A 51432-nucleotide genomic window follows, 5' to 3' on the forward strand; every position below is an offset into this window, starting at 1 on the left:
AAATTAAAAGGTCTGAGTCCAATTGAATATCGAACCCAGACCTATGTGCCTCGTGTTTAACTGTCCAACTTTTTGGGGTCAGTACAACCCGAGGCCCCTGTATGCTAGTCACATTCAGAGTAGCCTCTTGCCTGCTTAAATGCAAGGAGAAGAAGGCCATTGTTAACACCAAGCTGTAATGTCCCCTTTGAACCATTCTAAAATGTCCCCAGACAATTCTCTGGGGGATTTTTCATGATCAAAGAGACTGTTACGATGAGTCATAAGGAACTCGACCGACTTCACATTATTCAGGAGTCACTTAATCGCCATATTACTCAGGAACAAGCTGCGGCACGCATTGGCATTTCTATTCGGCAGGTTAAACGTCTGGTGCAACGGTATAGAAATGAAGGGCCTTCTGGTCTAGTTTCCCGCCGACGTGGAAAGCGTCCCAATAATTCCTTTTCTACCGAATTCAGAGCAACAGTAATTTCACTCCTCAAAGGCCGCTACGCTGATTTTGGACCTACGCTTGCGTGCGAAAAATTGCGCGAGATACACGGCTTGTGTTTATCCATTGAAACTCTCAGGAAGTGGATGGTAGAGGAGGGCATATGGCGCGAACGTCGTCGTAAGTTTGCCCGAATTTATCAGCGCCGGATGCGGCGCCCATCCTACGGTGAACTCATCCAGATTGATGGCTCGCCTCATGACTGGTTTGAAGGTCGGGGCCCCAAATGCACACTGATAGTCTTTATCGATGATGCTACCAGCGCTCTGATGGCGCTACGATTCGCTCCTGCAGAAACAACCCGGGCTTACATGGAAACCCTCCGGGGTTACCTTAATGATCATGGCGTACCACTGGCTCTCTATTCTGACAGACACAGTATATTCAGAGTAAATAACCCGGAGCGGGAAGGAGAGTTGACTCAGTTCACACGTGCGATAAAGACACTGGGCATCGAGCCAATCCATGCCAACAGCCCGCAGGCAAAAGGGCGGGTAGAGCGTGCCAATCAGACACTGCAGGACAGGCTGGTCAAAGAAATGCGGCTTCAGGGTATCAGTGATATTGAAACAGCAAACGCATGGTTGCCGACCTTTATTGAAGCCTATAACAACCGGTTTGCTACGCCGCCTCGTATTGCTGATAACGCCCATCTTGATGTACACCATTCTGAAGAGGAACTGGGTTATATCTTCAGCCTCCAGGCGAAGCGCGTTCTCTCCAAAAATCTCACTTTCCAGTACAAAAGCAGTGCGTTTCAGATTCGCAGTGAAGGCCGGGGATATCGACTTCGGCATTCGGTTGTCACGGTATGCGAAAGCTTTAACGGTGAAATTAAGGTTCTGTATGATGGGAAAGCGTTGGGATGGGAAAAATATGTTGATGGCCCGGAGCCTATACCACTGGATGATGAAAAAAGTGTCCATGAACGTGTGGATAATGCCCGTTTTGATTTACGCTCAAAATTCTACGTAAAACCTAAAGCTGACCATCCTTGGCTCACGCGCCGCACGCAAAGTAATCAGCAAGTGAAGCCCCCTAAATTACCCAGAAAGAAGGCTGATCCCGATAAAATGGACTGAAACCAGGCGTTATTCAGTTGAGTGCATATCCAGTCATAGGATAGATTCTTACGTAGCGTTTCTGGCGTGCATTTTCGGGTGGTTTGTTACTGTTTTTAACGGGGACACGTCAGAAACGCGCTCAGGCCGTCTGAGCGGTACGCGTAATGCGGCGTTATGGTAAATAGCCTATGCTAATGTCCGCTAAGAGCGAGATATAGTCATTCGTACCCTGAGAATTACACTTTGAAGTGATTCAGGGTATGCGCTTACTGGTTACGAATATTGAGCGAGAATCATGTGATGATCGCCGCTTTTCTTTCGAGCCAGTAGGTGCTCCACGTTCGCTAACGAATACTCAGGGCATGCAGATAAACTGCTGGCTATATTTCTTTCGAAGAGCGTGGAATGCATACCAATCCCCGATAAAAAGGAGTTGGTGATGACTGTGACTAATCAATTTGCTGCGCACGTTGGTCTGGACTGGGCTGATAAAAAACACGATGTCTGTGTTCAGTTTAAAAACGGTGAACGCGTATTCGATGTGATTGAACATACAGCAGAAGCGCTTGATGCCTGGCTTACTGAGTTACACCAGAAAGTAAAAGGTAGAATCGCAATAGCTCTCGAACTGAAGAAGGGCCCCGTGGTATATGCTCTTCAAAAATACCCCTTTATCACCGTTTTCCCCGTCCACGCATTGTCCCTGGCTCGTTATCGGCAAGCCTTCTCGCCCAGCGGCGCTAAAGATGATCCGCAGGATGCCGAGCTGGCATTAGAGTTAATGCTGCGTTACCCCCAGAAGATAAAAGCTATTGAACCCGACAATGCGGATATTCGCTTACTTCAGCAACTGGTTGAGCAACGTCGTCAGTTGGTTGAAGATAAACGACGCTTTGTGAACCGGATAATCAACACGCTTAAACAGTATTATCCTCAGCCACTGGAGTGGTTCTCACATCGGGGTAGCTTACTGTTGTGTGAGCTGATTATCCGGTGGCCCAGTCTGCAACAACTGAAACGAGCCAGACGCGACACGATCCGCAACTTTCTGAATGCCAAAGGTGGTCGCGCTATGGCCCTTACCGAGCAACGTGTTGCGAGTATTGATAATGCGATCCCATTGACTACAGACCCGAGTGTTATAGAGGCTAATGCTTTGATGGCAGCAGCACTGGCGACACAAATTAAAGTCGTGAGTGAAATCATCAAAACCTATGACGAACGAATCGAAACGCTGTTTGACACATTGCCAGATGCGGGGCTGTTCAAATCACTTCCGGGCATGGGACCGTGCATGGGCCCACGGATGCTTGCTGCACTTGGTGATAATCGTGACCGGTTTAACAGCGCTGAAGAAATTCAAAACTACGCAGGTATAGCACCGGTGACCGAACGAAGCGGCCAAAAATCATGGGTTCACTGGCGATGGCAATGTGCCAAGTTCGTCAGGCAGACCTTTGTTGAATGGGCTGCCAAGACGGTTAATTCATCATACTGGGCCAAACTGTATTATCAGGGCCTTAGAGAAAAGGGCAAATCTCATCAGTCTGCGATCCGGGCACTGGCGTTCAAATGGATAAGGATCATTTACCGCTGCTGGAAGGCCAGAACCTGTTATGACGAAGCGAAATATTTGCTGGCTCTCGAAGCGAGACACTCGCCCTTACTGAAGCCATAAAAAGCTTGTCGAATGTCTCAGGGCGTGAAGCGGACATTGCAGACTGCCCAGTAGAAAAAGTGCTATCAGAATTATCTAAAGGAAGATCGTATTTACCATGTCTCATTCTAACTGTTTAATAAATTACAAAAATTAAAATTTCCATTTAATATCATCGCGTTAAGCAAGAGAATTAAACCTCTCATTTAATTTATGATTCTTATTTAATTCATGAGTTGGTGTAAAAATAGGTTGCCGCACTATAGAAAGACACATATTTAAACCCAGCAGGAAATCATATTTGAAAGTAATGTGTTTAAGGGGCTGCGTAACAAGAACAGCAAGTAAACACATAGTAATAACAGTTACCATTCCCATTTCGCAAGTGGCCATATCAGAGGTGAACTAATGCCTGCTGCAATTTTAAGAATTAAGGTTATCCTAATAATTCTTTTGTATGATTAAGATCATCGATAAATTTACTAAGGACTCATTAATGAAATTGCGACTCTGGAATCTATTACCCCATGATTACGCTCCTTTTTTTCGTATTCTTCACATCATTGTGGCATTTCTAATATTATCACAAATTATTAACTCTAATCTGACAGAGACCGAAGCAATTGGTGAACATAGTCTTGAAGGAGTTATAACCTGGATGCACATTATTTCAGGGTTAGGACTGATTATTTGTGGTTTTATTATGTTAAGTTGGATGCTTACTCAAAGAGGTTTTACTTATTATTTTTCATGGGTAGGGCTTGACTTTAGTGGTATTAAGCAAGATATAAAAACGTTGACTAGTTTCCGACTGCCCGATGCACATTCGGGAGGTATTGCCAGTACAATCCAAGGATTTGGAGTTCTAGCATTGCTAATTGTAGCACTTTCAGGTGGCCTATGGTTCTTGTTGAATACCATGCAGTCAAATCTGGCTGAAACAGTAATCCACTGGCATAAGTTCTTTACTACTTTCATTGAGGTCTATTTTTATGCACATGGTGCAATGGGAGTTTTGCATATTTTAATTGAAAAATATAAAAGCCGCTCAGTTAACCTAAGTGACTAATCTGTTGTGAGATAATATTACTTCAAGTTGAAGAAAACCCTAAAAATAAAATTTAGTTTACTAGAAGATGAAACAGCACTTGCAGAGACTTTTTAATTAAATTTAATAAAAACGAAAAAATATTCATGGCGAAATGATTGTTTAATTATCTATCATGGATAGAAATGTGAGTTAGTCGTCCTATTTTAGGAAGTTAATAATGACTAAAACAAAAGGGTTACCTCGTCCGCTGACGCACTACGCTTGGCTTTCCATTGCCACGGCTATTGCCACTATCGGACTCAAAGGTGTGGCGTGGAAAATGACCGGTTCGGTCGGTCTGCTATCTGATGCCATCGAATCCGTAGTTAACCTCGCAGGAGCCCTAATGGCGCTCTGGATGCTGACCTTGGCTGCGCTTCCGGCCGATGAGAACCATGCATATGGGCACGGCAAAGCCGAATATTTCTCGAGTGCTTTCGAAGGATTTCTGATCCTATTGGCGGCAGCCAGTATCGCCTATACCGCAGTTGAGCGGATGTTAACTCCACAGCCGCTTGAGGAGATTGGTCTCGGATTACTGGTTTCAACAGTCGCATCAATCCTTAATTTTGTGACGGCTCGCATTTTGTTAAGGGCTGGCAGGCAGCACAACTCTATCACTCTTGAGGCAGATGCTCATCACCTGCTGACCGATGTCTGGACGTCGGTCGGTGTCATTTTTGGTGTCGGACTGGTTTATCTGACCGGCTGGTTTTGGGTCGATCCGATCGTTGCATTGCTGGTCGCAGCCAACATCGTTTGGACTGGTTATCAGCTTATGAGTCGTTCAGCTGCAGGTCTGATGGACGTATCGCTACCCACGGAAGAACTCAAAAAAATCGAGTCACTGCTGGCAGGATATCGTGAACAGGGGCTTGATTTCCATGCACTACGTACACGCCAGGCTGGCGGGCGGGCGTTTATGACAATGCACATCCTAGTTCCTGGGCGATGGACTGTTCAATATGGGCACGACTGGGCCGAGCGTATAGAGAATGATATCCGCACCGCACTGCCTTTTATCCATATCACCACTCATGTGGAACCGTTGGAAGATCCCGCGTCAATGAACGACCAAACGCTCGACATTTCTGATCACTAAACTAACCACATGTCGCTGGTCGGGCAGGGTAACAAACCTCGCTCTACAAAAATTTCAGGTATTCTCTATAATTCTGAGGGTACTTGATGTGACCTGCGCCCAATTGTTGGGCACGCAATATTTTTAAAAAGTCCGCTTCTGGCACAAAGCGGACAGTGATCACCGTTCTTACGACTACTTTCTGACTTACTTCGTGACTTGCCCTAAGCATGTTGTAGTGCGATACTTGTAATGACATTTGTAATTACAAGGGGTGTAAGACATGGGTAGCATTAACCTACGTATTGACGATGAACTTAAAGCGCGTTCTTACGCCGCGCTTGAAAAAATGGGCGTAACTCCTTCTGAAGCGCTTCGTCTCATGCTCGAGTATATCGCTGACAATGAACGCTTGCCGTTCAAACAGACACTCCTGAGTGATGAAGATGCTGAACTTGTGGAGATAGTGAAAGAACGACTTCGTAATCCTAAGCCAGTACGTGTGACGCTGGATGAACTCTGATGGCGTATTTTCTGGATTTTGACGAGCGGGCACTAAAGGAATGGCGAAAGCTGGGCTCGACGGTACGTGAACAGTTGAAAAAGAAGCTGGTTGAAGTACTTGAGTCACCCCGGATTGAAGCAAACAAGCTCCGTGGTATGCCTGATTGTTACAAGATTAAGCTCCGGTCTTCAGGCTATCGCCTTGTATACCAGGTTATAGACGAGAAAGTTGTCGTTTTCGTGATTTCTGTTGGGAAAAGAGAACGCTCGGAAGTATATAGCGAGGCGGTCAAACGCATTCTCTGAACCAAAGCATGACATCTCTGTTTCGCACCGATGGTGACACTTCTGCTTTGCGTTGACAGGAGAAGAAGGCCATGAAAATGCCGAACCAACCCATTGTTTTGTGCATATTAATAGTTTGTTTAACGCTGTTGATATTCACCTGGCTCACACGAAACTCGCTTTGCGAGTTGCGGATGAAAGACGGAACAAGGGAGGTATCTGCTATCCTGGCCTACGAATCCGGTAAGTAGCTGACAAAGAGGGGGGCAACCCCCTCTTTTCGGGGTGTGGATTAGTATGCCATCGGCACCTTTTGAAAGGGTTTCTCCAGTCGGGGAAACCCTTTTTTCCTCCCGTCTTGTGGCATATAGCCTTTTGTATAAATCAAGAACCAGACCCAAAGAGTCCCACTTCACGCAAACCGTTCAAAAGCCTTAGCGTAATCCAGTCGGGAAAAATTTCACCGGTGCTCGTCCGGGCACGTACCGGAAACAATGGACTTCTCACTGGTCGGTAGCTCATAGAACGTAGCCATTGCGGTCAGTCCTTATTCTGTACCCAGTAGAGTTTTATGGCCGTCTGGCAAATCGTTCAAACATTGTCATTTCTGTTCTCGCTGCATCCGGTCAAATGATACGGTGAATTCAGCTCATGGGCATTCGCATCGCAGTCTACGAAGGCACCAGAAGTTTGAGGATGTTACGCAAAGAACAGTTATCAGGTTTGCTGGTGGGCGTAATGCCTACCTCTACTTTACTTCATAGGGATTCTTCTGCGGGGAAGCAAGAATTGACTCAACGTTGTCCGGTCGTACCAGATTTGTCGCGGAAAGCGCCTTTTTGTGAGGGGGGCCGCAGCGCTAAACCTTTTCCTGGAACGACATGAAGGACAGCAGAGCGTCCGCCCTGGAGGACAGCTCAATACAGTCTCCACGCTGCGGTTCTATCTCTTCGTCAATGGTTTCATTGTACCAAATACGCAGCCGCCATCCCTTCGCAGGGAAAGCGCTCTGCATCGCCAGGACCATCCCCTCCGGCGACAGCAGTTCTCGACAGAGGTAGCAGGCCCCGATCCGGGTTGAATCCCGCAGCCACATTACGGGATACTCTTTAACCAGTTGGTCATACACGCATTCTGCCATATGAAAGTAATTTTCGTCAGCCCTGCAAAAATCACACATTCGATTTCCTTAAATGGTGTTCATCGAGATAATTCAGAAAGTTGATTCGCCAAACTACGGGGCATTTCTTTAATGGCGGAGCTTTACATCACTATTTCTGTCATTTTCAAATCCGCCGGATACAGCAATAATTGCACCGAACAGCGGTTTGAACTGCAATGCATCCGTAGGGTATGCGACAATAATAAGGCTCTTCCCGTACTCTTAAAAATGGAAGAGTTTAAAACCCATACTGCTGGGATGAGCGAAGCACGGTACATTATGCCAGCGTATAAGGGCCGTCATAACTTGTTTTTTTCTAGAACACGGCGAAGTTTTCTTACCTGGGAAGCTGTGGAAAGCGTACCGGTTCGGGGATGGCATGCGCTTGCCTTTTCACCTGGTTTGAGTACATAGGCTAATGCCAGCTCGTTCAGAGCCGCCTCAGCTTTCAACAGGGCCTCAATGGCCGTGTTCAGGTATACAGTTCGGCTCTCATGGTTCATCAGGATTTTCCTCACAAGGGTAAAAATGACAGGCGATACCTGCCGTTTACCCTTTGTCTCCGTTAAGAATGGCATCACGGCAGGCTTCCCAGATTACCTGGGCATTAGCATCACACTCCACGAACCCGCCGCACTGATCGTATATCACCTGGTATACCTCAGGGGGAATCTTCCCAGGCGCAACCGGAGTTGAGCGTTTGCCTTTATGAATCTCATCTGCGGTATCACAGACAGCGTCGAGATGCCGCGACATCCACTCAGATAATTTCAGACCCTCTCGATTTGCCTGTTTTACATAGCGAACCTTTCTGGAAACCGTAGATCGCATCTGAATCTGTGTCACAGCTGGCACATCTTCTTTCATGGCATTCTGTAATGCAGCTTTGGGCTTTTTCATGTTCATGGTTGCTTTAAATTATTCTGGAGTTCGTCTGATATAAATGCTGACGTGATCTGTCAGCGTTGCTTAAATAGTTTATCGCCTTCCGCCAGTTCGCCGTTGAGCTGTTCAATCACGCTCCAGATGAGCCGATCATCCGGCGTTGAGCCTGCACACTCTTTCACGACCGCCACGGGTCTAAATTCTTCAGGGTCTGCCTGCCCGGAGGTGAAGAGCCTGCTCTCAATCCAGTGGGCCCCCTCTGTGCAGCAGTGGCAACTGGTTTCAGGTGGTTCATCCAGACCGTCCACTCCACAGGCTGAGCAGGTGAACAGTTTGCGAGACCCACCAGCCAGTGGCGTATCGCAAGCTGCTGGAAGTGCGCCAGCATTGCGCCAGTACAGCACATGATTTGAATCGTAGCAGTGTCCATGAAGCAGAAGCGAAACGCCGCAACTGCGAGTTTCAATGGCTTTGCCTGTGCCAAGGTATTGCCCGATCTCGTCCCATACGTCCACTAAGGTGTCAGGCAGCGGACGCGTAACAGGGAACTTAGCGCAGTCGTCCGGGGTGCCTTTAATGCAGCAGAGGGCCGAATACGCAAGCTCCTGCATTTCGTAGGAGTACTGACCACATACCACGCGTTCCAGTTTGTCGATTAGTTGTTCTTTATTCATCATACTCAGCCTTATTAAACAAATTCATTACGCCACTGGCACCATCTGGCCGGAGCAGACTGCGGCCCGGTAGTAGAGCCGCAGGGGGTGTCGCTGGACTAACAGGTGCTCAGTGAGTCCCGCACTTCCTCATGACTGGTCATTTTCAGAAGAAGCTTTCCAGGGCAGCGTGGTTCCGCCTGTGAACGGGTGACGTCTTCGTTGATTGCCTGGATATGAGCAGATTCAACGGTCCGACGCTGTACGACATGGTTGCTCAGGTTGAATTCGCACTGGAGCCTTCTGGCATCAGAATCCGCGTTCATTGCAATACGTTCATCAAAGCGGCGGTTCATTCGCAGAGCCTCTTCGTGAGCTGCATCAACAAGGGTGCGTCTGGTGACATAGTCGTTACCAGCAAAAAACGATAGCTGAGCGTGTTCCGAAGAGTAGTCGGAGCTTCCCTTACAACGGGCAATCGCGGCTTCAGAGTGCAGGATTAATGAACTCAACCGTGAACAGACGTCATTGATGGTGCCGGTTTTCAGACAGTCGTGGATAAGTGTCCAGGCGGAAATGCTCAGCGGGCGGCTGGTGATCACATAGGGATTGTAATGATCAACCGTTACGATAGTACGCAGTGAATGAAGCGATTCGGACTGCGTACGTAAGTCACGGCGAACAGTACATGCCACCGAGGCAACATCTTTACATTCTTTGTCGGACATCGAGTCCAGTACGCGGATCTCCACCTCTGCCGCCTTTGAGGCGATATGCGCACTAATCTCACCCTTAAGACGTTTGTAGTCAGCCTTGAAGCTTCCCACGCTGTCAATATCGATCCAGTAACCACAGCTGTAACCAGCATTACCAAACTCGTCATCTTTCTCATAGTTCGGACAGCCGTCATTGCTCCAGCCAGCTTTTTCCAGCAGCTCGTCAATAGCGACCAGCTCAGCCATTGGTGCATGTTCGATAATGAAATAATGGACACGGCCCCAGGCATATGCGCGTGAACGGCCATCAACAGAAGTATCAGAAGTCGTCTGACGGGAAAGTTTCATGAGGTACTCCAGTTCTGCCCGGTACCGCCGGGGCGGTGGTGCGAAAGCCGCACCATGAATGACACTATGATCCTCCTAACTTCTATTGTCAATACAATTGAAGTGGCGTTGTATTTATTCATTATTTGGACCCGGCTCGTACGGAACGACCGTCGGGACTTGCCAATTATTCTGCGGTGAGCAGGGGGAAGGGAACATCCCACCGCTTGTTTCAAGATGTACAGCCAAGGAGGGCGCAGAATGCCTGACAGAATCATCGTGCAGCGGTAGCGAAAGACCTGACAAACGGGAAAAGTATCCTTTTATTCCAAAGCCAACCTCAGCTTTTAATGTCGCCAGTACGTTTCTTAAACATGCCAAATCGGTCTCTTATACGGCCGGATGGGCCCGATGAAAACGATAAAATGAGAAACAGAACCCGACACATCGCTGCTCTCTGGGAAAGCCGGTCAGCAGATGGAGCGCCAGGAACTAAATCCGCTGGTTTTAATAATGATTGAGGAGAACAAGATGAAAGATAACAAGACACGTCCTGTAGACTCGTATGCTCATGCTGATTTCATGGAGTCCGTCTTCAGCAACCTCAGGGCTTTCTGTGATGCGGAATGCCAGCGGCTAACTGCCGGTTATCCCCCAACTGTCAAACCAGAACAGCAAAGCACTGACGGCCAGCTGTCGGCGGCATAAATCATTACCTGCCAGTTCGTTCAAATTTCCGCTTCCTTAAGCCCGGGCCAAAAGCCCGGCTCAATCCAAAAACTGAACGTACCGGTTTACCTCTATATCTCCTCAATCCCCTGCGACTTACAAGAGACCCGCACCGGTTTAGCCATTCCTGTCCTGCCACTCTCTCATCACTGGCCCAGACAACCGGAAAAGTAACTTTTCTCTCCGACTCACCTTCTGAACCAGCTATTTTGCTTAAACGTAAAAACGGCCCACTGTTGTGAAGATTTAAAACGGACGGATCGAGTAGTATTGTCTCAGGAATTTTTTTTAAGAAAAGTTACTTTTTCTTCTGTGCAACCTATTAGAAAAAATGTCGAACCTGGTATTGTTGTGTTGTAGCGCAGTTAAACAACCAACCAAAAGAGAGAACAAAAATGTCCGCAATCGAAACTGAAGTAAAAAACAACAGCAACGAAATCAGCCTTCGTGGTTACCTGGAACGCACTGGTAACGGTGCCCGTAAAGGTAACGGCCTTATCATTGACCCTTCGGTTGTTGTAGAGCAGGAAGGCTTTAACACCCGCACGGCCGGTATGGGCGAGCTCTACTATTCAATGCCTCACGTTGTGGAACACCTGAACAGCCTGGCCGATGCCTACATGGAAGACCCGTTCAGCGTGACGCCTATCGTTGTTCAGATGGTTAATGGCGTACCTGTACTGCGTCAGGGGGCTTGCCGTATCCGTTCCATCGCTATTGCAAACCGCCAGCTGGAAGCAGAAGGGCGTGAACGCATTACTCGTATTCGCTGCGAAGAGTTTCGCGGTAGCGCTTCAAAAGCAGAACTCTTCACCCTGACCGGCAACTCCAACCTGGCGCTGTCTGTCGTAGCTGAAGCGCTTTCAATTAAGCGTCTTGTTGAAGATAAAGAAGAGCCTAAGACCTTTGCGGAACTGGCAAAAAAACGTGGTAAATCAGAGCAGCATCTTCGCCAGATGGTTCGCGTACTGGACCTGCCTTCTGAACTACAGACCATGCTTGTGAGCGATCAGGTGAGCATGTACGTTGCGCTGGACGAGTATATGTACAGCGGTGAGGATGCGGTAGATAACATCAACAAGGCGATCTCCATCTATGGTAAAGCGACGAAAAACACGCTGAAATTCGTCAAAGCTGCCAAGGTAGAAGAGCGCATGGCAGATCCGCAGACTCCGGAAAACTCCGGTGATGAGCAACCGGCAGGTAATGCTACCGTTAACACCCCGGTACCGGATCAACTGAATGATGAAAGCAATACAGAGACGCTGGTTACGCCACCGGTACAGGAACCAGCTCCGGCTCCAAAGGACAGCGCTCCTAAACAGAACCCGGCAGGTAAAGCACCATCCATGTCCAGCGTTCTGAACAAAAAGACCGTGACCGTCATTGCCGACACCGCGATCCCGATTTTTGAACGTATTGCTGAAGAAGCCAAGCTTAAAGAAGGTGAATCTGTCAGCACTGATACTTACACGCTTGTTCTGACCAATGATGAAATGAACGATATCATCAATGCTCATGCTGACCTGAAAGAGTACCTGCGTAAGCATGCTGAGAAGATGAATAAGGGACAGGCATGATTTTCTGACCGACCCCTCCATCCGGACGGGTCGGTAACTTTTTCAGGACAAGGGGAAACAGGGCAATGAAGAAGGCTTTTATCAACGTAGACAAGACTAACCCACTGCCAGTCCTGACGGATTCGGTGACCCGGGTAAGTATTCAGTGCACGGCAAAAGATGAAAACGGGGCAGGGATCGAAGTGAACATCCTCGACCTGATTCAGGATCATGATACGGATGAAGTGAAAGTGCAGTTTGGGAGCTCGCCTGTTCAGGCTCTGGCGATGCTCCGCCGGGTTATGACAGCACTGGAAAAGCAGGCAAATGCAGAACTGCAACAGAATTCCTGCTCGCGTATGCAGTAAACGGTAAAAGCAGAATGTTCCCTACTGGATAAACCCGGTGGACCTCACGGAGAGCAAGTCACCGAATGGTTCACTGTTAAGTGATATACATCCGGATTTATAAGGTTTTGCAGCATCCGAATAGGCAATAAATAGAATTATTTTGATTTATCTCAGCAAGGAAATGGAAAGCTACCAGATTTTAGGATAGCGAAATGCCTGTATCGCTACTCTGCTGAATTAGAAATGATTTTAAACGCAATGCATAATGATAGAATAGCAATGCCTTTAATTATTTGTCACGTCTGAATTATATGTAGACTTACGGAGAGGATATGGTAATTACTTATTCATTATCGGAAACGTTTAATATGTTTTTACGCGAGATTATTGCATCTGGACTTGCAGTTTTTTGCGCATGGTGCGTTTTGTGTCTTTTCTCTGATCAGGAACGAGGTAAAGAGGTTCCTGTTTCTATGAAAAAAATAACTTCAAAGTCAGCTTTCTCCTACTTTATCAGTTCTCAAATTGCCGCTTTTATTATCTCCTTGTTGGGTTCAATCTTAAGCACGAAATGGGACAACATCGTCTGGAATGATGAAATAAGACAGTTTTATCTGCATGTAGGATTTGGGCTGGTAGCTTGTGTATTCTGTCTGCTTGTAATCTTGCATGAGAAATTTATCAAAAGAAATTTAAATGTTTATTCTGGTTATTGTGGTTCACTGGCAGTTAGTCTCACAGGAATCTTTGTACTTTGTGCGTTATATCTGACATTTTCATTACCATTTCATTATGAAGAACGTCTACTTAATGATGCATCCTTGGTGGCTTCGGATGGCGTTGAAAATTCAGTCGTTTTTGCAGACGGTCGTTACTGGGTTTTTGAACTGGGCTTACCATATTTCAAACAGTCATTGCTCAAAGAGGTAAGAAGGGGCAGGTACCAGCTAATCTGCACTACAGAAAAAAAAACAACATGCTGGTCTGGCAAAAAACTTCCCGAAAAACCAACCTCTTTGAAAGCTAGTTCATAAAGATTTAAACTGCTCGCTTAAATCCACACTGGTCCAATTTTGAAAATTTATTGTGTTTTTAAAAGAAATTACAGTGTGGGTTATTAGCCAGTAGGTCGGAGTTTTATATAATACCCAAAAACACAGGAGGTATTATGAAAACCAATCTGGCCTATGCATCTAATTGCTCCGATTCTGTCTACTCCTATATTTATCAGGCACTGCAACAACGCTCTGGTGCCGAGAATGAAAGCCTTTATCAGCAGGCCATTTCCAGCTGCTGCACAGATAAACAAAAAAAGAAACTGGCCGGGTATTATGCCGGTCCATGGCAGCTGCTATTCAACGCGTGGTGTAACAATCGCGTCCCTAACACAGCGGTGCTGGCCCTTTTACTCCAGCAGTGCTTATCTCATTTCCAGTGCGAAGAAGTGATCGCAGCCTGGCAGTAACCCTATCAAGCCCCTTCGTATAGCGGAGGGGCAGGAGATATCTCATGTACAGAAACGACAGAAACGTGGATTCCTTCAACCTGGTTAATGCTCTTCAGCCGGTCTTTCGTAACACCGGCTGTGGGATGTTTGAATATGATCGTAAAAAGCAGAATGAAACCGCTGATTCAATCTTACGAGCGTTGGCGTTAAATGCCGATTTCGCGAGGGCCTTAAAACAGTACGTCCGGATTAATTCTGTACGACGGGTTGTTCAGTTCGATGACGGCTCGGTTCGCTATGGTATTCATGCCGAATTTGAAGGGCATAATAAAATTAATTCCTTCCGTATTTTTAAAGATGAAGATACAGACGCATTTGACTCCTATTTTTATTCGGTTTGCGATAATAAAGCTGAGCTGGTGGATTTTAAAATGGACTCTCTCGATATTCAATTGCAGGCAGTTTTTGAAAAGGTGACAGGTATTTTTCTGTCACATTAAATATTCAAATTTTCAATCCTCGGGCTGATAGACAAAAAACGCACTTTAGAATATAGATGAGATGAATATGAAAAACGTAAATATTTTGGATACCGATATTGCGGCCATTAATGCTCTTTCTGGCGTAGAACTGACTGACTTTCTCACTGCCGGGTATCAGGTAAACTGGTTAGGAGAAAGGGAGGTTTCGCTGGTGGGCTTTCCGTGTTTAGCAAGCAACAAGCAGCCGGTAGAAGTTGGTCCCGGCATTTTCATTAATCGCGTGTACAGCAGAGACAGCCAGTCTCTGAGCGGGAAATTGCGCTATGACCTGTCTAATGGTCTGGCAACGAGTGCATTTTCATTTTTCTCCCAGTCAGGCTGGTATGGGGGATTCCGTGTCGTATCTTTCCGTGACAACGGGCCAGCTGCGTTAATCAACATTGGTATTGTCCATGAGAATGTTTTGAATGCATTTTGTGCTGACTTCCCCCGGGCCAATGTGAGCGTAACCCGTTTTCATTGTGGCATGACGCTTGAGCAGATCCGAATGTTCATTTCAGACACTGCTTACGATATGCCGCTTTATAACAACGAGTCTGACTTTCGCAGGCTCGCCAGTTAGCATGGAGGCTGACTTCAGTGCTTACGCCTAAAAGCCGGTGAGCGAGGTGGCGGAACCGGTTGGCTTCGCCCAGTCTTACTTACTTCTCTCAAGGTACTGCGCTGCAAGCGTACGTAAAAAAAGTAAGTAGCTAAATGGCGTGAGCGATTAGTTCTATACGGGAAGAAGTCATAGTATTCTGAAATGATAGTTATCTCATACGAACGATAGTAATGGAGTTTCTTAATGGGCGTTGATATCTGCTGGCGATTTCAAAGGGAAGAAAAGCCTGGTAAATGGATTAATTTATCAAGCAATTATAAAGGGGACCGATCATATCTCCACTTTGCCTGGCTCGGATTTGATGTAGATCGTGAAAGGGCGAGCACATCAGCAGTTTTTATCCACGCATTACGCGGATTACCTGATGATATACCGTCCGAAGATGATGATTTATTCGGTGAACATTCATACTCATGGCTGACTTCGGAAGAAATTTTGTCAGCCATACCACCCGATAACGCCGGAGAGGTGATCCAGGAATTTGTCGAAGAAGTAAAGCGTCTCCACGTGGAGAACGGCAGCGTCCGTTTCGTCTTTGGATTTGAAGGGTAACCCGTAAGAAAGTAGCTATCTTACCCGGCTAGGTCTCCAATCTCTCAGATGCTCAAAGAGGGCCGGGCATGGTGCCCACACATCCCCTACCATTCCGATTTGATATTCGTCTAATACACCCTTTAAAGAAAACAAGCAGACGGCAATGAGACGTCGGATTAGCGTCAGCAAATATGAGACGTCAGTAGTCGATGTTTGTCCTGCGGAACGTGAATCTGTTTACAAGGGGTAAAGCCGTACCATCCATGAGGGCTCAGAGAGCCGGGGTCTCCTCCAGATCACTGGAAGTTATTGACTCTGGCAGGCCTATCCCTATGACTTTTTCCCGGATGGCAAATTAAGAGCGAACAGGGCCAAATTAGTACTCTTTTCTAAACGGAAATACTGAATCACCCTGATATAACTGGTCTCTCACAAGACAGGAGATCATCAATGGAACGTGTAATATTTTCAGTAATCTTTTTTATGATGCTGGGCGTACCTTTTTACCTTCTTTATAAAATTGCCCGGGACATTTTTGGTACCGCCGGTGCTGGTGAGCCTGCACAATTGCCTCAGGGCAAGCAAAGACGCTCAGGAGGCGCTGGTTCGGGTTCGATCTGGCAAGGACACCATCTACAGGGGAGCAGCCATTTGAACCCCCTCGGAGGTGATTGTAATGGTGAAAATAGCATAGCTGGTGGTTGTGATGGTGGCGGTGGAGGAGGTGACGGAGGTGGTGGTGGTGACTGATAGCCTGCAACTTTAACTATCAGGATGAAACCCATGTCCAGCAACCGGAAAAAGAATTCATTTCAACCGAAAAGCCCTGCCTTAAAGTGAAGCGTATTAAACGTGAAGGATGCTGAATTAGAGGGTATCGGTTTTATACTGAAGCGTAACTGGAAGAAGGATCTGAAATTAACTATTACGGAAAAGTAACTTTCTGACTCACCACGTACGCCCCTCGGTTATGCCATACAGTTTGATACGAAAACAGATCAGTAAGTAGATTGCTATACGCCGGAGAGAAGTCTATTTTTCATGCACCGAACCTGTTTGGCCTGCAATGGAAGCAGGTATAATAATCACATACAAAGGAGGGCATTATGAATACATTTTTATACGTGCTTTTGGCCTGGATTGTTGTGCTTTTTATCGCCAACAAACTGCTCGCAAGACGTAAGCCCAATACGGTTAAAATCCTGGTACAGCGCAACGGGAAAGCCGCAGAGGTTGATGCTGTAGTGGTTCAGGGTTCAAAGAGAGCTAACAACAGTTCTGTTGCGGACAGCGACGCGGTAGATAGTTATTTTGAAATGAATCCTTACTCCCGCGAAAACCAGGCGAATGGTTGGGCTATGCTGGCCAGAGACGATGACCAGCTTAAATAATCAGTTGAGTGTGATGTGTAAAGCAGCTTAAAACTCTAAATGGACGAACAGGGGAGGTGACAAAGATGACAACCAATACAACAACGACCACCTACCGCTCAGAAGAAATCGTGCCGTTCAGACGGCCCAAAGGGGATCTGGATAGTCGGTATATGCCTCAGGTGTATGCAATGGTGCGGAACTGGGCAAGTAACCCTGCTCAATATGGTGAGGGTGTACTGGCCTCCTACCGCCAACCGGCAGTAAACCTTGCCTACCAGGTAAAAGGAACTCGTGTTGTTTTAATTCTGGTACCAGTAGAGTGCGAGCCACCTGGAGTGATAATGACGGAAACAGTCCTGTGGCCGTCACTATCACTTGTAGAAGTCTTGCAGACCTTGCAGGAGGCCTGGCAAAATATTCCGGCGTTAAACCCCTGACGACTTCTGTCAATATCACCGGCTAGTGATTTACCTCTCTGCTGGTGGTCAGCCCGCCTAAGTTCAAATTATCTCTTTCTAAATTAGCCCGGATAAAAATCGGTCCCTCTAAAATAGCCTGCCCTGAGTAGGCTACGTCATACAAAGCGTTGGCCAGTCACCAGCTGGCTGGTGGCCATAATGCTCCACAGGATAAACCGTATCAGAACTACGCAAAGAAAAAGCCCCAACAATTTACCGATGGGGCCTTTTGCAGACATTTTACAGCCTTACCAATGATAGAGCGCTAAGGCTTCTGCTTAGTGAACAGACTTGCCCACAGATAATGGATAAAGTTGAGCAGAATGTATGTTACTCGTTGCTCGAATTTCATCGGGGCTTTGTACTTTGTCGTTATGTTATGAATATGAGTAAGGTCCGTATAGAGCCCTGGCGACTTCCTTGTTGACTTCAACACCGAACAGATGTGCTGAACAGACTCCGGTGTGAACAACCGTAGCCCTCGTCGTTGTTTGACTTTATGGATAAAATCGTCCATCCCCATACATAACCATTCCGGCTTGATGCCATCAAACTTACAACGTCCGTTTATGATGACGACATTGATACATTCCAGTTCTCTAGCCTTAAGAGCAGACTGAATAGCCCTGATGTGCCCCTGGTTTTGCTTAAACGGGTTCTGCAACTTGAGGGTTCGGGACTGAGTCCATTTCCGCCAGTGGCTTTCCTCCAGAGTACCGTAGAGCTTGCCTACGTAGTTTTTCTGCTCTATGACGTATATACCATGTGGGGCTACGAGAATGTGATCAACCTGCGTAGTGCTATGAGCCGACAACTGAAAGGTGAGATCACTAAGTAGCCCCTGAGCTTCTTCAGGAAGCCCAGATTCAATTGCCTTTGCAGTCCGCCGTTCCGCTATGGCAGAGGTCATAAATCCCAACAGACACAGCAACACGACGAAAATAAGGATAATGAAAGCTACCCCCGTAATGCTCCACAGCAGATTGAAAGCATCCATGTTACCTCACAGAGGGGTAGCTGGTGGCATTAACAGATTCTACTAAGCGGGTAGTGGTACCGGTAAGGCTCTCAATATTTGAAGACAGGCTCATCAGCATGCCGAGTGCAGAACGGAGATTACGATGAGGCTCATTGTAGTTTTTGAACGTGTCAGTGGAGTACATTTTTGAAAGACGTGTACGGATCTCTACTGACGTAAGATCTCCATCCACCAGGCCGTACTTAACTGCCTGAGGTGTTGGCCATACACGGCCTGAATAGAGAGAAACAGCATCGGCATCATGACGCGAGAGAAGCTTTTTACCCCGTCCAAGTTCAACATCAGTTATAAATTTTTCATGCATCGTGTTCAGGATCTCCTTCTGCATGAACTCCCTCGTTGAATCGGACAATGGGTGGAAGGGGTCAAGAGCATCTTTGAACTCACCGGCCGTAAGGGGCTCATTCTTGACGCCTACTGTGCTCATGATCTCTGACAGATTCCAGTGGTCCATACGCACACCGATAGAACCGATCAGGGCATTACTGTCGGCATAAATTGCATCAGCGGGCGATACCGCGTAATAGCATGCGGATGCGCATATGCCTTTCACACTAACGATGATTGGTTTATATGAGTCTGCGATATCAGAGAAAAAACGACCGGTACCGCTGGAGAGTACTTCGAGGGAGTTTTGCTTCGACCGTGCTTCATCGCCACGTTCTGTGCTCCCGGTTTTGTTACTCTTGTCAGCGGCTACAGATGAAAGAGAGCCACCGGCATCTGATACGCGTTCAATCTGTGGCTGGTGGTTTTTAAGCGCGTTTATCTGGCGGTAAATAATGATGGCGTCAGAGGGACCACCACCACCTGACTCTGCCTCGATAATAACTGCTTTGGCATGGGGATTATTGTAAGCTTTGGCAAGAGCTGTTGCGATCACTGTTCCATCGCCCGTTTCCGAGCCGGTACCCATCTCGCCAGAAATCCGTATTACAGCTATATGGTCTTTCTTCCCTTCAGCGTCCTGCCATTGTTCGTAAAGATTGTAGAAAGAAAACCCTACAGCGGTCATGGCAATTAGCGACATAGCAACTTTTGCCGTGGTATGAATGCGAAACATCTTATAAAAACGGTCAGCGTTATCATTGAGCGATTCTTTGATATTTGTAGGGGACTTCCTTTTTTTACTGCTTAACATCTGACCACCTTTACATGAGTTTTTGAAAGTTAGACCACAAGCGATTCAATGCAATTCCCAGTATCAATAAAGCGACTGGTGGGAAAAGTTGAGCGATATTGTTAAATAGTGACATATTTGGCATGACCAGGTAGACCATCGTTAAAGCACTGATCACCCAAAATGCTCGAAACCAAATACGATAAAACTGAACTGTAACCTTACCAAATACGTACCTCTTCAATTTCCACTGGTACATTCCATCTGCTAGCATGGCAAATAGATAGGGCAGAAAAACGATTAGCCACCCCAGGATTAAGTTCCACCGGAAAATGGACTGATAAAGTAAGAGGGGTATGTTTTTGGCCATAGTGTAATTAATAGAGGTAAATTTTTCAGCAACAATGTTAATACCTCTGGCTGGTTTTTTGGTGTCAGGGATCAGAATAGTATTCAGATAGTCAATTAACTTATAGTCATGTACCAACCAATTTAAAGTCGCTTCACTATTTGCAATGACAGACTTCCAACGGTCATTTGATATGATGGACCGGCTTGCATTAACCTCCTGAGTAATCTGATATTTGAGCTCCTCAGTATTCTGGAAAGCCAAGCTGTAACCAAAATAAATGACCATGCCAAAAAAAAGCATTGTTCTGAGCACTGCTGCCCTGCTTGTATTATCCGCAGCCATTGCTTTCCCTCCATTCACGAAAAAGAGCTAGCCTCTGATCGTGATTGCAATAGTTGTTACGCCACATCGTCGGGATACCCAGGAGCCAGTGGTACTGTTTAGGTATGATTTGGTCGATGAGGCTTAACTCCGCCAGTTCTTTATGCTCTGCGCTTTTCCACTCGATCTGTCCCACATCAGGAACAAATACAGCGGTCCTTGCTTTTGCGGCCTGGCGGGAAAATTCTATAAAGTTGATGCCCCACGGCGTCCAGTATCTGTACTGCTCGTTTAGGCCGATGTTAAACACCGGCAGAGAAAGAGTTGAGTCGGCAAAAGCCGAAATCACATTTTTGCAGACTCTTGGACTATCTATTTTTTCCTGTTCGGTTTTGAGATGAGTCAGCAGTGCACGGTCAATAATGCTGTTAAAGGTGTTTGTATAAAGGCCATTAGGGTCAGGAAGCTGATCTATGGCAGTAATGATTTTAAATTTTAACCGAGAAAGAAAGGGAGAGTCCTCAATAGTAACTATATGACTATGTGTTGTTTCTGGATGAATCTGGGGTTTGATGCGCTGTACTTGTTTAAAAGAGACACTACCTGGCAAATTAATGAATGCGCCCACCGTGCGTGTTAAATCGACGAAATAAGGCAAAAGATAACAACCAAGCATACGGGCATTCTTTTTTACAAGATCACACCGTACGTCATTGTTATCGAAAGAAATACGGAAACTAACGAATTTACGTTCAGGACCTTCGCTGGTGGTCAGTGATTGAATCCATTCATGGCATGATCCTTGTGGTACCGACCAGTAGCTGGTTTCACGGTCCCCAAAGGGATCAGTCGTGATCAACTCTCCCTTTAAAAGGAAAAGCTCAGACAGGGTATTTGCCATGGAGAATAGGGAATCGATATCGTTGCTCTGACAAAATTTTCCCAAATGATGAAACGCGTTTTTTTCTATCATAGTTAGCCGATCTCGAACTTCCTGAGAATCTGCGTACTTTAAACCCAAAGACTGAAAGCGCCTTTTTACGAGCGAGCGACATTTGCTGACTTTTAGTGCAGAGCTTAAAATTTGCTGGCGCGTCAGGACAATTTTTTCATCCATCAATGCAACTTCCTTAGAAATTTATTAAGATTTTTGATATCGAGATTTTGACGCAAAGTAACTTTTCCGGCCTTCTTGAAAAGCATTTCCGACAGAGTTGTGTTTGGCTTCATTTGTTTCTCAGCAACAGCAATAGGGATTTGGCCTACAACCTTCCTGCCATCTTGAAGCCTGGCAACTATGTGAAACATAGGGACCTGACCCAAGAGATCCTTTGGAATACTCTCTTCTAAAGTTGTCTGCTTTCTTTCTGAGATTGAACCTGAGAAGTTATTATGCGGCAAAGATGTTTCTGAACCGGTCGTATAAGTGACCATATTTGTGCTTATCGCACTCTTACCAAAGTTCTCTACAACAAGCGTCTGAGTAGGAGTATCGTTGACTCGCAAGCTTATATAATTGTTGCAGAGCCCCGTAATTCGATTGGCAGTTTCAACACTTGCCGCAGCAATAAAGTCGGAGATGGTTTGGGTGCAAATAAACAGTGCAATTTTCGCTGCACGACCCTGCGCCAGAAGGTTAATCATAGGGTTGTTAATGGCTGAGTGTGCCTCATCAACAAAAATACTTATCCTGGAATTAGCTGACATATCACCATCTTGAGCGTTGTAGCGACTACCGGCACAGGAGGTCAGATCTGACATTATTAATTGAGAAATAGCAGCTGCTGTATCGGGGTTTGAAAGGCCATCAAGCGAAATGTATAGCACCCCGCCAGTGCTGAACATCCCTTCGCTTGTTACAATTTCTCTTGATGATACTGAGTTCGGGTTAGGAGATAAAAGCTCATTTAAAGGTTTTTCAATGAGCATATCGAAAACAGGCATAATACCTGCGGTCATTTTAGCCATATGCTCTGGGTCGGACATTGAGTAATCAATAAGCTGGGAAACAGTATCTAACCAGTCTATTTGTTCGGACCCCTCGTAATTCATGAAATGAGCCGTAAACCATTCAGCGAGACGCTTGAAACGTACCGGCAAGGTATCGTTAGCGACGTACTTAACTTTTTCGGTCCAGACATCGTAACCATAATATCTCGCGTAACATGACTCCATTACCTTGACTGTAAGATTCACAATAGACATGTGGCTTTTCATGTTCTTGTGAATCAGATAAATAGAAGGCTTTTTCTCTATGTAAGAAAGCCCGGAAATCACATTGGAAACGAGAGCCTTGGCATACTGAACGAATGGGTTAACCTCACCGGGAACTGTCACCAAGCTCAAAAGACGAGATGTTAGGTCAGAAACATTAGTATAGGTGTTGCAGACATCAATACAGACCGAAGATGCTGGCTGGCCAGGATGAAATTTATAGAAAGGAAGACCGAGGGTCTTAGCCTCTTCCATTAGAGATTCTCGCCACTCTGCATCGTTCTTTGGATCTATGACAACAACAACATGACCAAGATGAAGCATGCTAATGCTTAGTAAACGCTGTAGCACCGTTTTCCCGGTACCCACGTTTCCGGTTATCAGAGTATGACCAAACCAATTGTCTTCAGTTACAAATATGGGTTCCCTACGTTCCACAGCAAAAATTGCATTGCTGCCGCCCATCTTACGAGCCATTGCGTCAAAATGTCTCTTAATTGGGTTGAAGACGAATGGCAACTCGATCTCACGTTTATCACTGGAGAGGTTAGCTATTTGATATGCCCGATCCGCATGTTCCGGACCCCACTCAAACCCATCACAAAAATAGGACTTTCGCTCGGGTATATCCTTATTTTTATTTTGATAATCCTGAACCAGTTGACGATACTTTCGCTCATTGGAGAAAAAGTTACTTTTGTTAATTACACGCAGTGAATCAAGACTAACGAACATGAAATGTCGCTTGAATACACGCCAATGAGCCATCAAAAATGGCGCTGCTGTTTTGCAACGATAAAGGCACAGCAAAAAAAGCAATATTGAGGTGAACAGAACTATTGGGGCGATGTCCAGTCCGTCTGAAGAAAGTCCCATATAAAGCATAGAAACCGAACAAATCAAAAGTATTGAGGCACTACGATACTCAAGAATAGGCCGATAAAAATTCTCTTGTGCATGGAGGTTAGTCCTCTTCGAATCTGACATTATAGGTTCCCAGCCTCTTTCAGGTTATTGATAATTCGTTCAATGTCCACTTTCGCCCGGTCTGATGCGGCCAGCAAAGTAGGCATGTTAAATGCATGGCATTTTGTATTGATCACAGCACCAGAATTAACGAGGTACTGAGGAAGCTTATTGAAAAGATCTTGAGCCTCTAACTGCGACCCAAATTTTTCCACGCAAGATTGGGTCAGATAGAGAGTATTAGGAGTACTTACCATAAATCTGTTTTTGCGCTTTCTTTTAAACGCCACCTCCATTTTGGACAGAATTTGATGCAGTACTAACGCAATTTCTACAAATTCAAGCTCTGTAACGTCACCTTCGCTTATAAGCGAGAATTCACCATTTTGGTCTGATTCAGTAGATGCAAAGACTTTACTGTTCAGATTGTGACCAGAAACAGGTGATGCTGGTTTTTGTACTTCTGCTTTGTCCGATGATTTATTCCGGTTGCGCTTGGGATTTTGTTTTTCTACCGGTGCTGTTGGGGCGAACAGTCTGGCCAGTGCTGGCGAAAGATGATGCCCCTTAGCGTCTGTGGGCGCATGCTCTCCATTTGATTCTTCAAGTACAGGAGGTAAGGCGGGCTCTTCACTTGCCATCACACTGGTTGCGGCTGCTTCGGTCTGGGAATACACAACTTCAGCTGGTGGTGGGCAGTTACCCTCAGTATCTGGTTCTGAGTTTTCTTGTCCTACAGAAACATCCATAGAGCGTTCATTCGTACCCTGGGGATCAGCGTTCTGTTCTCGGTTAAGTTCTGGTAATTCTGACGGCTCGGAGAGAAGCTTTTCATTATGGACCGAAGAGCTTGTTGCACAACTACCGACTTCTGGCCGAGAAACACTAAGCTGTGAGAAATCGGTATAATCAATGATCTCATGCTCTTCATCTTCTTTCTCAAAAAGATGTTGATAATGTTCATATTCCACAGCCTCAGTTTTCAGCGGACCAGTCGCGGATGCACTATCGGTTCCATGATATTCCACGTCGCCAGAATGTTCTTCGACTGCATTTACACGTGGGGGAGGCAGCTCAAGCGTTTGCTTTGGACGTGGGGCAGAGTTTTCAACAGAAGACTCATCATTAATCACTAATGCCTGATACATAGAAGTATTGAAAAGTGACTTTAAAGTTGTTGGCCTTCTTGGCTCATGATAGGTGAGCTGGAACCCGGCGCAGTTATCGCCGAGCTGGACTAAACGCAGATCGTCAATGTCCCTTACTATCCACATTCCATCGAGAGAGCCTTCTCTGAATGTCAGTTGGAAATAGGGCTCTTCACTGAATGCTTTTTCATCTAATCCCGGCAGCAATGCCATAGTGGTATCTATGTTGAGGTAGGGGACAGCATCAACACACACTATATAGTCATTGGAAAGTGGAGCGCTTAAAAGGAGTTCATGAAGTTGGTTGACCAGGACATGGGATTCCGTGTCCTTTGCCGATTCATCTTCACTTTCTTCTATATCAGGAATGACAGGATCAGCTGCTTCCTCACCCTCAGATTTAACTATCTGCGTGTCATTATCAATTTCATTATCACTTTCGGCTTTCTTCTCAAAATCGTCGGATGAGCCTTCATTTTTCTTAGAATGTATATCAACATCAATAGAGGCAGAGGAGCGGCCTAAATCATTAACCTTAAGAACAGCCGTCTCAACAGTATCAGTAATTTTAGTTATAACGTCCCGACCGGGCACTGGTCTTCTGTATTCAGTAACTGTTTTTTGCTCGTCAATGTAAATAAAGTCTTTATTGGCATTAACGCTAAAAAGACCCGGCACTGAGTCAGGGATTTTATAGGAATCAAAGATTAAACCAATCCACCTTAGCTTAAGAAGGTTATAGAATTCTAGTTTCCCTATCCCATTTCTAAAGATGTTTGATATTTCGTTTTCCGAATAGATACCCGGAATGAAGTAGTGAACGACACGCTCATCATCATAGGGCTCGACGTAACCACGTTGAACTAGGGATTCTACCAATACGGTCTTACCAGCCTCTCCCTGAGGGAAGTTATATTTATGTAATTCGAAATCATTGAGAACAAAATCAAGGAATGCGTTCTCGTTAAGGTATACCTCACCATTTACGATAATGATGTGCATAGGCTTAGCATTGTAATTGTTGATATTGATACTGGTAAAGTTGTGCTTGATGGTACTAATGGCCCTTGCTGCTGCATCATTAGAACGCAGACCCATGATAGGGTCACGTAAAACATTAAGGTCTGTACCAGTAGAATAGAAATCAGCGGTCCTCACGCATTTAGACAAAAAGTCATTCCCATCAGTATAAACGTTTAGGGCGGTGATCATTTTTGAATAAACACGTTCTTTATTTACCCGATCCAAAAATGCAAGACATACCGGGTTTAGGATTCGCTCAAGGAAAACGCTGGACCAGATATTATGTTGATTATGAATACGCTTTCGCCAGTGGATTTCGTATTCAACCACGTCATTTTCACGTGCCCAGTCAAGAAGACTTTGTGAGCTTGGCGTCCAAATGATCGGACTAGCTAAATTCAGGCTTACAATGTCGAGATCGTAAACCTTTCCGGCATCATGGACTAAACCACAGATAAACGCAGCATAGAGATATACTTTTCTACGGACTACTTCTTCATCTTGATATCCGATTGGTCTCAGTTCTGAGTGATGCGCATTTTTTAAAGAGAGTATGGCCACTTCCAGGCTGTGAGAAAGTAACCCACCAATACCATTATGATGATGATTTTCGGAAGCTGGCAAAAGATGTATCCAGCGAACATATTCAACCAAGGGCTTTAAAACTAAATTAGTAAATGTATATGCATCGTCCCTGATGTCGCTATCGCTGATAGCTAACATCATTGAAATTGAGTGCAGCTTTTCCCGATACAGAGACAGGATTGACTGTTCATTAAATGTCTGTATGCCCGTCGGACGAGTTGGATACTCGATGAATTTCAGGACTTCTGGATTTGGATGATCAGGAACAGTGTACTTCTGATCTCCTAGAATCTGCGCAAAAGGAGAGAGGCTTGATATATCCTCAATCATTACAGAGGTTGCATCATTCTCCTGAGATGAGAATATCCCCAAAATCCGTTTAATACATAAATACAGCGCCCTGAAATTCATCATCATACCTTATCGACGTTTGCCTGACAGTTCGGCTGCAATGTATGCCTGCACACTTTTATATTGCATTACTTTGGTGATGAACTCTGCTGGACTGTATGGCCCATCCTTACGGCGAGAAACATTCAGAGTCTTTTTCACATTCTCAACATATAAATTAATACTCTTTATAATGTTGTGAGACATAACCGGATAGTCGCTTACAGCCAGTAAACCCAATGAGTTGTACTCATACATTGTGTTCATGAGCTGGTTCATCTCGAAGATGTACTTGTAAAACCTCATGGTGTTGTGGTTATTGAAGTTGAGTTGTACTGGTTCAAAACTGAAAGGTACAAACTGAGTTGATGACATGAATGAGTCATTCTTGTCGAACTCAATTGACTTAATATAAGCAACAAGATTTTCTTTCATCTTATTGTTTTCTTCATGCAGCTCGTTGAACCAATCCTGAATAGCCTGAACAAGGTCAGGATGTTTAACTGCATCAACCGTTTTAAAGAGAGAGGAAATAGCGATACTCACATCATCAAAACCTCTGATGACTGCTCCATTTCTGGCAGTTAAAAACCGGTTAAAGTCTGGGGTGCCGGGGTTAATAATAACTTTGGCCATACCCTGGTGCTCTGGTCTACGTTGAGTAGAAGTTTGAGCGTTTACGCCTTGCTTTTTATTTGAACCTTTTACCATTACATCTTTTGGTTCAATGTTAATACGCTCATTGTCCGTGATAATTGCGTCGTTCATTGTGCCACCTTAGTTTTTGAGTATTGACGGATTTTTCGTCCAAGTTCGATATATGCTGAATGATAGAGCTCAAGCATTTCTCTGTAAGGCTCCAGCAATGCTTCCGTTTCAGAAATCATTTCGTATTCCCAGCTGGCATGGTTTACAAAACAGTTCTTAGAATATTTTCCACTTTTCATTGGTTGCACCCGTTTTGACATGTGGCTAGGCGCTCTTGTTTTATAAGGGCTGAACTGATGCCAAGTGATCGTTACTTTTCTGGCATTACCAATTAGCTCAACTTTTGGTGCGTAAGAACCCAGGTACTCCCTCTTTGGAACTTTGCTATGTCGGGTAAGGTTAATCTCTTGGTGGTTTCGTTCCTTCCACTTGATCCAGTATTTTGTAATGAGATCTTCAGCCTCAACACGCAAACCTTCAATCTGAGCACGTAAATTTTTACGTGTTAGCTCTATAGAACTTATAAGATTTGAATTACTCATGACGCCTCCTGATGTGAAATTACTATACCGGAGGAAATTTCCGTTTTTTTTCACGAACAGAAGATTTTTGAATGCTCTTTGATGAGGGAATTGAACAGATGTAATGCACTCGCTGTTTCCCCCATTCGGGAGGGGCCTTCAGAAACAGTAACAGCGAGTTTAGCCTCACTTCCATCGCTACCCCCTAAAGTTACTTTTGACAGAATGACCATTGTGGATTATTGCTTTTGATAATGTGCATTGCTCTATTAAAGTTATACATATATCTAGTGCCACTTTTCCAAAAAAAATGACCCTATGGAACTTTGTCCATAGTGACACTTTTATAAAAAGTGACCCTATGACGACATTACATAGGGTCACTTTTCAAACATAAGTGACCCTATGTGAGGCATTCATAGGGTCACTTTTCTTTGTTTAGTGATCCTATGTAAGCATGAGGTTGATGAAAAGTAAAAATGTCAGTTTATGACGGTCAGTGAAAGACGTCGTTATTCTAATCCAACGTTGGGAGGGGCTGGATTTAGGTTTTTTTTTAATCGCTTCACATTTCGTTAGCATGCGCAGGAATTTTTGATAAAATTCTGGTTAGTTTGGTTAAAAAGTGTTACAAGTAAGCGGTGTGGTTGAAGGGATAGATTTAAGGCTTATTCAAGCCTTAAGAAAATACTAAAAGTTACTTTTCACCCTACCGAACACCTAACAAAAAATCCATGTTGAAGATTTGAACAATTGTAATGGCGCAAGGACAATCAGCACATGTCAGAATCTGATAATTTAACTCGTAGCTTACTCGGTAAACTTTTCCGCACTGAGATTTCGCTTATTCGTAGTTACCGTGCATTTTTAATGTTATTGCCTGTGCATGGATCTTCTGCATATCAAACTGGGACTCCTCTTCTCCAGCGTCGCCTATTTGGGAAAGGATTTAGTACAGCCGCTGATTTAGCTTTTGAAGTGGAAACACGTCCAGGTAGTTTTTTGGTTCCGCGTACACTCGGAAAGGAAATTACATGGGAGAGGTTTTTTTCTGCGGTCTTGGACGGTGATTCCAATGTAATTCGTGAATATGATACAAATGATATTGACTATGGTATTTACGATGCCGGTGAAAAAGTGACTTTTCTGAATGGTACAGTGGATATCTATAATCCCAAGAAGATTCATGAGTTGCGTTCTAAATGTGTTGATATACAGAATGACTACTTTATGCAGGTGTTCTTTATCTCAATGCTCGCACCAGAGTTTGTAAGTATTTTCTTTGGTTTAAAACCAACTACAGCTGATGCTATTAAAGACATTGGTTATTCATCGTTAAAAACAATTAACGATGTCGTTCTTTTCCCACGTACAATTGCTTTCTCACAAGGGCATATTGAAGAGAGTGTTTCACTTAAAACGAAAGTTTTTGCCTGGGCTTATGAATTGTCTGCTGACATCCGGTTAGGAAAAGTTAGTGATGATTTGATGGAACTATTACGTTATGACACTATGTTCACCAGTCACCGTCAGGATGTGTTCAACACTTTAACAAATAAAGTTATGTTAAAGGATTATTGATATGGCAAAGGTCGATCAAACAAAAGCTAATGCTCTATTGCGAGCAGCAAGAACTATGTCGCTTGGGGCAAATAAAAATACAATACGAATTTTGTACGGTAATCATGTTGCTGAAAATATCGATTTTGAGCCTGGTGCAAAAACAAAACTCAAAAAAGGTATCCGGGGCTGGAGCAAACGCACAGATAACCGCCGAGCCTTTTCTGCTGTTATTGATGTCGCAGTTAACTATTTTGGTTTTGATCCAATAAATCCGGAAGCGAGTTTTCGGCAAATTGACTTCAACCGAATAATGAGTGTCCTTCATAATCTGGGATACTTTGTATGCGCACCGGAAGTTAATAAAATAATAGAAATCCTTACTTCTATGAAAGAAATTGAAGAACTAGGTGCCTGCGAAAAATGTAAACGCCCATACATTGTGCCAGTGACAAATGATGCTCATTGTCCACGTTGCAGATTATCTTCAACTGCTTCAGCCATAGAGAGGTATTCTCAAGAAGAATTAGATTAAATTTAAAAAAGATATCGCGAAACTTGCCTTGTCTGAATCTAAATATTGACTTAAGTCAAATTCTGTTGTTTGCTTTACAATCAAATATTAGTTACAACTTAAATATCAACTCTTGACAAGTAAAGATATAATTTGATTTTTCTTTATTCAGTTTTTCTTCGTTCCAAAAATGTGCACCTTTTTTTCTGTTGAAAACGTAAAACTACTTAGGTTCTCAAAACCTTCTATGCATGACGACTTCTTAATCGCTTTCAATTAATATATTTTATATTCTTGTCTAAGTTCGCTTCTTTGATCCTTAGCTATTCCTTTTTTGAAATATAGAAACAGCATTACTTGTGATGATTTTTTTCAGCTCTAAATACACCTGTTTTCAAAGCAATATTTGCTTTTAGATATTCGATAAAACCATGTTTTTGTTACACCGGATTTTTGACAACGTGCAAGATGGATGATCTTTCCATCACCGAGACTATCTTCTTAGTCAGCACTCCTTTTCCGTCCTTTTCAACATAAAAACGACCATGCTATACGAGCTCTAACCTTTTTTTTGTATGCCATCATAACCGCATCAGAAAAGGAGAACGGTCTATGACTCGTATTGCATTAGCGCCTTCAAAGATGGTTTTGCTTATGTCTTTGGTAATTACTGGTGCCCACGCCAGCCCTGAGCAACCCCTAATAAAAGATACGCCCTTTGTATCTGGCCAGGCTTATAAGAAGGGTTTCTTCTGGTATGACGATCCTGCTAAAAAAAGCGAAGCTGAAGAAGAAGAGGTTTTGCCACCAACCGGTGCTGCTAGCTCGCCTTCAAAAGAGGAAATGGTAGATTTAAATTCAAAATGGCTAAAAGAGAATATGCCTCGACTGTTAACGCAGGCAATGGATAACCCTACCGCAGAAAATCTATCACGTTATTACACGGCGCAAAGGTTAATGCTGGATATCAGTACGCGTTTTTCTGACAAATCAAAAGATTATTTTCTTAAAAACCCGATGATGTCTGAAAAACGCAGGCAACCAGTGGAAAAGGTGGCACTGGATGCTCACCGCACTGTTGTTGAAAAAAATCAGCAAACGGTAATGAAAGATATCTTTACTAAGTCAGGTTTATTTTTCTTTTTCCAGAGTACTTGCCAGTTTTGCCACGAAGAAAGCCAAATACTTCAATTTATGCAGAACTATTATTCGGTAGATATTCTTCCAATCAGTATGGATGGAAGGCCATTGCATAATGGCCTTTTTCAGGATTTTAACATCCCCAACGCACAAATTATTGATCAATTTAAAATTCGAGAGGTACCTACAATTTTCCTGGTTTCAAAGGATGGGACATCAGCTCAGCGCATTAGTGAAGGCATGATCTCCGCTGATGAATTAAAGAACACTATTATACTTGCCGCGAAGGGCATGAATCTGATCGATGACGCTTCGTTCCAGTCAACTCTAGATATTAAAAGGCAATATACCATCGGCGATGATGGCGTTATTACCGTTAATAAATCCGAAATGGAATCAGACCCATTCCTACTTCAAAAAATAATGGACCAAAAACTCGAAGGCTATGACATGCCTACGGCCGATCCGGTCAATTATCTCAATGCTGGCGGCAGTTTTGGAGGCACTTATGCGCAGTAATGCCGTTTTCAACTTCAAAAAGTTACTTTTGTCTCTTTCTGTTTGTGCTGCAATTTTAGCCCCGACTGCAAATGCAGACAACGCAATGCGTAACATTTTCAATGGCATGATGACGTCTACCAGCCCGGCCACCTTTTCCACAGCAACCCGTACAGGCATAGTTGGCGGGTCAATGTCTTACCGAACAACAAACGTTAATACCAACCTTGTTTCCATGTCGTTTCCAAAAGCTTCTGTCGGTTGTAACGGTATTGACGTTTTTCTTGGGTCCTTCAGCATGATCAACGGGGACCAGCTTGTGCAGGTGGCCCGTGGTATTGCCCAGGGTGCGGCTATCTATGCTTTTAACGTTGCTGTTTCAGCTATTTGTGCTGACTGTGCTGCAACGATTAATGACATCCAAAACAAACTGCAAGCGCTAAATAAATTTGCGAAAGATTCATGCAATGCAACTTACTCTTTCCTTTCTGAAAACGTGGGTACGCCAAGCCAGTTCGCTAACTCAGTTAGCTCTGGACCAGCCTCAATTCTGGGATCGATTAATGGTCTTATTCCTGATTTTGGCTCATCGATGACAAAGTCACCTGAAGCTGTCACTTCTCAGGTTAAAGCAAAGGATCCCGAAGAGTTCGCTGAAAAATTCAGTGGTAACCTCTTCTATATGTCGTTCATGGATATTGATAAGGGAACGATGAACATCGGAGGGGTAACGGAGTTATCCGGTTATAAACTGGCAGAACAACTTATGTCTCTCGTAGGTACTGTCATTATCAACTGGGATAGCAAAGGCGAAAAAGCGGGAATGGAAGTCCGCCCGTCTACCATGACTGTCACGGATTACATCATGGGGCCACCAGCTGGCGGATCAATTAAAATGCTCAAGTGTTCTCCGGCACCAGATCCATCATCCCCACGAAAGGCTCAGTGCCTTGTCATGTCAGAAGTTAATGACGGTGGTTTTAAGGGATTGAAGGATACCATTTCTGATCTTCTTTTAAACGTACAGAAAAAAATCATCAACGACGTTCGTGTTTCAGATGATGAATTACGCATTATCTCCTATATCGGCATCCCGACCATTATCGACTCTTTGCAAACATTCGAAGCACCGGAAGGGTACGCATACATTCAGGACATCAGCACTATTGCTGCGACGAGCCTCGTAATCAACATGTTGCGCCAGGTTGAGGCCAAAATTTCAACCATGAGCATACCGAGTGAGTCGCTGTCGGGTAAAAGGGATGATCTCAACCGATTAACAGACAATCTCTCAAAACAGGTTAAAGCCGCCTATGAGCTATCGCACAACCAGGTCGGTACCAGCTCGGACGTCATTTCAACCTGGGATAACCGTCGCCTGCAACGGAAGGCTTTCACTGAAAGTATTCGTGGCACACGTAACTGAGGTCTGACATGGATTACAACATATATACCCTGGGTGATATTGATTTTGTCTGGTCGGCTTTTACCGGTATTGCCCTGATCTTTTCTCAATATACTGGTGTAAAAGAGTTCCTGACCACGGCCGCCGTTGTAGCAGGTGTGAGCCTATTCTATAAAACGTGGCTATGGCTTCAGGCTCCGACCAAAAATGAATTACCGTTTTTCTCCTGGTTTTTGGGGTTGATCCTTTTCATGATGGCAATGGTTCGAGTGGATGTAACTATTGAATCTGTAAAGTCGGGAGAGGTCAGAAACGTCGACGGAATTCCAATTTTTATTGCTGCGATGGCAACCGTCACCACTAACTTAAGCCAGGGTTTGCTGAAGGATTATAAAACAGCGTTTGATCCGCTTTCTCCGGTGGACCTGTCTGCAACAACTCTGGACGATGACATCACCCTCGGTCCGATGATCCGATTCGTGAAGTTTTTGCAATGGGGCGGCGATAGCCAGGGCTACTGTTCCGCATTTCCTGAACCGGCCAGCGGGCTAGGGCCAATGAACGTATGTGCTACCGTTCAGTCTCTTGCATACAACTGCCTGAAGGCTACCCAAAACTCAAGCGCAAATATTGCCGGTAAAGAAACTATTTTTAACGATATTTTCTCAGCTAATCTGGCAGATAGCATGGACCGGATTAATCAGGCGATGAAAGGCGCACTGAAGAATGCCTCTGCCAGTATTGTTGGCGCTAACGGTTCAAAATCTGGTACGTGTGATGAGGTCTGGTCAACTGTGAAACAGGTTACCAGTACAGCTGAAGCTCGCCAGACTATTTCCCTTATAGGACAGACAAACGGCATCCTTACTCCAGACGAAGCAAATGGTGCACCTACCGGCGCAAGCTTTACTGATGTTATGGCGTCAGCAAATGGTATGTACGGTAAGGCTATTGGTTCGTATGACGCCACCCTGAACCTGTTCATTATGAATGAGCTCAGAAATGGCGCAAGCAAATATAAGACCCCACTCGGTCTGGCTTCCGATATGCAGTTGTTTGAGGCTTCTCTGAAGCGAACCAACACAATGGCTTCACAGGGCCAGTTGTGGTTACAACTGTCGGGAGCAGCAATCGCATTCCTTGAAATGTTTGCTTATATGGTTGCTCCATTTGCTTTGCTTATGCTGCTGGCGTTAGGTGGTAATGGTGTTGCCGCTGCGGCGAAATATTTGCAACTTATCCTCTTCGTGAATATGTGGCCGCTTACGGCAGTAATGGTCAACGCGTATGTGAAGAAAGTCGCGACGGCCGACTTGGATACCTGGAGCACCCTCAACAGCCAGAATAATGCCGTCACGTGGATGGGACTCCCAGGGCTTGCGGAAACATACAGTTCATACCTGTCTGTTGCTTCCGCCCTCTATGCTCTGATTCCGGTACTCACATTATTCCTGATGACACAGTCGATTCACCCGATGATGAATGCGGTTAAGGGAGTGACCCCCGATGCGCCGGTGGATACTGGTCATGTAACGCCCAAAGTATGGGATGGCCCTAACAGCGGTAAATCTTCATTTGGTGACGTGACACGAACCGCCTTAACCAGTACCGGTCAGGGATACAGCGATGGCGGCGCAGTTGATTCAAGTAATTTCCGTCTTGGAATGTGGAATGCTGGTTCAAGTATCGCTAACAGCCAGGGACAAGGATCAGCTGTAACCTCATCAGTTATGAGTGCGGCAAGTAATTCATTCCAGGCTGGTTACAGTCAGATGAGCGAAATTGGAAGGTCAGGACAGTCGAGCCAGCAGTTCTCAACCAACCTGCAAACAATGAAGCAGATCTCGGATAAGATTGGTGCCTCTGTAGCAGAAGGTATTGCAACGAAACATGGGGTGAGTGCGTCTCAGATGGCCAGCATTGCTTCAAATGTTATTCTCAACGCTGGGCTTAATGGAGGTGTTGGAACTGGCAATGGAGCCGGGCTGAAAGCGGCTGTAGCAGGGCAATTGAGTAGCGGTGCATCTAAGACCAATACAGGCAGTGACTCGCTTTCAAATGACCTTTCAAAAGCAATCACGAATCAGCTTAGCCAGGATTCTGCGTTAACTGACCAGTTCAGTAAAGCGGCGTCTCAGGTAAGCAGCGATCAGATATCCAATACTAATGCGTTTAAAGAAGCATCGTCGAAAATGAACCAGGCGACACAGACGATGGCGCAAAATATTTCTACATCGGTTTCGACTAACGCAAGCTCCAATAGTGGAATGAGCCTTGATTCTAAACAAAGCATTAACCTGGACAGGTTCTCCGATTCTATTCGCAACAAAAACTTCAGTGATGATGATGTAAGGAATTTTGCTCGTAAGAATGGGCTGGATGAGAATGCGTTTATGGAGAAATTCAACTCCTATAACGATACCTTCAAGGCCAGTAATCAGCTTGGATCGCAGCTTCAACGTACTGACGCGCTTGTGGCTGCAACCCGAGATTTCAGTGAGCAAAAAATTGCGATTGATACCGCCCGGGGAGAGACGGCCGAAAGTAATAAACAGGATCTCCGTGAAACCTCCAGCCTGCTTAAAAGTCTGGTTTCCGACTTCGGTGGTAATGCACAGCAGCTGCTACCTATCACCAATCAGCTCGACAGAATTTCAGGTGACGGGTCAGGAATTAATACTATCACTCAGGCACAGGATAGAACTCCTGACAGCGTAAATACGTCTGGCGTGATGAGTGCGTCACGCGTAGGGGAACTGGGTGGAAGTGTAGATTCGCAGGCTAAACTCGGTCTTTCCTCCAACGCTCAGGACGCGACACAGCATGTCCCTGGAAAAAGTGAAGCTGGCTTTACTCCGTATAACCTTGATAACGCGGGCAAAGGCGATATTCAGGGAATACATAACAACAACGTGGGCCGCACTTATTCTGATGAAGAAAGGAATGTGCTTAATTCTCTCGAAAAGAATGGACCTGTACTGAATAATCAGGGTGTAGAGAAAGTCGTCAATTCGGGTCAGGATGTCAGAAATGCAGAAGGCACATTTAACGATCTGGAAAAGGTTGGAGGTCGGGTGGTTGGTGATGGAATGGATCAACGAGCCACTGCTTTGAACAGTATGTATCAGAGCGGGCAAGTTCGTGGCTTATCTAATAACACTGATAACTACTTTAGTCGTGTTGCCAACAACCCGAACTTAAGCCGGGACGATAAGCGAGCTGAATTGGCACAGCAAGCTGTCTTTACCTATGGTGCCAGCACCATGGCTACCGGTGCCGAAAGAGAGCAGCTCAAAGCGGATACCCAGAAGATCCTTAATGAACTGGGTAACTATAACGTTAACTGGAGTATGAATGACGTTAAGAGCATCCATAGCAGTTTCAACACTCATAACAGAGCTGATGGTTCACTTGAGTCAGTCGTACGGGCAAACCTGGGAGAAGGTGGGTCGGGCGGTGGTCTCGTTGGTAACCGCACTCAGACCGTCACAGATCGCTTGGTTGGGGAAAAGATAGAGGCCAACACTGAGCGGGGCGCGATTTCTGGTGCGCTACTCGGGGGCCAGCAATTTGTTTCGGATACGCTAACCAGCGTTGGGGCGAAACCGGTAAATGAGATGCTTACGGGAGCGGGCATCCTTCAAACCCAGACATCGATAGCAAATGATGCCTCTAACCCTGCAAATATGCCTGATTCTCTCCAGGGTAAAGTCCTTAATCACATGCAGATGTCTGATGGCGTCGCAGCTGTAAGTGACCGGTATCAGAGTATTAGCAGCGACGGCGTTTCGACTTATGCGAATGCAGCGCAGAACTCTGAAAGGGCTATCCGGCAGCAATTGACGGATGACCCACGCTTTGGGCCTCAGAAAGCAGATGAATTCATTCAGTACATGAAGTCAGAGCTGAGCAACACAAATGAGCCTTACCAGTCACGTGTCGATAAAGCGGATCAGTGGCTTAATGAAAATAAAAAATAAGGGAGGTTGAATATAACCTCCTGAAATGACTATCAATAGATTGTAAATTACTGCTAAACAATTAAGGCCGCAAAGTATGTGTTTGCGGCCTTTTTTTCAGAAGTACCGCTCTTGCGGAACATTCAACTGACGGTTTGAATCAGTGAAGACAAAAATCTATCAAACTCTGTATGAGATTCAATAACATAATCAGTAGATGCTTTGTCTCTTATCTGAAAGCAGTCGTCTGCAAAACTATAAGCGAAAAGTGACATGCCATCTTCTCCGATTAACACCTTATCAGTGAGATTTGGGTCAACGTAGATTTCATTGTCTCGTGCTTCAAAGTTGCGTATGTAAATATTTGACCACAATAGATTTTCGTTCTCTGCCTGAACAAGGTTATAAAACGTAAGTCCGTTGTACTCAAAACCATCCATAGCATTAAACACTTGGGCATAATCAAGCCTGGTTTTAATGAGTTTCTGTATATCTATATAGGCGCTCTTTTTGTGATCTGCCCACTCCACTGGAGGCGGATTGCAGATTAAGTCTTTCAAGACTTCCGGGGCTACCGGGCTGGCTAAAGGGTAGTGATCTGCAACCATCAACCTCTTTAAGCTGCTGAGTAGTTGAGTTAAATCTTTCATGAGCGCCTCTTACTTTCCTACCGGGTAGATAACACCGTTCGGCGATGGCCATAGAACTTTGGTGCTTGAATTATACGGTAGATCCTTCGTAATGATGGATTGTGCTTTCGACAGTGCTGAATGGTATGGTGAATTCTGAATAAGTACCAGGTTGTCTATAGCGTTTGTGCCACCATCATCAAGAGGGATCTTGTGGTGAACCTGCCACCCAGAGGGGACCTTGCCTGTTGCAAGTTTCATCAAATCGTTAGGTTCAAACGTAGCCAGGGCATCTGGGTGGTCTGAAAGTGATTTAAGGAAGTTAGGGCGTACAGTATTGTTGAATTGTCCACGGAGAGCTAAATATTCAGCTCTGTCTCGGCGCATGTAGTTCAATTCGCTAACATTCATATCATCGAGCAAAACGTGTGCTTTTTTGTACTTGCCGAGATAACTTGTCAATTCATCCGCAGACCTTGGATTTCGGATAACCAGAAGTGAAGCCGCTGCAACCAGCATACCTGAAGTTGTTTCGTTCAATACCTGGTCATAGCCTTCAACAGCTTCGCCGCCAAGTTGTTCAGCCGTATGTCGAAATCCCTCCACATTTCCATTATAAAGCCCGCCAGCTGCGAGAAGACGACCAGCCGCTTTGGAATTAATGGTTTTTGTTGATTGGGCGTGCTGTGCTGGTGTCGTTGATCGAACGTAATACCCCGGGCGTTTCAACTGACGAGAGATGATATCGCGCAGACGGGTAAAGAGGGACAGGGGCAGGTCATTGCGTAGGTTGCCATTTGATATAACCCCCGGCCCGGCATTGCCGGTTATGTCTTTTCTAAGCAGAACGATCTTACCGTATCTGATGTCGTCAAGCGTATCGCGGTAAGCGAGCCAGGGGCGTTGATGGTGGAACTGGTGATACCGGCTGACAAACTGTGTATATCCCTGCGGTAAATTCCATTCCTGAATAATCCGGTTTGGCAGGGCGGTATCTTCGAGGTCATGTACCGCCGTGGCCGGATGTATGATGTGGGGAATATCCTCAAGGTATATGTCATCCAGTGACTTAGCCTGACAGTGATGCAGCATAATGTCCCTTTCTTGTCGAATTCATATGAGACATTATTGCGTATGGTATAAAACAATCAATCCTAAAGTGGATGGGCGTACGAGATCAGCAGTGACAGGGTAAAAGGAAAGTTACTTTGTTCATCAGCGTCCCATGAGCTGATGGTACCTTGCGTTAAGAGCTGCAAGGTCAGATTCGGTGAGGCCCGTGTAATAATCGGTTTTGTGCAAATGCGGATAACCGGCCGGAAATAATGATTCGTCGTCATCAAGGCAGATAAATGCTTTAACTCGATGTGAAAAGACAAAGTCCTCACACTCGGCAGCCCGCACACCAGTCTGTCCGTGTTTTAAATATACCGAACCGGTTGCACCTATGATTTTGTCTCTATAAGGCACCCGGAACAGAGATTTCAGATAACTTGTATTAGCGCACTCACGCCATGAGCTGGAGATAACAATCACCATGGCAGGGCAGTTATCCAGCAATTTCTCTAACAGTGGCATTCGCTCAAAGGTTTCATTTTTACACCTGTGGCAAACCCCATCGAAATCTAAGAAAAGCACGACATGCGAATCAGGGAGAGGGGCCCATAAACCAGCTGTTGTTTCTTCATGAACACATACTTCTTCATGATGAGGGTTTTTCTGGATCAAGAAAGAAGAGAGAATCTTAAATAAATTTCTTGCAGAAGAAGACAATATATTACTCCTGAGTCAGTGTGAAATATTTGTGGTGGTTTACCCAAGCCACTCGATGATCTTCTGTAATATCGGGTTGTATTTATTTAACAACAGGAGTCGGGTTTTGCTCCGGGACATTTTTAGCTATATGGCCATTGTATCGAGGAGGTTGCTGGGTCCATTGATAAAGCTCACCCATCCCGTTACGCTGCTGGATCCGGCGATTGTACTTTACCATGAAGTTAAATATGTACTTTGCACGTACCTTTGGGGTTTTGCTGTTGTAATCTGCAATCCCTTCAAACACATTGCCCTTGCGATCAACAATTTTTCTATAGAGCCACCATGTTCCAACCCAGAAACTTGCGCAAGCATCGTAAGCCAGAACCCGCCACGTTACCGTCGGGAAATGCTTTTTTATTTCAGGTAGATTGGATGAGTTGATCTGCATTGGGCCAATATCATAAGTGCCGTTAGTATTCCTGCTGAAAGTACCAACCTTACCGCCTTCATTGTCAAACAACGTAAAAACCAGTTCAGCATCAATTCCGAAGTAGCGGGCGGCATCCGTAATGCACTGAGTGTAAATCTCATCAGGAACGGGAATAGGTTTCACATCATCTGCTGGTGGTGTAAACACAACGATTTCTCCACTGAATCTACGTTTTATCTATTCTCCCATATATCTATCGACTTTCTTTCGGCTTTACCCGTTGATTTAAGCGTTTAAGCAAAATTCTGGAATTTTGGGGCGTGATAATATTAGTGCTCGATTTAAGGAGCGGAAATGAAAAAAATTATTAAGGCATCGGTATTACTTCTTTCATTAAGTACCGCCTTCACGATGAATGCCGAGCCGGTTAATACAATGGTACTGCCAGATGCAGCCCGGGATAAGCTCAAAGCCATTGGGCTTTCAATCGAGCACGTCGAACCCTCGCCAGTAAAAGATATTTTTACGGTGATTTCCAGGGAGGGGGTAAGTTACGTGAGCAAAGACGGAGATTACATTTTTACCGGAAGCTTATTCCACGTGAAAGGTAAAGATGTGGTAAACACCACTGAGCAGGCCATTTTAATGGGCGTCCGGGAATTCGCATCCAAAACAAAATCCATCGACTACAAATCACCAAACGAAAAATACCGGCTTGCTATCTTTACCGATATAACCTGTGGATACTGCCAAAAACTGCATCATGATCTGAAGTCTTATCTTGATGCCGGTATTTCGATTAAGTTTCTTGCATTCCCACGTGCAGGACTGAACTCGGTAGTAGCCGGGAACATGGCCAAAATCTGGTGTTCAGCAAAGCCAAACGAAGCTCTGGATGCAGCGATGAATCCGGTTTCAACTATCCCGGAAGGACGTCCTGATGAGGCTTGCTTAAACATTATCAAATCGCATTTCCAGGTGGCCTCAACAATCCCGCTGCAAGGTACTCCTACCATGGTGACACTAAGCGGCAAACCGCAGTTATTTACGGGGTGGCTGAGCCCGGAAAACCTGGTGACCCAAATGGGCGCTGCGCAAAAGTAACTTTTCCGACTGTAAGAGGTGTGTATGAAATCTACTTTACTGAGTACGTTAATGCTGGTTGCTGTAGGTGTACAGCCCGTTTTCGCTGCACAATGTCAGTACGGAGCCTGTGGAACGGAAAACGATCCCGGAATCGGATTTCTGATGTCATCGGTACAAATGGATAAAGGTGAACATCTAAAGGAACTCTCTGGTGTTGCGACCACAGGTGACACCATCTCTAAAAAGATGGAAAGCTACCTGGGAAATAAAAAGCTCAAGGTAAACACCGACAGTACCCGCAAGGGGCCGGGTAATACCACCATCAGGCCTACAGATGAGCTCGCCCCAACGAGGCAACTAAAAGTTATCCGGCCCGAACTGGTAAAAAATCCCGATTCGCAGCTCGTGGTAGCTTTCAATGAGCGCCTGGCCTGATTTATTGACTGAGAGCGTCCAGAAGGAAAAAAGATGTCGATACTCAGTAGCTTCGTCATCAGAGCAACGGGGATACCTGACAAAAAGTATCTCCGGGATCCCGTAATAAAACGTTGTTATAAACGTCTGAGTCGTAGGGTGCCTGCTCTAATGACGGGGTGGCTTCTGTGCATTCTGGGTTCAGGGTATGTCAGTATGGCACTGGAACAGCCTGATAGCACTGTATTACTCAGTCTGCTGCTGTTGTATGTTATGTCAGGCATTTTACTGATGCAGTTCCAGTATATGTATTCAGAGCGAAGCATAGGCTACAAGTTCTACCTGGAAGTGCTTATGAATGCAGCTGCCAGTACTCAACATAAAGAACAGTTACAGTATCTGTTCATTAATAAGCCCAATTCCATCACGATGGGCGATCTTTACCGACTTTATGATTTTAATGGGGGAGGGCGATAGCCACGTTAATGTGCGTGTCCAAAAGTCACTTTTGAACATTCTCTTCCCGCCGTCTGCTTTCAGTTCCAGGGGATCACTGCAACATAATTTCCGGAACGCAGCGGCGCATCAAATTTATCAGTAAAGGCGTCGATCATTGCTGAATAAGCAATGCTGTCTGACGGCACAGGTGCATTGCTTTGCATACTCACTTTCAGAACCTGCTTTGCTCCTTTCGCTGACGGGTATACCTCGACATCCAGCTGTCGCATATAGTGCATCTGCGACATCGTCTCAGTGCCTATTACCCCATCGACTGGCTTGTAGTCATAGTCAGTATGCAATTCGCCATGCTTGTCAGTTCTCGTTGTCTTTTTATCTACAACGTAGCCTGTCACCCCAGTAAGAAGCTGCTCGCTATACTGCATGTTCTCCTGTGAGCTGCTGATTCGGAACCTGAGCACATAATCTGGCTGGTGAGTGGAAATAATGACTCCTTTTTTTGCTAATCCATCAGCAAAACGGCCTGAAAACATTCTGGACTGAATACTTTCGTCCGGAGGGACTATCTGAAACCTTTTATTTGTAACAGGACGAGGCATTAGATCGTACGCATCTACCTGGTTTGCGAAATGATATCCGCATCCACTCAAAAGCATTGCGGTTGTGAGTATAAAGCCCTGCCTAATCATCCTTTAATCTCCAAAAAGCATTGTTTCACGAATAATTCCGATTTACCGGGCCAGTATAATCCATCGCAGGTTAATAACTAACAGGCTGAAAAGCATAAAGGTAGCTATGTCTAAAGAATTTTATTTAAAACCGATGGCCACGATTTTAATTTCTGCGGTTATTGCTACCGCTGCCTCGGCGTTAATCACGGCAACTTATTTTAAACCGAAGGTGCTCAGTGAGGAAGAAATTGGCAAAATTGCCGCTACTTACCTGGTAAAAAATCCCCATTATTTAGTGGAAGCAGGTAAGGCGCTGGAAAATCAGAACGTGAGTGCCTCAGTGGAACGAATAATTCCATATGCGCCAGCTCTGCTGGATACCAAGGAGACGCCAAACATCGGCCCTGATGACGCCGACGTCGCGGTAATCGAGTTCTTCGACTATCAGTGTATTTACTGCATGCGGGTTACACCTGTTGTTGAATCGGTAATGAATCAGAGCAAAGATGTAAAATTCTTCTTTAAAGAATTCCCGATTTTTGCCGGTTCAAAACCTGTATCTGCCATGGGGGCCGCTACGGGTCTGCACGTCTATCAGAATTTCGGTGCTGAAGCCTATCGTAAGTACCACAACAACCTGATGGCTGTGGCTCATACCTTCATGACCTCTCAACGCAAATTCGAACTCACTGACTTTAATACTGTGGTGGAAAAGTCAGGGTTTAACAGCACGTTTTCTGACAGGGAAAAAAACCGGTATGAAAACGTGATCTCCGGCAATATGCAGCTGGGCGAAGCGCTCGGGATCACCGGCACACCCGGTTTCATCATTATGAATATGAAAAAGCCGAATGCGGCGACTACCACATTTATCCCCGGGGCTATGGACGCAGCAACTTTGCAGGGCGCAATCGAAAAAGCTCGCGGGGCCTAAAGTTACTTTCACATTTGATGAGTACGGCCATGCCGGTCATGGCCGCTACGCTTTTACAACGAGTAATTCATCCCAGCGGGTCGTATATCTCGGTGATAGCATGGCCTGCTTCATACGAAAATCCTGTTGAATGCCTTCCCCCAGTAAAAACAGAGCTCCGCGCTTTTCTTTATTGAACCGGTCCATAACTTTCATCAGTGCCTGACTGCCAGGCCTGGCCGGGCGAGTATCAAACAGGCTGAGTTGCTCTGTGCCGTCAGTCATAGCGGAGAGCATTACCCCTGCTTTCGCATACGCTATCCCGGGTCTGTAAATGCGGTTCAGGATGGTCATGGCTGCATCAACCAGATCGCGGGTGTCCTGTGTAGCGGTAAGCGGCTCGATACCACAATTGCTGTAGCGGTTTTCACCTTGCGCATAATTGCTACTCTGAATGAAGACTGTGATTTGACGGGTCCACGAGCCATCCTTGCGCAGCTGCTCTGCCGCCCGGGCGGTAAAAAATGAAACTGCCTCATGTAGCTTGCCTATCTCATTAAGGCGCTGACCAAAACTTCTGGAAACGATAATCTGTTGCCTGACAGGAGGAGACTCGTGCAGCCGGAAACATGGTTCGCCATGCAGTTCCCGCCAGGTACGCTCGATTTCAACGCCAAAGCTTTTACGTAAAAAGCGAACGTCGCTATTATAAAAATCACCGGCAGTGATGATCCCGAAAGCCGACAGGCGTTCACTAATCTTTCGACCAATACCCCATATTTCTCTGGTACTGATCAGGCTCAGGAGCTTCCTGATCCTGGCCTGATCAGTCAAAACTACAACCCCGCCTGTAGCTGCCCATCGTTTGCTCGCATAGGTGCATAATTTAGCGAGGGTTTTGGTGCTTGAACAACCCACACCACAGGTAAGGGACAGATTATGAAGAAGTGTACTTCTGATCAACCGGCCGTAATCTTCATAATCTATTATCTTGTTCATGTTTTTCAATAACATGAAATTTTCATCTATGCTATATCGACTCGATTGAGGCGCGAAGCTTTCCAGCGTTTCATGGAAGCGATTTGAGTAGTCTTCATACAAAGTAAAGTTAGAGCTCCGGACTTCGATCCGGTGTTGCTGAATCAAATCCCTGCACTTAAAAATTGGGGTCCCACGCTTAATACCAACGCTTTTAGCCAGTTTATTCATTGCAATGACGGACGAATCGTTATTGCTGGCTATGATGAGCGGCTTTTTTGACAGCTTGGGATCCATCGCACACTCAAATGCCGCATAGGCTCCGTTAATATCAACGTGCATGTACATGGCTGAACTGATTCAGTGCAAAGGTGACGACGCCCCATATCTCAAGGGATTCAGGATTTACACGTATCGGCTTATAGGCTGGATTAGAAGGCATCAAAAGCAGCTCAGGATACGTGTGTAAGATCTTTACCGTAAACTCTCCATCCACCAGCGCAACGACGATAGAGCCGTGTCGTGCTGTTAAAGACCGATCCACAACCAGTATTGCTCCATCATTGATACCGGCATTGATCATACTGAGGCCCGCCGCCCTGACAAAGAAGGTTGAGGGGCGGTTGCGGACTACATATTCATGCAAATTTAATTCATTATCTTCATGCCCGGCGCACGGACTCATCACTCCACAGCTTAGTAAATCACTGAAAAAAGGTGCCATTTCGTAAGGCTTGTTGCTAATGTGCTCAAGGATAACAGACATAGCTACACTCGAATTCTTGTACTGTATGTATAAACAGTATTGCGAGTTGAAGAGAAAAGATCAAATCTCTCCGGTAACGCTATCAAGCCTGACGAAAAATTAAGCTTTATCATAAACATCAAAAACCATCTTTTACCGATAATGGCGAGCTGGCCTACGAAGAAGGTATACAAGCTAGGATGAAAGGATTCTGATGCTCCTCCCACCAAATTTTTTATCTCCTGAAGACCAGGCTGAGTACGATGCTTATATGGCAAGGTTCAGCGAGGTGGTGATGCTGCCAACTTACTGATTTAGTGTATGATGGTGTTTTTGAGGTGCTCCAGTGGCTTCTGTTTCTATCAGCTGTCCCTCCTGTTCAGCTACTGACGGGGTGGTGCGTAACGGCAAAAGCACTGCCGGACATCAGCGCTATCTCTGCTCTCACTGCCGTAAAACATGGCAACTGCAGTTCACTTACACCGCTTCTCAACCCGGTACGCACCAGAAAATCATTGATATGGCCATGAATGGCGTTGGATGCCGGGCAACCGCCCGCATTATGGGCGTTGGCCTCAACACGATTTTCCGCCATTTAAAAAACTCAGGCCGCAGTCGGTAACCTCGCGCATACAGCCGGGCAGTGACGTCATCGTCTGCGCGGAAATGGACGAACAGTGGGGATACGTCGGGGCTAAATCGCGCCAGCGCTGGCTGTTTTACGCGTATGACAGGCTCCGGAAGACGGTTGTTGCGCACGTATTCGGTGAACGCACGATGGCGACGCTGGGGCGTCTTATGAGCCTGCTGTCACCCTTTGACGTGGTGATATGGATGACGGATGGCTGGCCGCTGTATGAATCCCGCCTGAAGGGAAAGCTGCACGTAATCAGCAAGCGATATACGCAGCGAATTGAGCGGCATAACCTGAATCTGAGGCAGCACCTGGCACGGCTGGGACGGAAGTCGCTGTCGTTCTCAAAATCGGTGGAGCTGCATGACAAAGTCATCGGGCATTATCTGAACATAAAACACTATCAATAAGTTGGAGTCATTACCTTTCGCACGCTTAACGCGCATTTTCTCCGCGAGCTCAGTCTTGTTTTCTGCCTGGTAGGTCCTATTATTTTGCGTCTTTACTTCGGCCCCTGGGCCTGCTGCGTACGTTTTGTTTTTCTCGCTAATACACGCTCGGCATTTACTCTTGAGGCCAAACTTGCCCTTGAGCTCTTTTCCAAACTGTTCAAAGGGTTTAACTTGCTGACATGATTTGCATTTTTTAAAGCCCGGGGGGAGGTAGGTGTCAGCCATGAGCTGCTCCAGTAGGTATTGATTATAGGTGATTTTAACTTAAAGACGACGTCACTTTCAAATAAATCGACTACTTAACGCTGATCTTACATAATCCTGATTATGCGCACTTAAGTTGTCAGCACAAAGCGTTATTGTCGTCTCAGCACAATTCACACGCGTCGTGTACGCTAAGCCTTCATTTTGCTCAGCACAGGACCGCGATCTTATGTTGGTGACTATGACAGACAAAGAACTTTACCGGCTTGGCATCATTCAGCGAGTATTTGACCGGGCTTTGCTTCAGCGCGACGCAGCAGACATACTTAAGCTCAGTGTTCGTCAGGTGCAGCGTCTTGTGCGTCTGTACCGGACAGATGGCGCAACCGCATTTGCATCTTCCCGCCGTGGACGTCCTGCAAACAACCGGATCGATGAAGAAACACGCTGTAAAGCCCTGGATTTGATCCGGTGCCACTATTCAGATTTTGGCCCAACGCTCGCAACCGAAAAACTGGCTGAACGCCATCATATATATCTCTCCGTTGAAACCATCCGTAACTGGATGACAGCCGACGGTCTCTGGCGTCCTCATTCCCGCCGGCGAACCCGGGTTTACCAGCCGCGCTATCGTCGCGACTGTTTCGGCGAACTGGTTCAGATCGATGGCTCTCACCATGACTGGTTCGAAGGAAGAGCCCCAAAATGCTGTCTTCTGGTCTTCATGGATGACGCCACAGGTCGCCTGATGCACCTGCGATTCTGTGATTCAGAAAACGCGTTTGACTACATGATGGCTACCCGGCAATACATTGATAAACATGGTAAACCTGTCGCATTTTACAGCGACAAGCATGCGGTGTTCAGGGTCAGCGGACCCGAGAGCCGACGTACCGGCACAACCCAGTTCGGACGGGCTCTCCGGGAACTGGCGATCGAATTGATTTGTGCCAACAGCAGCCAGGCAAAAGGTCGCGTGGAACGGGTAAATAAAACGCTCCAGGATCGACTGATTAAAGAGATGCGCCTGCAGAACATCAGCTCGGTTGCTGAAGCCAATCAGTGGATTGAACATTTCATGTCTGATTTTAACCGTCGTTTCTCCCGGCCGGCAAAATACCCTAAAGATCTGCACCGTGCGGTCACACAGAGTCCACTGGAGCTGAATGATATCTTCGCCTGGCAGGAGCTACGGACCTTATCGAAAGCACTGACTTTTCAGTATGATAAAGTCATGTATATCATTGAACCCACCGAACAAAATACGCGCATAGCAGGTGAAAAAATTACCGTTTATGATTACCCTGACGGAAGCATTACTTTCCGGCATCAGCACCGGCCACTGGGTTATAAGATTTTCGATAAACTGACCTGCGTTGATCAGGGGGCGGTTGTTGATAACAAACGACTGGGTGCCGTTCTGAGGCTGGCACAGCAGAAACAGGACGAGCTGGAGGCTGAAGGAAAGCGAATGCGCAGTACAAAAATGCCCCGCAGGCGCGCTCAGGAGCGTGCACTGGAAGAGCTCAGGGCGATCAACCCGGTGCTGGCCAGTCCGCAGGATTTTATCCCCAGCCTGAAGCGATGAGCCCTTCCCTCACCTGTGGATCTGATATGGCCGACAGATGAGAGAAAAATGGACGACAACAAACCAGTGCTCCTGACACTTCACGAAGCGCTACGCCTGGATTTGATTGAAGCCTATATGGCGCGGGAAATCACGCTGGCAGAAGTGGCAGAGTCCATGGAGCTCACCCGTCGTCAGTGCTCCCGCCTGATTAAGCGCTATCGCGAGCTGGGGCCAGCCGGTCTGGTCAGCCGGCGCCGTGGAAAGCCCGGCAATCATCAGTTAAACACCACCATCAGAGATCAGGCACTGCAGCTTATTCGCTCACGCGGCCGGGGTATGAATCCGTCAGCCATCTGGCGAATTCTGACCACAGAATACGGTGTCCGGATTTCAAAAGAGACCGTACGTAAACTGATGATAGCCGAGAAAACCTGGCAACCACGTTCTTCCTCCAAAGCCTGACTCAACCTTAAAAAGGCATTGTCCAGACTCTCCACTGACGTCAGGTCAGCTTTGTTTTCAGCACGACATTTCAACATTGGCTAGACATAAGTTGTAATGGCTCAATAGTAATGTCCGCCTGTGGCTCAATTCAGATGTCCGCGCTATGGTAAGCTTCACTGGTCCGTTTAAACTACCGGGAGGCATATCATGAGCGCAGAAAGCTCAGGAGTGTTTACTTTGAAAGAGATCAACCGGATCAAGATTATACAGGACGTCATTGAACGTCGCATCACAACGCGCCGTGCGGCCGAGCACCTCGGTATCAGCGACAGGCAATGCCGCAGACTTCTTGCCCGTTACCGTGAAGGCGGACCGCTTGGTATGGCCAGCAGACGATGTGGCATGCGTGGTAACCGCCAGTTGCCACCCGGGCTCGCAGATCAGGCTCTGGAACTGATCAAGACGCGTTATGCTGATTTCGGTCCGACTCTGGCGCGTGAAAAGCTCGAAGAACTCCACGGACTGTTTCTTGGCAAAGAAACTGTCCGGCGCATCATGGTGCGGGCTGGCTTATGGGTTCCCCGTAAACAACGTGCCGCAAGGATCCCTCAACCACGGTACCGGCGTCCGTGTACTGGTGAGCTGATACAAATAGATGGCTGTGATCACGACTGGTTTGAAGGCCGTGGCCCGGCCTGCACCGCGCTGGTCTATGTTGATGATGCAACCAGCAAACTGATGGAACTGTTGTTTGTTAAATCGGAGTCCACGTTTTCTTACTTCGAAGCCACGCGGCGCTATATCGATAAGCATGGTAAACCGCTGGCACTGTACAGCGATAAAGCCGGTGTTTTTCGTGTTAACAATAAACACGCCACAGGCGGAGACGGGCATACTCAGTTTGGGCGAGCCATGCATGAACTGAACATCCAGACTATCTGTGCAGAAACCAGTCCCGCCAAAGGGCGTGTAGAACGAGCTCACCTCACTTTACAGGATCGTCTGGTCAAAGAGCTGCGGTTACAGGGCATTTGTTCAATGGAGGCTGCAAATGACTTCGCTGAGGCCTATATGGCTGACTATAACCGCCGTTTTGGCAAAGTACCGCGACATGATTTTGACGTACACCGTGCTGTAGAACATGATGAGGACCTGGGGCTTATTTTCACTGTTCGTGAAAAACGTAAAGTCTCAAAATCGTTGACGATACAATATGATAAAATGTTGTACCTGATTGAAGACAGCGAACTGAGTCGCCGTGCAATAGGTAAATATATCGATGTGTATCACTATCCTGATGGCAGAAAAGAGCTGCGCCTGAACGGTACGCTACTTCCCTACTCTACCTACGACCGACTGTCAGAAATCGACCAGGGCGCGATTGTCGATAACAAGCGTCTTGGCCGAACCCTGGAGTTTATCAGTCTGGTGCAGAGCAAGCGGGATAACACGCGCTCTCAGTCAATTCCCGCTGGAGATGGCCCTTCCCGACGACGGCCAAAGCAGGAAGGGAAGAAATCCCAGCGCTCACTGGATAATGATGACATGCTCGAAGCACTCAAACAGCTTCAGTCACGTTCAGAGGACATTTTTGGTAAAAGAGCCCGCTGATGGTACTCACTGGCCGGACAGTGGTTGCTCACCAGTTGATATTGTCCGGCCAGACCCATGATGTATTATTCATTTCGTTCAGCATCTTTATGTCCTGCTTTTCACGGGCATACTTACCCCATAATGAATGAAAAGAACGAACAATACTGATTAACTGCTTTTTTCTTTGCTCCGGAGATAGGCTGATAAAATAGCAGCACCTGCTGTCAATATTATCCTCAATGAAATTAAAATCAGAGTCTGATGCATATTTTACTGTTAGCATAATATCATTCGACGTTGTTCTCTCAGACTCTGTTAATGCTGATTCTATCAGGTATTCAAAGGCATACATGACAGACAGCTGGTTTTTGTCTGTCTGAATATAACCCATTGAGTTTCTGAGTATTGAGGACTGTACCAGGACCAGAGGCCATAAAAGCTCAACACCATAAAGCTTATATGTATCATGTTGATCATACTGATGTTGCTCAACACGACGATTACCTTCCCGTGCTTTACGAATATCATAGGCAAGGGATAACATAAATCCGTCTTTAACTTTAATCAGTGGGCTTTCATCCACGATGTAATGAATGAGTTCATGTAATTCATTCAGGGCTTCTGAATCTCCCCACAGTATAAAACCTGCATTGTTCGGCGTTAACTCGTATCGAAGCATGGGCTCAATCATCCTGTTGTTTCAGTCGGAGGAAAGTCTATCGGCTTTGTTGAATAAATCGAACTTTTGCTGAGTTGAAGGATCAGATCACGCATCTTCCCGACAACGCAGACCGTTCCGTGGCAAAGCAAAAGTTCAAAATCACCAACTGGCCCACCTACAATAAAGCCCTCATCAACCGTGGCTCCATAACTTTCTGGCTGGATGATGAAGCTATTCAGGCCTGGTATGAGTCAGCAACACCTTCTTCACGAGGCAGACCTCAGCGCTATTCTGACCTTGCCATCACGACTGTGCTGGTCATTAAACGCGTATTCAGGCTGACCCTGCGCGCTGCGCAGGGCTTTATTGATTCCATTTTTTCTCTGATGAACGTTCCGCTACGCTGCCCGGATTACAGCTGTGTCAGCAGGCGGGCAAAGTCGGTTAACGTCAGTTTCAAAACGGCTTTGTTGAATAAATCGAACTTTTGCTGAGTTGAAGGATCAGATCACGTATCTTCCCGACAACGCAGACCGTTCCGTGGCAAAGCAAAAGTTCAAAATCACCAACTGGCCCACCTACAATAAAGCCCTCATCAACCGTGGCTCCATAACTTTCTGGCTGGATGATGAAGCTATTCAGGCCTGGTATGAGTCAGCAACACCTTCTTCACGAGGCAGACCTCAGCGCTATTCTGACCTTGCCATCACGACTGTGCTGGTCATTAAACGCGTATTCAGGCTGACCCTGCGCGCTGCGCAGGGCTTTATTGATTCCATTTTTTCTCTGATGAACGTTCCGCTACGCTGCCCGGA

General features: G+C 45.8%; 52 protein-coding genes and 3 pseudogenes. 33 read left to right on the plus strand and 22 right to left on the minus strand.

The window, feature by feature from the left end:
• Positions 1-234: 234 nt before the first annotated feature.
• From ACOTWU_RS22960 to ACOTWU_RS22975, 4 genes are all read left to right on the plus strand, one after another.
• Entirely contained in the window at positions 235-1575 is a 1341-nt protein-coding gene (locus ACOTWU_RS22960) for an ISNCY family transposase (protein ID WP_000589001.1), read from the plus strand.
• Between the two features lie 421 nt (positions 1576-1996).
• Positions 1997-3235 carry an IS110-like element ISEsa2 family transposase gene (locus tag ACOTWU_RS22965; protein ID WP_000219087.1) on the plus strand — a complete coding sequence of 413 codons (1239 nt, stop codon included), beginning with the start codon at positions 1997-1999 and terminating at the stop codon, positions 3233-3235.
• Between the two features lie 475 nt (positions 3236-3710).
• Positions 3711-4283, plus strand: a complete 573-nt coding sequence (locus tag ACOTWU_RS22970) for a cytochrome b/b6 domain-containing protein (protein ID WP_001515348.1) — start codon at positions 3711-3713, stop codon at positions 4281-4283.
• A 199-nt stretch (positions 4284-4482) separates the two neighbouring features.
• The gene (locus tag ACOTWU_RS22975) at positions 4483-5406 is read left to right on the plus strand and encodes a cation diffusion facilitator family transporter (protein WP_000167917.1); all 924 of its coding nucleotides are present in this window, start codon (positions 4483-4485) and stop codon (positions 5404-5406) included.
• A 121-nt stretch (positions 5407-5527) separates the two neighbouring features.
• Here the strand turns inward: ACOTWU_RS22975 and ACOTWU_RS22980 are convergent.
• Positions 5528-5644: pseudogene (locus ACOTWU_RS22980) on the minus strand (hypothetical protein); the annotation flags it as partial.
• Positions 5645-5668: 24 nt separating this feature from the next.
• Between ACOTWU_RS22980 and relB the strand changes: the two are divergent.
• The 3 genes from relB to ACOTWU_RS22995 all read left to right on the plus strand — a co-directional run bounded on the left by relB (position 5669) and on the right by ACOTWU_RS22995 (position 6425).
• Entirely contained in the window at positions 5669-5908 is a 240-nt protein-coding gene (relB, locus tag ACOTWU_RS22985) for a type II toxin-antitoxin system antitoxin RelB (RefSeq protein ID WP_000534858.1), read from the plus strand.
• Positions 5908-6195: a type II toxin-antitoxin system mRNA interferase RelE gene (gene relE, locus ACOTWU_RS22990; protein WP_000323025.1), complete on the plus strand. Its 288-nt coding sequence runs from the start codon at positions 5908-5910 to the stop codon at positions 6193-6195. The genes relB and relE overlap by 1 nt, the downstream gene beginning before the upstream one ends.
• 71 nt (positions 6196-6266) lie before the next feature.
• Entirely contained in the window at positions 6267-6425 is a 159-nt protein-coding gene (locus ACOTWU_RS22995) for a type I toxin-antitoxin system Hok family toxin (protein WP_001447866.1), read from the plus strand.
• A gap of 608 nt (positions 6426-7033) precedes the next feature.
• Here the strand turns inward: ACOTWU_RS22995 and ACOTWU_RS23000 are convergent.
• From ACOTWU_RS23000 to ACOTWU_RS23020, 5 genes are all read right to left on the minus strand, one after another.
• Entirely contained in the window at positions 7034-7354 is a 321-nt protein-coding gene (locus ACOTWU_RS23000; protein WP_000332796.1) for a hypothetical protein, read from the minus strand.
• 281 nt (positions 7355-7635) lie between these two features.
• The gene (locus ACOTWU_RS23005; RefSeq protein WP_001015183.1) at positions 7636-7839 is read right to left on the minus strand and encodes a hypothetical protein; all 204 of its coding nucleotides are present in this window, start codon (positions 7837-7839) and stop codon (positions 7636-7638) included.
• Between the two features lie 46 nt (positions 7840-7885).
• Positions 7886-8236: a hypothetical protein gene (locus ACOTWU_RS23010; protein ID WP_000743059.1), complete on the minus strand. Its 351-nt coding sequence runs from the start codon at positions 8234-8236 to the stop codon at positions 7886-7888.
• A gap of 59 nt (positions 8237-8295) precedes the next feature.
• The gene (locus tag ACOTWU_RS23015; RefSeq protein WP_012695474.1) at positions 8296-8898 is read right to left on the minus strand and encodes a hypothetical protein; all 603 of its coding nucleotides are present in this window, start codon (positions 8896-8898) and stop codon (positions 8296-8298) included.
• A gap of 95 nt (positions 8899-8993) precedes the next feature.
• Positions 8994-9938 (minus strand): DUF5417 domain-containing protein, encoded by a 945-nt coding sequence (locus ACOTWU_RS23020; RefSeq protein ID WP_000778029.1) that lies wholly within the window; start codon positions 9936-9938, stop codon positions 8994-8996.
• A gap of 510 nt (positions 9939-10448) precedes the next feature.
• On the opposite strand from ACOTWU_RS23020, the gene ACOTWU_RS23025 reads away from it, so the two are divergent.
• From ACOTWU_RS23025 to ACOTWU_RS23075, 11 genes are all read left to right on the plus strand, one after another.
• On the plus strand, positions 10449-10625 hold the full coding sequence (locus ACOTWU_RS23025; RefSeq protein WP_001371930.1) for a hypothetical protein: 177 nt from the start codon (positions 10449-10451) through the stop codon (positions 10623-10625).
• A gap of 416 nt (positions 10626-11041) precedes the next feature.
• Positions 11042-12226: a hypothetical protein gene (locus tag ACOTWU_RS23030; RefSeq protein ID WP_001272971.1), complete on the plus strand. Its 1185-nt coding sequence runs from the start codon at positions 11042-11044 to the stop codon at positions 12224-12226.
• 65 nt (positions 12227-12291) lie between these two features.
• Positions 12292-12573, plus strand: a complete 282-nt coding sequence (locus ACOTWU_RS23035) for a hypothetical protein (protein ID WP_000708863.1) — start codon at positions 12292-12294, stop codon at positions 12571-12573.
• Positions 12574-12887: 314 nt separating this feature from the next.
• On the plus strand, positions 12888-13589 hold the full coding sequence (locus ACOTWU_RS23040; RefSeq protein WP_004248818.1) for a hypothetical protein: 702 nt from the start codon (positions 12888-12890) through the stop codon (positions 13587-13589).
• A 134-nt stretch (positions 13590-13723) separates the two neighbouring features.
• Complete coding sequence (locus tag ACOTWU_RS23045; protein ID WP_000856246.1) at positions 13724-14020, plus strand: hypothetical protein; 297 nt, start codon at positions 13724-13726, stop codon at positions 14018-14020.
• Between the two features lie 44 nt (positions 14021-14064).
• Entirely contained in the window at positions 14065-14502 is a 438-nt protein-coding gene (locus ACOTWU_RS23050) for a hypothetical protein (RefSeq protein ID WP_000286108.1), read from the plus strand.
• Between the two features lie 67 nt (positions 14503-14569).
• Positions 14570-15106: a hypothetical protein gene (locus ACOTWU_RS23055; RefSeq protein ID WP_000800251.1), complete on the plus strand. Its 537-nt coding sequence runs from the start codon at positions 14570-14572 to the stop codon at positions 15104-15106.
• Between the two features lie 225 nt (positions 15107-15331).
• Positions 15332-15700 (plus strand): hypothetical protein, encoded by a 369-nt coding sequence (locus ACOTWU_RS23060; RefSeq protein ID WP_000537761.1) that lies wholly within the window; start codon positions 15332-15334, stop codon positions 15698-15700.
• A 432-nt stretch (positions 15701-16132) separates the two neighbouring features.
• Positions 16133-16432: a hypothetical protein gene (locus tag ACOTWU_RS23065; RefSeq protein WP_000442693.1), complete on the plus strand. Its 300-nt coding sequence runs from the start codon at positions 16133-16135 to the stop codon at positions 16430-16432.
• Between the two features lie 356 nt (positions 16433-16788).
• Positions 16789-17073 carry a hypothetical protein gene (locus ACOTWU_RS23070; RefSeq protein ID WP_001091367.1) on the plus strand — a complete coding sequence of 95 codons (285 nt, stop codon included), beginning with the start codon at positions 16789-16791 and terminating at the stop codon, positions 17071-17073.
• Positions 17074-17138: 65 nt separating this feature from the next.
• On the plus strand, positions 17139-17492 hold the full coding sequence (locus tag ACOTWU_RS23075; RefSeq protein WP_000210769.1) for a hypothetical protein: 354 nt from the start codon (positions 17139-17141) through the stop codon (positions 17490-17492).
• Positions 17493-17778: 286 nt separating this feature from the next.
• Here ACOTWU_RS23075 and ACOTWU_RS23080 read toward each other — a convergent pair whose 3' ends face one another.
• From ACOTWU_RS23080 to mobI, 8 genes are read right to left on the minus strand one after another with little or no spacing between them, the layout of a single operon-like run.
• Complete coding sequence (locus ACOTWU_RS23080) at positions 17779-18510, minus strand: nuclease-related domain-containing protein (RefSeq protein ID WP_000338612.1); 732 nt, start codon at positions 18508-18510, stop codon at positions 17779-17781.
• Between the two features lies 1 nt (position 18511).
• Entirely contained in the window at positions 18512-19693 is a 1182-nt protein-coding gene (locus ACOTWU_RS23085) for a S49 family peptidase (RefSeq protein WP_000952985.1), read from the minus strand.
• Between the two features lie 10 nt (positions 19694-19703).
• The gene (locus ACOTWU_RS23090) at positions 19704-20366 is read right to left on the minus strand and encodes a DUF4400 domain-containing protein (RefSeq protein ID WP_000718549.1); all 663 of its coding nucleotides are present in this window, start codon (positions 20364-20366) and stop codon (positions 19704-19706) included.
• Entirely contained in the window at positions 20353-21462 is a 1110-nt protein-coding gene (locus ACOTWU_RS23095; protein WP_000343600.1) for a hypothetical protein, read from the minus strand. The genes ACOTWU_RS23090 and ACOTWU_RS23095 overlap by 14 nt, the downstream gene beginning before the upstream one ends.
• Positions 21462-23546 (minus strand): conjugative transfer system coupling protein TraD, encoded by a 2085-nt coding sequence (gene traD / locus ACOTWU_RS23100; protein WP_001284073.1) that lies wholly within the window; start codon positions 23544-23546, stop codon positions 21462-21464. The genes ACOTWU_RS23095 and traD overlap by 1 nt, the downstream gene beginning before the upstream one ends.
• Positions 23546-26692, minus strand: a complete 3147-nt coding sequence (gene mobH / locus ACOTWU_RS23105; protein WP_001011152.1) for a MobH family relaxase — start codon at positions 26690-26692, stop codon at positions 23546-23548. Before mobH ends, traD begins: the two co-directional genes overlap by 1 nt.
• A 9-nt stretch (positions 26693-26701) precedes the next feature.
• Positions 26702-27439 carry a hypothetical protein gene (locus ACOTWU_RS23110; protein WP_000995978.1) on the minus strand — a complete coding sequence of 246 codons (738 nt, stop codon included), beginning with the start codon at positions 27437-27439 and terminating at the stop codon, positions 26702-26704.
• A complete protein-coding gene (gene mobI, locus ACOTWU_RS23115) occupies positions 27436-27921 on the minus strand; it encodes a conjugative transfer protein MobI(A/C) (protein ID WP_000071885.1) in 486 nt (161 codons plus the stop codon). Before mobI ends, ACOTWU_RS23110 begins: the two co-directional genes overlap by 4 nt.
• Positions 27922-28680: 759 nt before the next feature.
• Between mobI and ACOTWU_RS23120 the strand changes: the two genes are divergently transcribed.
• The 5 genes from ACOTWU_RS23120 (at position 28681) to ACOTWU_RS23140 (ending at position 36997) form a co-directional block, all read left to right on the plus strand.
• The gene (locus ACOTWU_RS23120) at positions 28681-29481 is read left to right on the plus strand and encodes a hypothetical protein (RefSeq protein ID WP_000004208.1); all 801 of its coding nucleotides are present in this window, start codon (positions 28681-28683) and stop codon (positions 29479-29481) included.
• 1 nt (position 29482) lies between these two features.
• Entirely contained in the window at positions 29483-29995 is a 513-nt protein-coding gene (locus ACOTWU_RS23125; protein ID WP_001140952.1) for a hypothetical protein, read from the plus strand.
• Positions 29996-30586: 591 nt separating this feature from the next.
• Positions 30587-31633, plus strand: a complete 1047-nt coding sequence (locus ACOTWU_RS23130; protein WP_000196727.1) for a thioredoxin family protein — start codon at positions 30587-30589, stop codon at positions 31631-31633.
• Positions 31623-33038, plus strand: a complete 1416-nt coding sequence (gene trhH / locus ACOTWU_RS23135; protein WP_085013660.1) for an IncHI-type conjugal transfer protein TrhH — start codon at positions 31623-31625, stop codon at positions 33036-33038. The genes ACOTWU_RS23130 and trhH overlap by 11 nt, the downstream gene beginning before the upstream one ends.
• A gap of 8 nt (positions 33039-33046) precedes the next feature.
• Positions 33047-36997 (plus strand): conjugal transfer protein TraG N-terminal domain-containing protein, encoded by a 3951-nt coding sequence (locus ACOTWU_RS23140; RefSeq protein WP_000386160.1) that lies wholly within the window; start codon positions 33047-33049, stop codon positions 36995-36997.
• Positions 36998-37119: 122 nt separating this feature from the next.
• Here the strand turns inward: ACOTWU_RS23140 and ACOTWU_RS23145 are convergent, their stop codons facing one another.
• The 4 genes from ACOTWU_RS23145 to ACOTWU_RS23160 all read right to left on the minus strand — a co-directional run bounded on the left by ACOTWU_RS23145 (position 37120) and on the right by ACOTWU_RS23160 (position 40000).
• Entirely contained in the window at positions 37120-37626 is a 507-nt protein-coding gene (locus ACOTWU_RS23145) for a YrhA family protein (RefSeq protein ID WP_000654195.1), read from the minus strand.
• A gap of 9 nt (positions 37627-37635) precedes the next feature.
• Positions 37636-38697 (minus strand): HNH endonuclease signature motif containing protein, encoded by a 1062-nt coding sequence (locus ACOTWU_RS23150; protein WP_000902297.1) that lies wholly within the window; start codon positions 38695-38697, stop codon positions 37636-37638.
• 123 nt (positions 38698-38820) lie between these two features.
• Positions 38821-39378: an HAD domain-containing protein gene (locus ACOTWU_RS23155; protein ID WP_001371950.1), complete on the minus strand. Its 558-nt coding sequence runs from the start codon at positions 39376-39378 to the stop codon at positions 38821-38823.
• Positions 39379-39460: 82 nt separating this feature from the next.
• The gene (locus ACOTWU_RS23160) at positions 39461-40000 is read right to left on the minus strand and encodes a lytic transglycosylase domain-containing protein (protein ID WP_000494968.1); all 540 of its coding nucleotides are present in this window, start codon (positions 39998-40000) and stop codon (positions 39461-39463) included.
• Positions 40001-40147: 147 nt separating this feature from the next.
• On the opposite strand from ACOTWU_RS23160, the gene ACOTWU_RS23165 reads away from it, so the two are divergent.
• The 3 genes from ACOTWU_RS23165 (at position 40148) to ACOTWU_RS23175 (ending at position 41770) form a co-directional block, all read left to right on the plus strand.
• Positions 40148-40897 carry a thioredoxin fold domain-containing protein gene (locus tag ACOTWU_RS23165; RefSeq protein WP_000720274.1) on the plus strand — a complete coding sequence of 250 codons (750 nt, stop codon included), beginning with the start codon at positions 40148-40150 and terminating at the stop codon, positions 40895-40897.
• A gap of 24 nt (positions 40898-40921) precedes the next feature.
• A complete protein-coding gene (locus ACOTWU_RS23170) occupies positions 40922-41314 on the plus strand; it encodes a hypothetical protein (protein WP_000843243.1) in 393 nt (130 codons plus the stop codon).
• Positions 41315-41509: 195 nt separating this feature from the next.
• Positions 41510-41770 carry a hypothetical protein gene (locus ACOTWU_RS23175; protein ID WP_001439466.1) on the plus strand — a complete coding sequence of 87 codons (261 nt, stop codon included), beginning with the start codon at positions 41510-41512 and terminating at the stop codon, positions 41768-41770.
• Between the two features lie 59 nt (positions 41771-41829).
• On the opposite strand, the gene ACOTWU_RS23180 is transcribed toward ACOTWU_RS23175, so the two are convergent.
• A complete protein-coding gene (locus ACOTWU_RS23180; protein WP_121343843.1) occupies positions 41830-42177 on the minus strand; it encodes a hypothetical protein in 348 nt (115 codons plus the stop codon).
• A gap of 370 nt (positions 42178-42547) precedes the next feature.
• On the opposite strand from ACOTWU_RS23180, the gene ACOTWU_RS23185 reads away from it, so the two are divergent.
• Positions 42548-43357 carry a DsbA family protein gene (locus ACOTWU_RS23185; protein ID WP_000031378.1) on the plus strand — a complete coding sequence of 270 codons (810 nt, stop codon included), beginning with the start codon at positions 42548-42550 and terminating at the stop codon, positions 43355-43357.
• Between the two features lie 45 nt (positions 43358-43402).
• On the opposite strand, the gene umuC is transcribed toward ACOTWU_RS23185, so the two are convergent.
• Both umuC and umuD read right to left on the minus strand, forming a co-directional pair.
• The gene (gene umuC, locus ACOTWU_RS23190) at positions 43403-44656 is read right to left on the minus strand and encodes a translesion error-prone DNA polymerase V subunit UmuC (protein WP_001371894.1); all 1254 of its coding nucleotides are present in this window, start codon (positions 44654-44656) and stop codon (positions 43403-43405) included.
• Entirely contained in the window at positions 44646-45080 is a 435-nt protein-coding gene (gene umuD / locus ACOTWU_RS23195; RefSeq protein WP_000111290.1) for a translesion error-prone DNA polymerase V autoproteolytic subunit, read from the minus strand. The genes umuC and umuD overlap by 11 nt, the downstream gene beginning before the upstream one ends.
• A 325-nt stretch (positions 45081-45405) precedes the next feature.
• On the opposite strand from umuD, the gene ACOTWU_RS23200 reads away from it, so the two are divergent.
• The 4 genes from ACOTWU_RS23200 (at position 45406) to ACOTWU_RS23215 (ending at position 49974) form a co-directional block, all read left to right on the plus strand.
• A protein-coding gene (locus ACOTWU_RS23200) for an IS1-like element IS1B family transposase (protein ID WP_095033700.1) occupies positions 45406-46103 on the plus strand; the annotation gives its coding sequence in 2 pieces (ribosomal slippage) (positions 45406-45655 and positions 45655-46103; 699 coding nt in all).
• 487 nt (positions 46104-46590) lie between these two features.
• Positions 46591-47937 (plus strand): ISNCY family transposase, encoded by a 1347-nt coding sequence (locus tag ACOTWU_RS23205; protein ID WP_077253535.1) that lies wholly within the window; start codon positions 46591-46593, stop codon positions 47935-47937.
• A gap of 48 nt (positions 47938-47985) precedes the next feature.
• The gene (locus tag ACOTWU_RS23210) at positions 47986-48381 is read left to right on the plus strand and encodes a helix-turn-helix domain-containing protein (RefSeq protein ID WP_004143398.1); all 396 of its coding nucleotides are present in this window, start codon (positions 47986-47988) and stop codon (positions 48379-48381) included.
• Positions 48382-48570: 189 nt separating this feature from the next.
• On the plus strand, positions 48571-49974 hold the full coding sequence (locus ACOTWU_RS23215) for an ISNCY-like element ISKpn21 family transposase (RefSeq protein WP_001567368.1): 1404 nt from the start codon (positions 48571-48573) through the stop codon (positions 49972-49974).
• Positions 49975-50002: 28 nt separating this feature from the next.
• Here ACOTWU_RS23215 and ACOTWU_RS23220 read toward each other — a convergent pair whose 3' ends face one another.
• Positions 50003-50635, minus strand: a complete 633-nt coding sequence (locus tag ACOTWU_RS23220) for a DUF6904 family protein (RefSeq protein WP_001567369.1) — start codon at positions 50633-50635, stop codon at positions 50003-50005.
• A gap of 74 nt (positions 50636-50709) precedes the next feature.
• Here ACOTWU_RS23220 and ACOTWU_RS23225 point away from each other — a divergent pair.
• Together ACOTWU_RS23225 and ACOTWU_RS23230 are read left to right on the plus strand one after the other, a co-directional pair.
• Positions 50710-51081, plus strand: a pseudogene (locus ACOTWU_RS23225) (IS5/IS1182 family transposase); the annotation flags it as partial.
• Between the two features lie 31 nt (positions 51082-51112).
• Positions 51113-51432, plus strand: a pseudogene (locus ACOTWU_RS23230) (transposase); the annotation flags it as partial.

This window comes from Enterobacter cloacae complex sp. GYL001, assembly GCF_049237125.1.
Classification (GTDB): domain Bacteria; phylum Pseudomonadota; class Gammaproteobacteria; order Enterobacterales; family Enterobacteriaceae; genus Enterobacter; species Enterobacter hormaechei_C.

Coding starts and splice junctions, on each gene's coding strand:
- ACOTWU_RS23170 (WP_000843243.1), top strand. CDS start 40,922: ATGAAATCTACTTTACTGAGTACGTTAATGCTGGTTGCTGTAGGTGTA.
- ACOTWU_RS23175 (WP_001439466.1), top strand. CDS start 41,510: ATGGCACTGGAACAGCCTGATAGCACTGTATTACTCAGTCTGCTGCTG.
- ACOTWU_RS23070 (WP_001091367.1), top strand. CDS start 16,789: ATGAATACATTTTTATACGTGCTTTTGGCCTGGATTGTTGTGCTTTTT.
- ACOTWU_RS23035 (WP_000708863.1), top strand. CDS start 12,292: ATGAAGAAGGCTTTTATCAACGTAGACAAGACTAACCCACTGCCAGTC.
- ACOTWU_RS23210 (WP_004143398.1), top strand. CDS start 47,986: ATGGACGACAACAAACCAGTGCTCCTGACACTTCACGAAGCGCTACGC.
- ACOTWU_RS23015 (WP_012695474.1), bottom strand. CDS start 8,898: ATGATGAATAAAGAACAACTAATCGACAAACTGGAACGCGTGGTATGT.
- ACOTWU_RS23215 (WP_001567368.1), top strand. CDS start 48,571: ATGAGCGCAGAAAGCTCAGGAGTGTTTACTTTGAAAGAGATCAACCGG.
- ACOTWU_RS23080 (WP_000338612.1), bottom strand. CDS start 18,510: ATGGATGCTTTCAATCTGCTGTGGAGCATTACGGGGGTAGCTTTCATT.
- ACOTWU_RS23165 (WP_000720274.1), top strand. CDS start 40,148: ATGAAAAAAATTATTAAGGCATCGGTATTACTTCTTTCATTAAGTACC.
- ACOTWU_RS23005 (WP_001015183.1), bottom strand. CDS start 7,839: ATGAACCATGAGAGCCGAACTGTATACCTGAACACGGCCATTGAGGCC.
- ACOTWU_RS23020 (WP_000778029.1), bottom strand. CDS start 9,938: ATGAAACTTTCCCGTCAGACGACTTCTGATACTTCTGTTGATGGCCGT.
- ACOTWU_RS23040 (WP_004248818.1), top strand. CDS start 12,888: ATGGTAATTACTTATTCATTATCGGAAACGTTTAATATGTTTTTACGC.
- ACOTWU_RS23220 (WP_001567369.1), bottom strand. CDS start 50,635: ATGCTTCGATACGAGTTAACGCCGAACAATGCAGGTTTTATACTGTGG.
- relB (WP_000534858.1), top strand. CDS start 5,669: ATGGGTAGCATTAACCTACGTATTGACGATGAACTTAAAGCGCGTTCT.
- ACOTWU_RS23110 (WP_000995978.1), bottom strand. CDS start 27,439: ATGAACGACGCAATTATCACGGACAATGAGCGTATTAACATTGAACCA.
- ACOTWU_RS23150 (WP_000902297.1), bottom strand. CDS start 38,697: ATGCTGCATCACTGTCAGGCTAAGTCACTGGATGACATATACCTTGAG.
- ACOTWU_RS23045 (WP_000856246.1), top strand. CDS start 13,724: ATGAAAACCAATCTGGCCTATGCATCTAATTGCTCCGATTCTGTCTAC.
- mobH (WP_001011152.1), bottom strand. CDS start 26,692: ATGAATTTCAGGGCGCTGTATTTATGTATTAAACGGATTTTGGGGATA.
- ACOTWU_RS22975 (WP_000167917.1), top strand. CDS start 4,483: ATGACTAAAACAAAAGGGTTACCTCGTCCGCTGACGCACTACGCTTGG.
- ACOTWU_RS23075 (WP_000210769.1), top strand. CDS start 17,139: ATGACAACCAATACAACAACGACCACCTACCGCTCAGAAGAAATCGTG.
- ACOTWU_RS23205 (WP_077253535.1), top strand. CDS start 46,591: ATGACAGACAAAGAACTTTACCGGCTTGGCATCATTCAGCGAGTATTT.
- umuC (WP_001371894.1), bottom strand. CDS start 44,656: ATGCACGTTGATATTAACGGAGCCTATGCGGCATTTGAGTGTGCGATG.
- ACOTWU_RS23010 (WP_000743059.1), bottom strand. CDS start 8,236: ATGAAAAAGCCCAAAGCTGCATTACAGAATGCCATGAAAGAAGATGTG.
- ACOTWU_RS23050 (WP_000286108.1), top strand. CDS start 14,065: ATGTACAGAAACGACAGAAACGTGGATTCCTTCAACCTGGTTAATGCT.
- ACOTWU_RS23085 (WP_000952985.1), bottom strand. CDS start 19,693: ATGTTAAGCAGTAAAAAAAGGAAGTCCCCTACAAATATCAAAGAATCG.
- ACOTWU_RS23130 (WP_000196727.1), top strand. CDS start 30,587: ATGACTCGTATTGCATTAGCGCCTTCAAAGATGGTTTTGCTTATGTCT.
- mobI (WP_000071885.1), bottom strand. CDS start 27,921: ATGAGTAATTCAAATCTTATAAGTTCTATAGAGCTAACACGTAAAAAT.
- relE (WP_000323025.1), top strand. CDS start 5,908: ATGGCGTATTTTCTGGATTTTGACGAGCGGGCACTAAAGGAATGGCGA.
- ACOTWU_RS22970 (WP_001515348.1), top strand. CDS start 3,711: ATGAAATTGCGACTCTGGAATCTATTACCCCATGATTACGCTCCTTTT.
- ACOTWU_RS23000 (WP_000332796.1), bottom strand. CDS start 7,354: ATGTGTGATTTTTGCAGGGCTGACGAAAATTACTTTCATATGGCAGAA.
- trhH (WP_085013660.1), top strand. CDS start 31,623: ATGCGCAGTAATGCCGTTTTCAACTTCAAAAAGTTACTTTTGTCTCTT.
- traD (WP_001284073.1), bottom strand. CDS start 23,546: ATGTCAGATTCGAAGAGGACTAACCTCCATGCACAAGAGAATTTTTAT.
- ACOTWU_RS23065 (WP_000442693.1), top strand. CDS start 16,133: ATGGAACGTGTAATATTTTCAGTAATCTTTTTTATGATGCTGGGCGTA.
- ACOTWU_RS22960 (WP_000589001.1), top strand. CDS start 235: ATGATCAAAGAGACTGTTACGATGAGTCATAAGGAACTCGACCGACTT.
- ACOTWU_RS23125 (WP_001140952.1), top strand. CDS start 29,483: ATGGCAAAGGTCGATCAAACAAAAGCTAATGCTCTATTGCGAGCAGCA.
- ACOTWU_RS23095 (WP_000343600.1), bottom strand. CDS start 21,462: ATGGATGAAAAAATTGTCCTGACGCGCCAGCAAATTTTAAGCTCTGCA.
- ACOTWU_RS23120 (WP_000004208.1), top strand. CDS start 28,681: ATGTCAGAATCTGATAATTTAACTCGTAGCTTACTCGGTAAACTTTTC.
- ACOTWU_RS23055 (WP_000800251.1), top strand. CDS start 14,570: ATGAAAAACGTAAATATTTTGGATACCGATATTGCGGCCATTAATGCT.
- ACOTWU_RS23025 (WP_001371930.1), top strand. CDS start 10,449: ATGAAAGATAACAAGACACGTCCTGTAGACTCGTATGCTCATGCTGAT.
- ACOTWU_RS22965 (WP_000219087.1), top strand. CDS start 1,997: ATGACTGTGACTAATCAATTTGCTGCGCACGTTGGTCTGGACTGGGCT.
- ACOTWU_RS23185 (WP_000031378.1), top strand. CDS start 42,548: ATGTCTAAAGAATTTTATTTAAAACCGATGGCCACGATTTTAATTTCT.
- ACOTWU_RS23090 (WP_000718549.1), bottom strand. CDS start 20,366: ATGGCTGCGGATAATACAAGCAGGGCAGCAGTGCTCAGAACAATGCTT.
- ACOTWU_RS23145 (WP_000654195.1), bottom strand. CDS start 37,626: ATGAAAGATTTAACTCAACTACTCAGCAGCTTAAAGAGGTTGATGGTT.
- ACOTWU_RS23180 (WP_121343843.1), bottom strand. CDS start 42,177: ATGCAGTATAGCGAGCAGCTTCTTACTGGGGTGACAGGCTACGTTGTA.
- ACOTWU_RS23140 (WP_000386160.1), top strand. CDS start 33,047: ATGGATTACAACATATATACCCTGGGTGATATTGATTTTGTCTGGTCG.
- ACOTWU_RS23060 (WP_000537761.1), top strand. CDS start 15,332: ATGGGCGTTGATATCTGCTGGCGATTTCAAAGGGAAGAAAAGCCTGGT.
- umuD (WP_000111290.1), bottom strand. CDS start 45,080: ATGTCTGTTATCCTTGAGCACATTAGCAACAAGCCTTACGAAATGGCA.
- ACOTWU_RS22995 (WP_001447866.1), top strand. CDS start 6,267: ATGAAAATGCCGAACCAACCCATTGTTTTGTGCATATTAATAGTTTGT.
- ACOTWU_RS23030 (WP_001272971.1), top strand. CDS start 11,042: ATGTCCGCAATCGAAACTGAAGTAAAAAACAACAGCAACGAAATCAGC.